Consider the following 57,671-nt stretch of genomic DNA (forward strand, 5'->3'; position numbering starts at 1 on the left):
AAGGTCCCCTCCTTTCCCCCGTAGGGCGTATGCGGTATTAGCCATCGTTTCCAATGGTTATCCCCCTCGACTGGGCAGATCCCCAAGCATTACTCACCCGTCCGCCGCTCGTCAGCAAAATAGCAAGCTATCTCCTGTTACCGCTCGACTTGCATGTGTTAGGCCTGCCGCCAGCGTTCAATCTGAGCCATGATCAAACTCTTCAATTAAAGACTTGATGCTCAATGAATTACTGATGTACTTCTATTTCTAGGTGCACTTCACAAGACATTGATAAACAATATTATTTTGTTCTCAACGTGCTGCTAAGTGCCCACACAGTTTGCTTGATAAATTGTTAAAGAGCGTGACCGTATCTCAGGTCAGGGATGCGTATTCTACGCATTCCTCAGTGTTCGTCAAGTGTTTGTTTCAAACTTAATTTCGTTTTCTGCAAACCCTTGTGACCGTGGACGCTTGCCCCGTGTCAGTGGTGCGCATTATAGGGAAGGCAGTTTTAAGCGCAACACCTTTTTCATCAAAAGTGGTTCAAGCGGTCAGCATTTAACCTATGTGCGCTAGATCACACCAAACTGGGCAGTTTTTCGGCAAATTCGACCAGCGATGGATACACGGCGCCCGCTAATGCTTCGCCTTCGGCCGTGATTTCTTTACCGGTGCGCACTAATACTAAGTTAGTTACGCCTGCGGCTTGGGCGGCTTGCAGGTCAGAAACTTTATCGCCCACCATATAAGAGGCGCTGGCATCTATATCCAGATCTGCAATCGCTTCTAAAAACATGCCTGGTGCAGGTTTACGGCACTGGCACGCTTGGGTGTTAGCCGTGGTGCCCTCTGTCGGGTGGTGAGGACAAAAGTAAATACCGTCGAGATCCACATCTTGATCCGCGAGTGACCAGTCCATCCATTCGGTTAAACGAATAAAGTCATTTTCGCTAAACAGGCCCCGCGCAATACCCGATTGATTGGTCACCACAACTAGCTGATAGCCTTTTTCTTTTAGCTGTTTCATGGCGCCGATCACGCCCTCAATAAAGACAAAGTTATCCCTAGTGGACACATAGCCGCTGTCTTGATTGATAACGCCATCTCGGTCGAGAAAAATTGCTGCTCTGCTCACGGGTACTTCCTATTGGTGATGAATAATGGTTTGAGGGATCGTTTAGAGGTATTGGCGATCAATAGCTCTATATAACAGGCGTAATAATATCACAGCTCTCCACATTCTGAGGTAAGCGTTCACCGCTCATGATCTCTCGATGAAAGTGACAGGCTACTTGATGCGCTTCGCCGCCAGATTGCTTTGTGTTTGATAAGGTTTGCGCCCCAAGAGTCGGTTCTGCTGGTAGTAAAAGCGGCACTTCACTGATGCAGCGCTCACCTACATATGGACAGCGGGTGCGAAAATGACAACCTGATGGCGGATTGGCCGGAGACGGCGGCTCGCCCTGTAACATAAGGGGCGCTTTGCGCCGTCTGGGATCGGGTTCTGGGATCGCGGCCAGCAAGGCTTGGGTATAAGGATGCAAGGCTTGGGCGTATAAGTCATCACTGGGCGCCAACTCGATAATGCGGCCCAAGTACATAACGGCGATATGATCGGAGATGTGCTTTACTACCGAAAGATTATGAGCAATAAACAAGATAGCCAGTTGGTACTCTTGCTGCAGCGAAAGCAACAAATTCAAAATCTGCGATTGTACCGAGACGTCTAGTGCGGACACGGCCTCATCACACACTAGCAATTTCGGTTTTAGCGCCATGGCGCGCGCGATACCGATGCGCTGTCGTTGGCCGCCAGAAAACTCGTGGGGATAACGATTGAGCGCCGAAACTGGCAAGCCGACCCGCTGCAATAATTCACCGGCCCACACTTGGCGCTCTTTCGCCGTGCCGAGCCCGTGAATAACAAACGGCTCTTGCAGGATAGTGGCTATAGTATGGCGACTATTTAGGGATTCTTGAGGGTCTTGAAACACCAGCTGCATTTGCTGGCGTAAAGGGCGCATTTGTCGCGCCGAGTAGTCGGTAATATCTTGACCATCGAAATGAATGCGGCCTGAGCTTGGCTGGTGCAGCTTCAGTAAGGCGCGCGCCAATGTCGACTTACCGCAGCCTGACTCACCCACCAGCCCGAGGGTTTTGCCGGCGGCCAAAGTAAAGCTAACGCCATCGACCGCATACAGGGTTTGGCCGCGACGCAATAAACCACCGCCCAAGGTGAAGTGCTGGCCCAAGTTTTCTAGTTGCAAGATCGGCTGCCCGGCTGATTCAGCTGCGACTGGCTCTGGTGCAACTTCCTGCACTTTCTCGATGCTTATGGCTTTGGTCATAATGCTAACTCCCGCCAATGATGACACCACACCGTATGCGTCGCCGCCACTTGCTCCACACTGGGTTGCTGTTGGCAAATGTCGGTTTGATAAGCGCACCGATTAGCAAACCGACAACCGCTTACCTGCTCTTCTATGCTAGGCACTTGGCCGGGAATGGTGGCCAAGATGGTTTTGCTGGGTTGGTCTAGCCGAGGGATGGAGGCTAGCAAGCCTTGGGTGTAAGGGTGGGCTGGCCTTTCATATAAGCTCAATACCGGTGCTTGCTCGGCGCTGCGCCCCGCATACATAACCAATACTTGGTCGCAAATTTGCGCCACTACGCCTAAATCATGAGTAATAAATAATACTGCCATGCCATTTTTCTGCTGCAAGGCTTTAATTAAATGCAGAATTTGCGCTTGAATGGTCACATCAAGCGCCGTGGTTGGCTCGTCACAAATTAATAAGTCCGGCTCACAGGCCAGCGCCATGGCAATCATCACCCGTTGGCGCATACCACCCGATAGCTGATGGGGATAAGCTTTGAGTCGCGCCTTAGCTTCGGGGATACCCACCTGTTGCAGCATCTCCATGGCTGCTTGCTGTTGCTCGCGCTTATTCATCTCTGGCCTGTGCAGTTGATAAACTTCCATCAACTGGCGACCCACGGTATGTACCGGATTAAGTGCCGTCATCGGCTCTTGAAAGATCATGGCGATTTTATTGCCACGCACTTGATAACGTTGTTCGGCAGTTAAGGTTAAGAGATCTTGCCCTTGAAACAAGGCTTGGCCGCCCACCACCTGGCCCGCCGGCTTTGGCAGCAGCCCCAGCAAGCTCAGGGCGGTGACGCTCTTGCCGCAACCGGACTCACCTACTAAGCCGAGGGTTTGGCCGGACAGCAAGCTAAAGCTCACATCGTCTACCACCCGAAACTCACCTTGTTCGGTAGTGAAGCTTACTGCCAGATGTTCAACTTGTAACAAGGGTTCCGTTGGCTTACCTCGTAGCAATGGCTCCGTTTTTTCAACTTGTAACAGGGCCTCCATTACTGCTCCTTATGCCGCCAAGTTTCATCTATCTCTAATACCGGATCAAAACGCACCTTGCCGGCTTTAATTTCTTTTTTCAGCGTCTCATCTATCCAAAACAAACCACCTGTGCTGTAAGGCGATCCTTCCATGGGCCAAAATAAGGACGGCGAATGACGACTGCCTTTGGTCTCGGGCAGGCGCACATAGCGCCAGTAGGCTTCACGCGTGTAAGGTACCTGATAGCCAGGAATAAAAATCGCCAGCTCATATACGCGACGCTGAATTTGGCGTGAGATATCGGCTTTATCGTCCAAGTCCATGGTGACGCGGTATTGCTCGATTAACGTATCAAGCTGGTCATCGGCAATATTAAACAGATTATTGGTTTGTGGTTTGTTGGCGTTAGCCGAGTGAAAAAATTCCCAATATTGAGGATATAAGCCACCCCCCGCCCAACCGAGCCAAGCAGCTTCATGCTTTTTCTCCAGCATGACTTTAAAACCACTGGCGCCATCCACCAAATTAAGCTGCAAGTCGAGTCCGGCTTTACGAGCTTCTTCGCGCAAGATAGCCAAGCGTGGCGTGTGCTCTTGAGTGGTATAAGTCACGGCTAAGCTAAGCACATCGCCCGCGCTATTGCGTAAAAATCCGCCGGGCCCTTGTTGGTCATACCCAGCCTCGGTAAACAACTCTCGGGCGCGCTTAATATCGTAATCGCGAGCATTAATGCCCGCATCGGTAAAGGCATCATAACCGGTACCAAAGGTATGCATGCGTTCATAATCACCACGCAATATAGTGTCGAGCATGCGTTGCATGTTCAGTGCGTGCGCCATGCCTTCGCGTACACGTAGGTCGCTTAAGCGCGGATGAGCAGTATTAAGGTGAAAGCCCTGGGCGCCTTGGGGCATGTCGTTATAAAACCAAATGCGGTTAATTAAGCCCTGTTTGTATTCTGGGGTATCGGTTTTATCGTGCCACCACTCCGGCAAAATCAGACCAAAGGTGTCGATATCGCCACGCAAAAAGTGGCGATAAGAGATATTAAGATCGCGGATCACGGTTAAGCGGATCACATCTGGGTTAAAGCGGTGCTGATAATACTTAAGATCATTGCCCCACCAATCATCGAGGCGCTTAAAGCTAATAGAGCGGCCGCGTTTTACATCGTCCATCACGTAAGCACCCGTTACCGGCGCTTGCGCCCAGTTATAGCTGCGCACCCAATCGTCGGTTAGCGTATAAAAATGTTTCGGCTCTGGCGTTAAGCCCACGGTATTGAGTAACTCCCGCTGACTTTTTTCACTGCCAGCTGTGACTGAAATCGTGTGCTCATCGAAGGCTGTGACATCGACAATTTCTTCGCTGAAGTAGTTGTTATACCAAGGGGCGCGGATCACCTCGGAGCGCATCATCTCGATGGTAAACAAGAAGTCGGCGCTGGTGACCGGCTTGCCATCAGACCAGCGCGCGGCCGGGTTGAGCTTGAAGTACATGGTTTTGTTGTCGTCGCCAAAGGCCCAATGAGTGGCCAAGCCGGGAATAGGATTTTGGGTGACGGGGTGCAGCGAATACAACCCCAACTGGTTTTCTAAGATAAAAGAGCGAAATGCGGTATTGGAGTCCGGCCCCACTGTGCGAAAGGTCAGCGGGAAACTCATCAAGCTGCTATTGAAAATCCCACCACGTTTGGCCTCAGGAGAGGCAAAGATAGGATCGTCATTATTAGTCTGCCAATCCAGCCCGCTGGGTAGCTCAGCGGCACTGACATTCATGCTGGCTACTAGCCCTAAGGCCAGCAACCAACCACCGAGCTGTCCGAATAATTTTTTCATGCTTCCCTGCCTATTCATAACGAGAAAAATGTTTGGGATCCAAGGCTTCACGAATCGCCTCGCCAATAAAAGATACGGTAATGAGCACCAAAGACACGGCCGTCACCACAGAGCCCACAATCCAAGGCGCATCTAAATGATTCACCCCTTGGCGCAATAACTCGCCCCAACTGGGGGTGGGCGGTGCTAAGCCAAAGCCCAGATAATCGAGTGCCGTGAGTAAAGAGATATTGGCGACCACGGTAAAGGGAGCCAGCGTCACTATCATCACCAAGGTATTAGGCAAAATATGGTGCACGATAATGCGCCACAGCCCAGCTCCTTGAGCCCGTGCCGCCAACACATAGTCGCGTACCTTTTCACGATAAGTAAGGGTGCGCATATACCAAGTAATGCCCATCCAGCCGAACAAGACGTTAATGCCGACAAACAGCATAAAATTGGGCTGGGTCAGCGATACCAAAATCATGATCACATACAAGAACGGCACCTGAGACCAGACTTCAATAAAGCGCTGAAAGAACAAATCAAACTTGCCCCCCACAAACCCCATGGCACAGCCCAAGAGCACGCCAATCACGTAGCTGGCGGTGAGCGCAATAAAAGCAAAACCCACCGCGGTGCGAAAGCCGTACACCAGTCGCGCTAAAATATCCCGGCCCGAGCTATCTGTGCCTAAATAATGGCTCTGCGCGGCACTGGGTGCCGAGGGCGGATAACCGTTGCCGCTGTAATCTTGCTCATAAGGACTCCAAGGCACGACGGGCAATAACACCCAGTTTTTTGACGGGCTGGCTGGCACTGGTGCTGCGTTAACTTGATCTACATTAGCTTGGTCTGTATTAGCTTGTTCTGCGCTCGCTTGCTCTGCATTGGCTTGTTCTGCAAATAGGGCTTTGAGCTCGCGATAGTTAGTTTCGTACTGATAACCTAAGCCAAAGGTATTGCCGGTGATCACGTCACCGTAACTGGGGAAATACAGCTGACCTTCATATTTAACGATTAAGGCGCGATTGCTGGCCCACAGCTCGGCGGTGACAGCCAGCACTACCATCAGCATAAATAAACAAAAGGCGTAATAACCACGGCGAATACCGCGAAAGCGGCGCCATTTTTTTACCGTGACGTCTGAGAATAAATTAGCCATCGAAACGCACCCTAGGATCCACTAGCGCCACGCAGATATCCGATAAAATATTACCCACTAACATCATCAAGGAGGTCACTGCCAAGATGCCCATCACCACCGGATAATCCCGCTCCACTATCGCCTCGTAACCCAGCAAGCCTAGACCATCGATATTAAAGATCACCTCGATTAAAAAAGAGCCGGCGAAGAACACCGAAATCACGTTACCGAAATGGCTGGCAATGGGGATCATGCTGTTGCGCAACGCATGGCGCGTTACCGCCTTATGAAACGGCAAGCCTTTGGCCACCGCAGTGCGCACATAATCGGCTGACAGGTTTTCCATTAGGCTGTTTTTCATGGTCATGGTCAGCACCGCAAAATCACCAATGGCATAGGCAATCAAGGGTAATAGTGCATGGTGGAATAGATTTAAGGTTTTCGGCCAAAAGCCTTCTAGGTAATAGAAGTCATCGCCAACGAAGCCACCCATGGGGAACCAACCCAGCTGAAACGAAAAAATCGTCAGTAAGAAAATGCCCACCACATAGGCGGGCAACGCATAACCGGCGTAAATCAGCATAGAAGTAATGCTGTCGAAGCGGCTGTTGTGTTTCAGCGCTTTGAGGATCCCTAAGGGGATGGAGATGAAATAACTGAGGAAGAAGGTACAGATACCAAAGAAGGCGGACACAGGTAGCCGCTCTTTAATAAGCTCCCACACCGGCAAGAAATAGCGGCTCGACTCACCCAAGTCTAATTGCACCAGTTTGGTCAGCCAATCGCGATAGGCTTCAAACACAGGTTTATCTAGGCCATAGAAGGCTTTAAGCTCGTCGATTTGCTCCGCCGAGAGCACCTGACTGCCGCGCGAGCTTTGGCTAAACTCGCTGCTTTGCATTTGGCTTTCCATTAGCATGCGCTCGACGGGCCCACCGGGGACGAAGCGAGTAATGGCAAACACCACTAAGGTAATTCCCAAAAAGGTCGGGATCAGCAGCAATAAACGCCGCAGAAAATACTGTGCCATTGTTTTCCTTAAATTCTTTCCCTGAAAGCGCGGAAATAACGCTATAAGCACCCTAGCCTATCTGGCTGCCGATAAGCAAGAAAGAGACGCGCCGCACCTTATGGTGAGCGATGAACATTTTGCGTTGACTCAGACATCCAGACGGCTTAGCATCAACTGTTATTGGTCATACTTTTGTGACTTGTCACTACCCTGTTCTGTTAAAGTAGTGAAAAACCTTACCGCAAAGGCTCATCCTCCGATGATCAAGCTAATGAATATCAGTAAGCGCTACGGCGACGGCAAACAGGCCGTGCATGCAGTGCGTAACATTAACCTGGCAGTGGCTGCGGGCCAAATTATGGGCGTGATCGGCGAGTCAGGCGCGGGCAAGAGCACGCTGATCCGTTGCGTGAATATGTTAGAGCGCCCCACCAGTGGCCAAATATTAGTCGACGGCCAAGATTTAACCCAGCTTAAAGAAAGTCAGCTGCCGGCGGCGCGGCGCAAGATCGGCATGATTTTTCAGCATTTTAATTTGTTGTCCTCTCGCACCGTGTTCGCCAATGTCGCCTTGCCATTAGAGCTGGCCGGCATGAATAAGGCTGACATTAAGCACAGAGTAACCGAGCTATTAGAGTTGGTGGGCTTAAGCCACAGAGCTAACGCCTACCCCAATGCGCTGTCGGGTGGTCAAAAACAGCGGGTGGCCATCGCACGCGCCTTGGCGCCTAAGCCTAAGGTATTGCTGTGTGATGAAGCTACCTCGGCGCTGGATCCTAATACTACGCAATCGATTCTAACGCTATTAAAAGACATTAACCGTAAGCTCGGTCTGACCATACTGTTGATCACCCATGAAATGCAGGTGGTGAAAACCATTTGTGACCGAGTGGCGATTATCAGCGACGGCGAGCTAATAGAAGAAGGCGAAGTGGCGTGGTTTTTTGCCAATGCTAAGACTGAGCTGGCGCGCCGCTTTATTGCCTCCACCATTAACTTGGCAGTTCCTGAGGATTATCAGCAGCGTTTGCAAGCGCAACCCTCGGCCGATAGCTTGCCGTTAGTGCGGCTGGGCTTTAGCGGCGAGACTGTGGATAGCCCACTGATTTCTATTTTGAGTCGTGAGCTTAATGTGGATGTCAGCATCTTAAGCGCCGACATGGAATACGCAGGCGGCGTTAAGTTTGGCTTTATGCTGGCGGAGCTGGATGGCAGCCAACAGCAAACACAGGCCGCACTGGCTTATCTTCAAGAACATAAAATTCAGGTAGAGGTACTCGGTTATGTCCGACGCCATGGTTAATTTGCTGTTATCAGCACTCTGGGAAACCTTATTGATGACCTTTGGCTCAGGGGTGATTGCCTGCTTATTAGGCATCCCTTTAGGCATAGCATTGCACGTCAGTAAGCCAGGACAAATTTGGCAAAATGCCATTTTTAATAAAGTGTTAGGTACTGTTATTAATATTGGGCGCTCGATTCCCTTTATTATCTTAATGGTGGCCATCATTCCCTTTACCCGCTTGGTGGCCGGCACCAGTATCGGTACCATGGCCGCCATAGTGCCCCTTACCGTGGCTGCCATTCCGTTTGTGGCCCGCTTAATGGAGGCGGCGTTAATGGAAGTGCCCGCAGGCCTAGTAGAAGCGGCGCAGGCCATGGGCGCTAAGCGCCTGCAAATTATTAGCAAAGTATTATTACCCGAAGCACTGCCCGGTATGCTTAATGGCGTCATTATCACGCTAGTGACCTTAGTGAACTACTCGGCCATGGCCGGTGCCATCGGTGGCGGTGGCTTGGGCGATGTGGGTATTCGCTACGGTTATCAACGCTTTGATGGGCAAATTATGCTGATTACTGTGGTGATGCTGGTGGTATTAGTGCAAATTATCCAAAGTGCCGGCGAACGCCTGGTTACTTATGTAGACCATCGTTGATTAAAAGGAATAACCGATGAAATTAGGTTTTAAAGCTCTGACTACCGTGAGTGTATTAGCGTCTGCTTTGGCGTTAGCTGGCTGTGGTGAGCAAGCTAAAGACTCGGCTACCGCCGAACAAGCCGCAGCAGCTAAACCGCTGCGCTTAGGCGTGATTGCCGGAGCTGAAGAGCAAGTGGCAGAAGTGGCCGTTAAGGTCGCTAAAGAAAAGTACGATCTTGATGTAGAGCTGGTTGCTTTTAGCGACTATGTAACGCCTAACGTGGCCTTGAGCGATGGCAGCTTAGACATTAATGCCTTTCAGCATCAGCCTTATCTCGACAAGCAAATCGCCGACCGTGGCTATGAGCTAGTGGCCGTAGGTAAAACTTTCGTCTACCCGATTGCTGCTTACTCAAAAGTGATTAAGACCCTGGATGAGTTAGAAGATGGCGCCAAGGTAGCCGTGCCGAACGACCCGACTAACTTGGGCCGTACTTTGCTGCTGTTAGAGCAACAAGGACTGATTGAAGTGGATGATGCGGTAGGCTTAGAAGCCACTCCTTTAAACATCACAGCTAACCCAAAAAATCTGAAGATCATCGAGCTAGAAGCACCGCAGTTGCCTCGCTCACTGGATGATGTGGCGTTTGCCGTGATCAACACCACTTATGCTTCACAAATCGACTTACTGCCTGAGCGTGACGGTTTATTTGTAGAAGATAAAGACTCCCCTTACGCCAACCTGATTGTCGCTCGCAAAGACAACCAGGATGATGAGCGCATCCAGACCTTTGTTAAGGCTTATCAGAGCGATGAAGTCTATGAAGCAGCTAAAGAGCTGTTTAAAGGCGGCGTCGTTAAAGGCTGGTAGTGAAAGGCTGGTAGTGAAAAACTGGTAAATTATTTTTAAACCGAGTTAAAGGTCACGGCTTGCCGTGGCCTTTTTTCATGATACTGTCATTATTATCCGCAACTCGAATTGATAGAGGCCTAGGATGCAGAAATGGTACGTGGCGCAGTGTCGCCCCCGTGAAGAAGAGCGGGCCTTACAGAATCTCAACAATCAGGGCATAGAAGCTTTTTACCCCTATGCGGAGGTAAAAAAGCGTGTCAGCCGTAAGCTAGTAACGCGCGTAGAGGCCTTATTTCCCGGCTATATTTTCGTGCTTGCCGATCTGGAGATAGTCAGCTCAACCACCATAGGCTCCACGCGCGGCGTGCGCAGCTTAGTCCGCTTTGGTGGCGGCCCCTGCGAAGTGCCGAGCGAATTGGTTTATGACTTAATGGCCCATTGCGACAGCGATGCGCTCAGAGATAAGTTAAGCGATGTGCCCAAAGCCGGTGAGCGAGTACTGATCGAGCAAGGTCCTTTTGCGGGGCTAGAAGCGATTTACTTAGAAGCCGACGGCGACATGCGCGCCATCTTGTTACTCTCTTTGTTACAGAAAGAAACCTCCACCAGTTTTGGCAACGAAGAGTTTTCTCGATTATCTAAGAACTCGTGAATGGTGAGGCGTGAAGAGTAAAGAGTAAAATCCATGCCCAAAAATTAGGTGCCTGGCACCTCACACTTTACTCATCACACCTCCAGGCTTCCTTATTACCCATAATGTTCAGCCATATCTCAATAATTTTTCATAAATAAATTCAATTGGTTACAGAGTGGTGCATGTCTATTCTCTTGTAGATACTCTGTTGGACGTCAAGATTTTATATGCTGTTCACTGAACAATAACGTCGAATCAAACGGCGTTTCTGTCTTCATACAGGCCCACAAGCCAGTGAGATATTTTCTCATTATCGCGCACTGAGCCTGTATCTTTTTCTTGCCACGTGAGACCAACGCCTCTGAAAATGCTTTGGCCCTGACGTCGTGCTGAGCTGCACACATCGCTGGCATATATAATGCCGAGCGAAGGTACGCATTACCTGCTTTACTGAGCCGTGCAGGTCGGTTAACACTTGTTCCTGACTGCGTGAGACGCACATCAAGCCCTGCAAATCGACTAACTTGTGGCGCTTTTAAATCCTTAGGTAGGACGCATAATTCAGCCAACACAATGAGTGCTGTTGCCCTTCCTACGCCCTTCGCAGCAGACATATTCTTTAAATGCAGAGAAAGTATTTCTGACTCTGCAATTAACGCGAGGGCGGCCTGCGTCAGACGGTCAATACGCCGGCTTAGCATATCAATCCCGTCCTCCTCATCCTCGATTATCATCGGCATCGTTGCCTGTTTGGCTTGCAACGCATGCAACCGGTTCTTCGCTTGGGTGCGTGTACCAGTGAGGCGGTTAATCTGCCTACCGATGTCCCGCAGGCCAAGGTGGCTCTCGCTTGGTGGTGTCCAGAGTCGAGGCTCCATACGCTCACCGTACTCAGCCAACAGGGCCGAGTCGATACCATCGGTCTTGCTTCCCGTCAGCTTAAGCGTAGCAAAGTGATGGAAGCTTTTGGGGTTAATAACGGCGACGGGTAATCCTGCTTTTACCAAGGCGACGGCCAAGTCAAAATAGTAAATTCCCGTCGCTTCCATCACGATAAGAGAAGCCGTTTTAGCCAGGAGTCGTTTGACTGCTTTGGCGTGCCCTTGGGGTGTTTGTTTGAACTGCTCAACTTTAGATGACCGACCATTACTTCTCATCACGAGGTCAAATGTTTTAGCTGCAATATCAATCCCCACAAAGACGTTCATGGCCTTTCCTTTAAGCAATGGTTTGTTAGATAATGGTCACTGGTTCCTCGACCTCGTACTTTATGCAACCTCAACCTTGTGATGCGAAGTCCGATTCTTATCGGCTTCCTGATACTCTTCGAGCTTTGCAATGAGGCGGGGAGCCAATCTACAAACGAGGTCAGTAAATACTGCCTCCAGGTGCCAACGGCTTCCCCAGTAACTGTTAAATACTCTATCAATTCATCTGACTTAAACATACAAGGAGCCAATTTATTCGGCTCGGTTTGATGTTTTGCTTTAAATCTAAACCTCAGTAACAGCCAGCAAAGCTGGCCAGCCGAATGAATTGGCTGCTACAAAACCCAGACCATTTGGCCTTGGAGCCAGACTGGCAGCTACAAAAGAACAAACCGAAACAGGGCGCATAATGGCTGAGGTTCATAAGTAATTAGGCAAGGCTTTATCATTTTTGCTCTAACACCAGCACTTGATGATGTTGTAACGGCTGATAATGGCGATAATCTGCTTGCTGCAAGACACTTTTCCACCACAGTCCGGGCTCCAATCCTAAAGGCAGTTCAACCCCCAAGCGCAGCCGCGACTCAAACTTACCCTTACTGTTACTAAGTAAGGAGCTTTGCAGGCGCAGGATCTGCCAAGGCGTATAGTTTAATGACCATTGTCTCGACATGGGGGCCTTGTATTTATCGCCACTGCCATAAAGATTAAGCCGTTGCCCTTGCCACTGATAATACTGGCTCGACACACTTAAGCCCGGCACCCAACCTAAGCGCCCTTCTCCAAATACCACTTGCCCCGCTGCGGCTCTTTCTGATCGCCCCTCTTGCTGCTGCCAGCCAGATAACGGCTGGTACTGACCCGCACCGAGTGTCCAGTCGGGTTCGGCTAAATAGAGTAATACGCCGCCTCTTTGGTGATCCCAGCTCGCCTGATAATCCAGCACTGGCTCTAGGTGTGCATGGATGTTGCCACCCAGTTCACGCTCTATATTCAGCCCTGCCTGATAAGTAAGCCGTTGATCCCGATAGTCGACGCCGACTTCGCCTTGCAGCTGATTGCCGAGCGGCAGCGCCAAACTGCTATTAAATAGCAGCTCCTTATCAAATAACGGCAGCTGATAATCCCAGCTCCAATACTCAGGGCTCAACCATAACCAGTCACTCAACTGCTGGGAGCCTAACGACAAAGTGCTATCGGCCAAGCTGCTGCTGTGCTGCTCCACAAATTTATCTAATTTATGATTCGCCGCCGCTTGCGCAGCACTCGCCAGCGTTAACTTAAGTTGTGCCGTTTTCGGGGCCAGCGTGGGATCCGGCGGCCCTAATCGGGGTAAATTGTCATCACGCTGGGCCTTAGATAACGCCGCTTGCTCTGAGCCAACTGCTACTGATGCTGCGGGTGCCGTGGATTCAGGGTGAGTGCGATCTTGAGTCGGTTTACTTGGCAAAGCAGAGGCAGAAGCTGACTGAGCTAAAGCAGTGATTTTAGTTTCAAAAGCCGTGTCAGTTTGGGAAAGAGTGGCATAAGTCGCGGTGGTGTCTGAATTGGGCACCCAAATCCAGTCGCCCGGCGTTAGCGGCGTCATAAAACGCGCTTGGTTGTAGTGCAGGCGCAATTGACGCTCGGTTAATTGATGTTGCTTCGCAACCAAGCGCCACGTTTCGCCCGCCGCCACCTGATGCATCACCATGAGGGCCCCTGCGGCTTGACTACTAAGGCTTGTGCCCAGTAAGCAAGCGCACAGCACACCGCTTAACTGTCGCCAAGGTGGTTGATAGGCAAGCTTAAGCACTGTGATTGGGGGTGAGCGCTTCTTCATTAGTAATACTCAGCTCCGCCTGATGCTGGCCGTATAAATATGGCCCGGATGGGTTAAGTGCTGGGTAATAAGGTTAACCCTGAACACCGCGCTAGTCTTGGAAACCACATAACAGTCGATATTCTTCCAGCACATAGGTGTCTGTCATGCCGCTGACAAAATCCAGCAATAAGCGCACCCTAAAGTACCATTCACGCTCAGCAGCCTGTTCAAACAATAGCGCATGCTGGCTATCCCGCTGATAAGCCGCCAAATGGCGCGGAGGCAGCCGATGGTATAAGCGGCGCAGTAATAAACCTTCCGCATCTTGCCGACGCCCAAGGCTAGTAAATTCAGACTCAGGCAAGGCTAATAACGGGGCAAATGCGCCTAAAATGCCTTTGAGTGCGGAAAATCCCGCCAGCTCCAGTGCCTCAACTTCACGATGGTTAAACACTTGTCGATGCGCAAAATCTTTGAGCCACTGCAAAGCCTGAGCGGGAGCTTGCTCCACCGCGAGCAAGGGCTGGTCATGACTGCCATCTAAAATCGCCGCTTGATGCACTAAGTATTGCTCGCTCACTAACACCAGTAAGTCATCATTAAGCGTTTGACGAAAACGACTGAAAAAACCCGGCTCGGCCGCTTTAGCTTGGCGCCAGCACGCTTGCAGATAGTCATTACCGTCACGCGAAATGGCCAGCTCTAGTTCCACAAGGCTGAGCACACCTCTGTCTACTGCATCTTCTAAATCTGCCACGCCGTAGGCCATGTCATCGGCGGCTTCCATTAAAAACGCCAGCGGATAGCGCCCACGTGTGGTGCTGGGAAACAGCGCTCTGATCTCTTGTACCAGCGGCCGTTCACTAAAGTAGTGGCCGGGCTTTTGTTGCCAAGGGCGCTTTTTTCCATCTTGAGCTTGGCCTTGGCGCTGATAGGCGCCGCGCACGTATTTTTGCAAGGCCGCGAGCTGGCTTAGGGTAAGATTTAAGCCCTGTAAACTGTGCAATAAGCGCAAACTCTGGGCATTGCCTTCAAACTGCTGTAAGTCCGCCAGCAACATCGGCCATTGCCGCGAGCCTTGGCCCACCGCTTGTGCAAACAGGCTCGGCAATTGGGTGCGCAACCAGTCGATCATCACCACTTCGCCAAAATGGCCAAAAGGTGGGTTGCCCACATCGTGCAGCAAACATGCCATTTCCACTAAGCTGACAAAGGCTTGTTTATCGACCACCTCGTCCATATCAGCCAATACCTGTAACGCCAGCTGGCGACCGGTTTCTTTCACCTCCAACGAGTGCGTTAAGCGGCTGCGCACCGAGGCTTTCACGTCCAGCGGAAACACCTGCGTTTTTTGCTGTAAGCGGCGTACCGGAGAGCATTGCACAATTCGACTGCGATCTGCCTCTATCGCACTTAAGGCCGACTCTTTTTTTACCTCAAGTCTCGTACCTGGCGTCGTCTCAGACAGAGCACCTGGCAAACTGTGCTGGCGATTACTTAAAATAAAGGCCTGATAATCACTCATACGCGGCTCTCTAGCCACTGGCGTAACACGGCCAAATCACCGGGTAAATCATGATTTAACTGCTGGCTCCAGCCCGCCATTTCTTGCCACCAATCCGGATGCTCCGGGCTTTGGATCAGTTGAGCCAATTGCTGAATACGCTTTAAGCCCACTGAACCCGCCGCCCCTTTAATCTTGTGGGCCTCGTCCACGATTTGGTCTTGCGCTTTCGCGGCCACAAACTCATTGAGTTTACGCAGATAATCGCTAGACATGTCGTCAAGCATATCAACGCTCGACAACAAAATACGCGCACCCACAGTGTCTACATAATCGTTAAGAAACACGCTGTCCAAAATAATGCTTTCATCATTATTAATTGCAGGCACTGCAGGCGGCGCGATTGTCGTAGGTAGGGCTATCTTGGGAGGGTCTATCGTGGGCGGCGTCGGCGTTGAGGCCAGTAAACGGTCGCGATTGCTGACTCTGGGCTTATGGGCAAAAAATCGTGACAGCACGCCTTTAATGGCCTTAGACGACAAGGGTTTGCTAATGGCATCGTCCATGCCTTTGGCCAAATATTCTTGTTTATCGCTGATCACATTGGCGGTGAGCGCCACTAAAGGTGGCAAGCTGTGGCCTTGCTCTTGAGCTTCTTTACGCAGGCGCGCGGCGATATCAAAGCCAGTCATGTCTGGCAGCTGAATATCTAAAAACACCAAGTCAAAAGACTGCTCTGCCAAGCAGTCAAAGGCTTGTTTACCGTCTCGCGCCACCGTCACTTGATGGCCCAGCTTCTCTAACAACGCACAAGCCACGGTGACGTTTAGCTCCACATCTTCTACTAACAACACTGACAAACAAGGCAGATGCGCCACTACCGGATCGTCCACTGGCGCCGAGGTTCTGGGCACCTTGATGGTGATGCTAAAGCAGGAGCCTTCGTTGGGTTCGCTGTCGAGTTCAATGGTGCCGCGCATGGCTTCCACCAACTGCTTGGACACCGCCAAGCCAATGCCGGTACCGGTGGCGTATTTATCACCTTCCACCTGAAAGTAGAGGGCAAATATTTCCTCCTGCAGCGCTAGCGGAATACCGATACCGGTGTCTTCAATATCGAAGCGCAGGGTAATTTCGCCCACCATTAGCTCATCGGCCATGCAACGAATAGTCACGCCGCCCTCATCGGTAAACTTCACCGCATTGCCGACCAGATTCCACAACACTTGGCGCAGGCGCGTACCATCGGCCATGATCCAGTCGGGAATATCACCGTCGCGGTCAAAGTGTAAATACAGGCCTTTTTGCTCGGCCTGCAAGCGGGCCAAGCTTTCTAAATCGTCGAGAAAGCCAGGGAAGTCCATGGGCTCGGGCGCCAGCTCTAAACGGCTGCGATCAATTTTATCCAAATCTATAATATCGTTAAAAATATTACCCAAGGTAACGGCGCTAAAGTGAATGGTTTTCATATGCTGGTGCTGTGCTTTGTCTAACTTGGTGGCCAGCAAAATACGGCTTAAGCCCACAATGCCATTTAAGGGCGTGCGCAACTCGTGGCTAATGGTGGAGATAAAAGTGGTTTTATCACGGCTGGCTTTTTCTAACTCTTCTTGATAGCGCTTGCGCTCGGTAATATCCCGACCAAAGCCCAATAAACCGAGGCGCTGACCGTTGCGATCAAAAAACGGCACCTTGCGCAACTCAAAGCAAGCGCGGCGGCTATCGGGATATTGCAGCCACTGTTCATAAGTTTGACTTTCGTTGCGGGCAAACACTTCTTTATCGGTTTCGATCACTTTTTCGGCCACATCCGCCGGATAAACATCATAGGGCGTTAAACCAATGAGCTCTTTTTCTTGCTTACCGAGTAAGTTTTCCATGGCGCGGTTACAACCGGAAAACTCTTCTCGCTCGTTGCGGTAATACACCAAATCTGGCGAGGTATCGATAAAGGAGCGCAATAAAGCCATGCGCTCTTGAGACTCCATTTGTGCCTTTTCGCGTTGATAGACTTCCGCTTCTAAATCTTCGATGGCCTGATCGCGGCCGGTTTCTGCCTTGTGGGTTTCTTCTATTTGGCAATTCAGCAGTTCGATTTTTTCTTGCAGCTCATTGTTCAGCTCCAAGTCACGCTCACGCATCTGTTGCAGTCGCTGCACCAGCCTACTCAAGCGCTGGCGCGAGTCTTCCAGCTGATCCACCACCACAGATAAAAAATACACGGCCCAAGGGGTGACTAATAAGCCAAAGAATATCGAGCGCACTAAGTCCACCGACTCCACGTTGCCGCGTAAAAATAGCGTGACGCCCACTTGGATAAAAATAGCCAGAAAGATAATGCAGGTGGCCAGCAGCATGCTAAAACGCACTATGCCCAGTTTGGTCATCAAATCTACGTAATACTGGGCCCAAGTTTTTATGGGTTTCATTTATGTTTCCGTCAGCATTGATATAAAAGTAGGATACCGACTTAACCCTACACTGTCATGCCGTTGATCCCCCTCAAGGCGCTAAATAATCTCGGTATAGTGACCTCCCGCAATGGAGCCAATCGTTTTGAATATAAGGCCTGCTATTGGCCGTTTAATAAGCGATAACGCATCAAATTGGTATTTTTCGACTATAAAAACCGCTATATTTTGTAAGCTAGCTGCTAAAAAGCCATGCTGCTTCATCCGCATAGTGATTAAGTGTAATGGTGCACTCGTCATAGTGGCCGCTGCAATGGAGGAATGGAATGTCTCTTTATGACCCCACGCTTGAAAAGGATAACTGTGGTTTTGGCCTGATCGCTCATATAGAGGGTGAGGCCAGCCATAAGCTGGTTCGGCTTGCCATTTCGGCGCTCGATCGCATGCAGCATAGAGGCGGTATTGCCGCCGATGGTAAAACCGGCGACGGTTGCGGCCTGTTAATGCAAAAGCCCGATAGTTTCTTTCGCGCCGTCGCCAAAGACAAAAACTGGCAGCTGGGTCGTAAATATGCAGTGGGCATGATGTTTCTTAATCCAGACCCAGTGCTGGCCGAGCAATGCCGGCGCATCGTTAATGAAGAGCTAGAAAAAGAAACCTTAAGCCTAGTGGGCTGGCGAGCAGTGCCGATTAACACTCAGGTGCTGGGCGAGATCGCCATGGCATCCTTACCCCGTATCGAGCAGGTATTTATTAACGCGCCCACCGGCTGGGTAGAAAAAGACATTGAACGTCGCCTGTATATCATGCGTCGGCGTATTGAAAAGCGCATTAGTGACGAGTACTTCTATGTGGTCAGCCTGTCTAATCTGGTGATGACCTACAAGGGCCTGTGCATGCCCGCCGACTTGCCCCGCTTCTATTTAGACCTTGCAGATATTCGCCTGCAGTCGGCAATTTGTGTGTTTCACCAGCGCTTCTCCACTAATACCCAGCCGCGCTGGCCGCTGGCCCAGCCGTTCCGCTTTCTTGCTCATAACGGCGAAATCAATACCATAGGCGGCAACCGCCGCTGGGCTCAGGCGCGTGCCTACAAATTTGGCTCGCCATTACTGCCAGACCTCAAAGAAGCGGCACCTTTCGTTAATACCGACGGATCCGACTCCTCCAGCCTGGACAATATGTTAGAGCTGTTCTTGGCCGGTGGCATGGACTTGTTCCGTGCCATGCGCATGCTGATCCCACCCGCTTGGCAAAAAAATACCGCCATGGATCAAGACTTGCGCGCCTTCTACGATTTTAACTCCATGCATATGGAGCCTTGGGACGGCCCCGCCGGCATAGTGATGTCTGACGGTCGCTTCGCCGCCTGCGCTCTGGATCGCAACGGCCTGCGCCCGGCGCGTTTTGTGCGCACTAAAGACGGTTTTATTACTCTGGCCTCGGAAATTGGCATCTGGGACTACACCCCAGACGAGGTAATCGAAAAAGGCCGCGTGGGCCCGGGCGAGCTATTCGTGGTCGATACCGCTCAAGGCAAGATCTGGACCAGCTTCGAGATTGATGACGACCTTAAGTGTCGCCACCCTTATCAAGAGTGGATGGCCAAGCACAAACATTGCCTCACCCGCTTCGAGGATTTACCCGACAATCTGGCCGGCCAGAGCCAACTGAACGTCGATACCCTGCGCACTTATCAAAAGCTGTTCGGCTACTCGATGGAAGAGCTAGAGCAGGTGATCCGAGTGATGGGTGAAAATGGTCAAGAAGCGGTCGGCTCCATGGGTGATGACACCCCCATGGCGGTGTTGTCTAGCAAGCCACGCTCTCTTTATGACTACTTTCGTCAAATGTTTGCTCAGGTGACTAACCCGCCCATCGACTCGTTGCGGGAAAATCACGTGATGTCGCTGACTACCTTGATCGGTCGCGAGCAAAACGTCTTTAACGAAACTCATGGTCACGCTCATAGAGTGCAGTTTGAATCACCCATTTTGCTGTATTCCGATTTTCATCAGCTAATGAGTTTGGATCAAACCCACCATAAGCACACAGTGCTGGATCTGAATTTTGATCCCGCAGAAGGCCTGCAAGCCGCCATTACCCGCCTGTGTAACAACGCTAAGGCCGCCGCTGAAACCGGTAGCGTATTGCTGGTGCTGAGCGACCGTAATATCACTAAAGACACCTTGCCGATACCTGCTGCCATGGCCGCCGGTGCCGTGCAGCGCACGCTGGTCGAACACAACCTGCGTTGTGACTCCAACATCATAGTAGAAACCGCCAGTACCCGAGATCCCCATCAGTTTGCGGTGTTGCTTGGGTTTGGTGTCACCGCCATCTATCCCTATTTAGCTTATGAAACGCTGGCGCGCATGGTGGAAGACGGCGTGCTCAAGATGCCGCTGCGCGAGGCGCTGCTTAATTTTCGCAACGCCATTAATAAGGGCCTGTACAAAGTCATGTCCAAGATGGGCATCAGCACTATCGCCTCTTACCGTTACTCCCAACTGTTCGAAGCCATTGGCCTGCATCAGGAAGTGATTGAGCTGTGCTTTAAAGGGGTGACCAGCCGCGTGCAAGGCGCATCTTTCGAGGACTTTCAACAGGATTTATTCAACCTGAGCCGAGTGGCCTGGATTGCTCGCAAACCCCTTAATCAGGGTGGGCTGCTCAAGTATGTACACGATGGCGAGTACCACAGCTATAACCCAGATGTAGTCACCACCCTGCACACCGCGGTGCGATCCGGCAGCTATGCTGACTATCAGGTATACGCCAAGCTGGTGAATGAGCGCCCAGTGGCCACGCTGCGCGACTTGCTCGCGCTTAAAGTAAATGGCTCAGGCATACCGCTGGAGCAAGTAGAGCCAGCCAGTGAGCTGTTCCCCCGTTTTGACAGTGCGGCTATGTCCATCGGCGCCTTGGGCCCAGAGGCTCATGAGTCATTGGCCATCGCCATGAACCGTCTTGGCGGCAAGAGTAACTCCGGTGAAGGCGGTGAAGACGCACGACGCTTTAATACCTTGAAGAACTCCAAGATAAAACAGGTGGCTTCCGGTCGTTTTGGGGTCACGCCTCACTACTTGATGAACGCCGAAGTGATTCAGATCAAAATAGCTCAGGGTGCCAAGCCCGGCGAAGGCGGCCAGCTGCCCGGCCACAAGGTAACCGCCGAAATTGCCAAGCTGCGCTACGCGGTGCCCGGCGTGACGCTGATTTCACCGCCGCCACACCACGATATTTATTCCATCGAGGATTTGGCCCAGCTGATCTTCGATATCAAGCAGATTAATCCCCGTTGTTTGGTCTCGGTCAAGCTGGTCTCCGAACCCGGTGTCGGCACCATCGCCACCGGTGTGGCCAAGGCCTATGCGGATTTGATCACCATCTCTGGTTACGATGGCGGCACTGGCGCCAGTCCGCTGTCTTCGGTTAAGTATGCCGGCTCCCCTTGGGAGCTGGGGCTGGCCGAAACCCAGCAGGCGCTGGTGGCCAACGGCCTGCGCCACAAGATACGACTGCAGGTAGACGGCGGCCTGAAAACCGGTCTGGATATCGTTAAGGCGGCAATTTTGGGTGCCGAGAGCTTCGGCTTTGGTACCGGCCCCATGGTCGCCCTGGGTTGCAAATATCTGCGTATTTGTCATCTGAATAACTGCGCCACCGGCGTGGCCACTCAGGATGAAAAGCTGCGCCGCGACCACTTCCTTGGTCTGCCCGAAATGGTAGAGAACTACTTCAAGTTCATTGCCGAAGAAACCCGCGAGTTAATGGCACAACTGGGCGTGTCTCAGTTGACGGATTTGATTGGCCGCACCGATCTACTGGAAATACTGCCGGGCCTAACCGCCAAACAGCAGAAACTGGACTTGTCTGACATCATTGCCAAACCCCAACCCAAGTCTGGCTTGGGTGTGTTCTGTCAGGAAGCTAACCCCAATGTCGACAAGGGCGAGCTTAACCTGAAGATCACTCAAGACACCCTGAGTGCGGTGGAAACCAGCAGCGGTGGCGACTTCTATTACTCCATTCGTAATACCGACCGCTCGGTGGGCGCACGCCTATCTGGCGAAATCGCCCAGCGTCACGGTAACCAAGGCATGGCGGCGGATCCGATTCGTATCCATCTGGATGGTACCGCCGGCCAGAGTTTTGGGGTCTGGAACGCCGGTGGTCTAGATATGATCCTCACCGGTGATGCCAACGATTACGTCGGCAAGGGCATGACCGGCGGCAAACTGGTGATCAAGTCTCATGTGGGCGTGGCATTCGCCTCCCATGAGGCCACTTTGGTGGGTAACACTTGCCTCTATGGCGCCACCGGTGGCCATCTGTACGTGGCGGGCCGTGCCGGTGAACGATTCGCGGTGCGTAACTCCGGCACCATAGCCGTGGTAGAAGGCGTGGGCGACAACGGTTGCGAATACATGACCAGCGGCATAGTGACAGTGCTAGGCTCCACCGGCGTTAACTTTGCTGCCGGCATGACCGGCGGTTTTGCCTATGTGCTGGATGAAGCGAACGACTTCGAGCTGAAAACCAACTTTGAGCTGGTGGAATTGCTGGAGCTGGATGACTTGATGATCCATCAGGAACACCTGCGCGGCATCATTACTCAGCATCTGCAAGAAACCGGCAGTCAAAGAGCACAGCAAATTCTGGCTAATTTCGGCCAGTACTTGCCCAAGTTCAAGTTGGTGAAACCCAAATCCAGTGATGTGACTTCTTTGTTGGGTCATCAAAGCCGTTCCAGCGCAGAGCTGCGGGTCCATGCACAGTAAAGGAAGAGTGTGATGAGTCAGAACGTATTTCAGTTTATCGATGTGCAACGGGTTGATCCGGCCAAGAAGCCGATCAGCACCCGTAAAATCGAGTTTGTGGAAATCTACGAACCCTTTTCCGAGAATCAGGTCGAGATGCAGGCGGACCGCTGCCTAGACTGCGGTAACCCTTATTGCGAGTGGAAGTGTCCGGTACACAATTATATTCCCAACTGGCTAAAGCTGGCCAACGAGGGTCGCATCTTTGAGGCGGCAGACTTGTGTCACCAAACCAACAGTTTGCCCGAGGTGTGCGGCCGAGTGTGCCCGCAAGACCGATTATGTGAAGGCGCTTGTACACTTAACGACGAATTTGGTGCCGTGACTATCGGTAATATCGAAAAATACATTACCGACAAGGCCTTCGAGCTGGGCTGGCGCCCTGATATGTCGAAGGTAATAAAAACCGATCGCAAGGTGGCAGTGATAGGTGCGGGGCCAGCAGGCTTGGCCTGTGCCGACGTGTTAGTGCGTAATGGCGTCACCCCGGTGGTATTTGACCGTTATCCGGAAATCGGCGGCTTGCTGACCTTCGGCATCCCCTCTTTCAAACTGGAAAAGACGGTGATGAGCAATCGCCGCGAAATCTTTACCGATATGGGCTTTGAATTTCGCCTCAATACCGAAGTGGGCAAAGACATCAGTTTTCAGTCTCTGCTCGACGATTACGATGCGGTATTTCTGGCGGTGGGCACCTACAAGTATCTGCGCGGCGGTTTGACCAACGAAGATGCCGAGGGTGTTTATGATGCGCTGCCGTTTTTGATCTCCAACGCCAATCGAGTGCTGGGTTTCGAAAAACAAACCTCTGATTACATCGACATGGCCGGCAAGAAGGTAGTGGTACTGGGCGGTGGTGATACCGCCATGGACTGTGTACGTACCTCTATTCGCCAAGGTGCCATTGATGTGGCTTGTGCCTATCGTCGCGACGAAGCCAATATGCCGGGCTCGCGCCGCGAGGTACAAAACGCCCGGGAAGAAGGGGTGAACTTCATGTTCAACCTGCAACCCACTGGCGTGCAGGTTGATGCCAACGGCAAGGTTAGCGGCGTAGAGGTGGTATCTACCCAGCTGGGCGAGCCCGATGCTAATGGTCGTCGTCGCCCAGAAGCCATCGCGGGTTCCGAGCAGGTGCTGCCCGCCGATGTGGTGATCATGGCGTTCGGTTTTCAGCCCCACGATCAACCTTGGTTGCAGGAGTTTGACATCAAGACTGATCAAGCGGGCCGCATTGTCGCCCCCGAGCAGGCCGAGTTTGCCTTTCAGACCAGCAATGCCAAGATCTTCGCCGGCGGCGACGCTGTACGGGGTTCGGATCTGGTGGTGACCGCCATCGCCGAAGGCCGTAAAGCCGCCGAAGGCATCATGGACTATCTGGAGGTATAAGCTCACTTCCCTACAATGATAGGCCGCTCATCGAGCGGCCTTTTTTATAGCAAGTTTACGATTAAAGACTTATTGGCCACGGAATACACGGAAAAATTAAGCCGGGGATAAGAACGAAAAGTACCAAGAGATTTTATTGGTACCTGATTACCCACAAAGTTCAGCCATGTTTCAGTGAATTCAGCACCAATAAATTCAATAGGTTACAGAGATGTGCCCGCCTATTCGGTAAAAACATGAGGCTCAGTTTGGTATTTTGACCTTGTAGGGGCCCGTCTCTTCGGCGAAGAGGACTTCGGCCCGGTTTGGTGTTTTGGTTTAAATTTAAACCTCAGTAACAGCCAGCAGAGCTGGCCTGCCGAAGTCCTCTTTATTAAAGAGACGGGGCAGCTACAAAGAACAAACCAAAACAGCGCACATCATGGCTGAGGGTCATACGTAATAAGGTAAAAATATAAATTTCCCTTTATTCTTGCTCTATGTCCGTGTTTTCCCGTGTATTCCGTGGCAGAAATATTCTTTAAGTCTTGGTCTCTCCTGTAACTGACGGTGATTATCTAGCGGCCTTTTTATGTCGCAGTTACGCCGCACGGCTTAGATAGTGATAAACTCCCCCATTATTTTCGTTGCGAGAGAACCCTTATGACTATCGGCATTATTGGCGCCATGGAGCAGGAAGTTGCCGTACTTCGTGCCAAATTAGAAAACACCCACACCATTACCGTGGCGGGCTGCGAATTCTATCAAGGCACCCTTGCGGGCCAAGACGTAGTGATTACGCGCTCGGGCATTGGCAAAGTGGCCGCCAGTGTCGCGACCACTTTATTACTGGAGCGTTTTTCGCCAAAGGCCGTGATTAATACCGGATCCGCGGGCGGCTTTGATCCCACCCTTAAAGTGGGTGATGTGATTGTGTCCAGTGAAGTGCGTTTTCACGACGTAGACGTAACCGCCTTCGGTTACGAGATGGGCCAAATGGCGCAACAGCCCGCCGCTTTTATCGCAGATAGCTCGCTGATCGCGTTGGCAGAAGTCTGTCTGGCCGACCAAAATGACATTAATTCGGCCGTCGGATTAATCTGTACCGGTGATCAGTTTATGCACCGCGAAGACCAGCTGCACACCGCCACTACCCAGTTCCCGCTGATGAAAGCCTGTGATATGGAAGCCGCGGCCATTGCCCAAGTTTGCCATCAATTTGGCGTGCCTTTTGTCGTGGTGCGGGCGCTGTCTGATATCGCCGGTAAGGAGCAAGCCGAGTCGTTTGAGGCATTTTTGGAAGTAGCCGCTGAGCATTCATCACTGATGGTGCAAGCCATGCTCGCCCGCTTAGCAAGCTAATAGATGTTGACCCTGTCGCTGCTTGAGCAGCCCGTTATCTTGCTCACCTTGAGCGTAGTGCTCAGCCTAGTGCTGCCCGCTACTCGGGTACAGCAGCTGATAACCCTTGGTCTGCAGTTGCTGGGTCAGCGCTTAAATGGCAAGCGTTATAGCCCGCGCTACCTTAAACAAGCTGGGGCCGCCGCCTTAGTGTGTTTGCTGCTGCCGCTAGCGGCCACTTATTGGGCGCTGGCGGTATTATCCCCTTGGCCGCATTTACTCGAGCCGTTATTGCTGTGGTGCTGTTTAGATCTGGGGCGGCTAAGCCGGGCATTGCCCACTTGCATGCGTAATAGCACAGATAGCAGGCCTTTGGTTCGCTTGGCGCTGTCTCCTTTGTGCTTGCGCCAAACTGATCCTTTATCGCCCTTGGGTTTGTATAAAACGGTGGCCGAGGTGGCCATACTGCGCCTTGCCGCCGATTTTGCGTTATTGGTCTGGTATTTAGTGGCCGGTATTTACGCCGCGCTGCTATTTGGTTTGTTGCGCTACGCGGTGCAAGCTTGGTCTTGTAAGCTGGTGGAGTGGCGCGCCTTTGGTTGGTTGCCTTCGCTGGCTTATCGCACGTTGGCTTGGCTGCCGTTTCAAGCCTTGGCGCTTAGTTTACTGATTTATCCAGGCTCAATACGCGCCATTAAGGCTTGGCCTCAAGGTCGATTATGGGCGTTTGCCGCCAGTGGCCGGTTATTAGCTGTGGTGGCCGGTAGCGTAAATGTGGGGTTAGGCGGGCCGCGACGTTATACGGACGCCACCGATTACTACCCTAAATTAGGCAGCCAGCAATACATTAATGAAGCCGCTACCCGCGCCATTTTATGGCGCTTGGTGATGAGCTTATTATTTTGGCTGTCACTGGCTTGGGCCTTCTTGTTAATTCCTTTATTAAATGGTTAATCCCTTTATTGAATGGTTAATTCCCTTATTGAATGGTTAATCCGATCATGACTGCTCACGTTAAGCTCAAGGCTCACCTTAAAACCACAAGCGGATTGGTTGCACTGTTAGTGGCACCCCTGCTGAGTGTGGCTCAGGCTTACGCAGCAGAGCGGGTAACTGAACCCGAAACCAAGCCCGCACAGCGCATTATTAGCTTGGCGCCGCATATTACCGAGCTATTGTTTGCCATAGGGGCCGGTGAGCAAGTGATCGCCTTAGATGATGCCAGCGATTATCCCGAGGCAGCTAAAGCCTTGCCCAAAGTCGCCAACTATCGCTCCTTAAATACGGAGCGCATTTTGGCGTTATCGCCAGACTTAATTGTGGCTTGGGGCTCGGCCCAAAGCCAAGTGGTGCAGCCGCTGGTGCAGTTAGGCATAAAGGTATTTTTTTCCGCACCCGCCACCTTTGATGACTTGAGCACAGAGCTTAACCAATTAGGTGAGTTAACCGGTCATCAAGCCCAAGCTGCTGCAGTGGTCAGCGACTACGAACAAGAGCTGGCCAAGTTGCGGCTTGAATATCAAGATCGCACGCCGCTTACCGTATTTTATCAAATTGCAGAAGTGCCGCTGATGTCAGCTAATGGCAGTACTTGGATGAGCCAAGCGGTCACCTTATGTGGTGGCGTCAATATCATGGCCGATAGCCTTGCGCCCTATCCACAGGTAAACGCCGAGCAAGTGTTAGCACAAAATCCGGACGTAATTGTGGCCGCCGATAACGCTGAGCTCAGCCACTGGCAACAATGGCCGGCGCTGCAAGCCGTGGCCAATCAGCAGCTACTGACCGTAGATGCCAATTTATTACATCGCTTTACGCCCCGCTCTACCCAAGGTATTCACCAACTTTGCGAACAGTTAGATGAAGTGCGCCAAGCCCGCGCTTCCTAATTGAGTTCAGTTAAGCACCTCTATACAATGGCGCTCGTTTTTTAACTCTTTTTTAAAATAAGGTAATCACGAATGCAGCCCTTGGTTGAGTCGGTATTCTACTGGAGTGATCTGTTTGGCACGGCTGTGTTCGCGTTTTCTGGAGTGCTGGTCGCCGGACGCCTGCGCATGGACGGCTTTGGCGTGATCGTACTGGCCGCCGTGACCGCCATCGGTGGCGGTACCATTCGCGACCTTATTATCGGTGCCGATAACGTATTTTGGACAGCAGATTCTCTGTACTTGTGGGTGATCTTAGTCACAGCGTTATTGGGCCAATACATAGCCAAACTACCGCGGCGCTTGCCTTGGTATATTTTGCCGCTGGCCGACGCCTTTGGTTTGGCCATTTTTACCATTATTGGCACCGACAAAGCGCTGAGTTACGGCACTTCCGGCATGGTGGCAGTCGTCATGGGGGTGATCACCGGCGTAGCTGGCGGCATGATCCGCGACGTATTGGCTCGGGAAGTACCCATGGTGTTGCAGCGTGAAATCTACGCCACTGCCTGTATCTTGGGCGGCGTGCTTTATACCGGATCTTTAGCACTGGGCATAACGCCGCTATTAGCTACCTTATTGGGCATGTCTGGCACCTTTATCTTGCGCGTCGCCGCCATTCGCTGGCATTTATCGTTACCGGCGTTTTCATTGAATCGCTAACGTAAGACACAGCGGTACGCCATACGCTTTACGTCTTACGAGCAAACACAAAAAGGCCTCCATGTTGGAGGCCTTTTTTATTGTTAGTAAAATACTTAAAATTATCCTGCTTCGCAAAACCAGCAGCTAAAGCACTGGACTACGGCTAATGTGGTATTTTTCTTACGGCGTAAAACGTACTACGTATGACGCAAGCTCTTCACTCAAGCCAGCGTCACCTTGGCAAATTTGCGCTTGCCCACTTGGTATACGGCGGTGCCCGCTTGTACTAACAGCTTACCGTCTTCCAGCTTATCGCCATCTACCTTCACCGCGCCCTGCTTGATCATGCGCAAGGCTTCTGAGGTAGAAGCCACAAGACCTGCGTCTTTTAGCAGATTGGCGATGGCCACACCCTCGGCGTTTGCGGCTAAGGTCACTTCTGGCAGGTCGTCGGGAATAGCATTTTTCTGAAAGCGATTCACGAAGTCTTGGTGCGCTTGTTCGGCGGCGGCAGCATCGTGATAACGACTGATAATTTCTTTAGCCAGCAGGATTTTAATGTCGCGCGGGTTAGTCCCCTCGGCCACTTGCAGCTTTAGGCCAGCAATCTCATCCAAGCTCAAACGTGACAATAACTCAAAGTAGCGCCACATGATCTCATCAGACAGCGACATGATTTTACCGAACATCTCACCGGCGGCTTCATCTACGCCAATGTAGTTATTGGCCGACTTAGACATTTTCTTCACGCCGTCTAGGCCTTCCAGCAACGGCATGGTGATCACCACTTGTGCCGGTTGGCCAGCGTCTTTTTGCAGCTCTCGGCCCATCAAGAGATTGAACTTTTGGTCGGTACCGCCCAGCTCAATATCAGCTTTTAGCGCTACTGAGTCGTAGCCTTGCAACAAGGGGTACATAAACTCATGAATGGCAATCGACTGCCCACCGGCGTAGCGTTTTTTAAAGTCGTCGCGCTCTAACATGCGTGCCACGGTTAGCTTAGAGGCCAACTTTATCATGCCTGTGGCGCCCAGCTCGCCTAACCAGCTGGAGTTATACACAATTTGGGTTTTATCTGCGTCCAACACCTTAAAGGCTTGTTCCGCATAGGTTTTGGCGTTGTGCGCTACTTGCTCTGCCGTGAGCGGCGGGCGAGTGCTGTTCTTACCGCTGGGATCGCCCACTTGGGCGGTAAAGTCACCAATCAGCAATAACACATCATGACCTAAGTCTTGAAATTGACGCAGTTTATTGAGGATCACGGTGTGACCTAAATGAATATCGGGAGCGGTAGGATCCATGCCCAATTTAACGCGTAACGGCCGGCCCAGTTTTAACTTAGCGACCAGCTCTTCTTCTACCAAAATTTCTTCTACACCGCGCTTAATTTCAGCCAGTGCCGTTTCTAGCTCGGACATGACGACTATACTCCTGTGCTGTGCACCTAAATAGCTGTTCTGAAATGATCAAATAAGATGCTCGCCGCTCGAAACGGCTATTTAGACAAACCAAACAAAATAAGGCGAGCATATTACTGGAATGGCAGATAAATTGGAAAGCCTGTAAAATCTTTCCCATATTTTCGCTTGTGCCTTAGGCCTCTCATGATTGAATGCTTCCAGCGATTTCCTCGCCCCCACAAGGTGGCGATTTCTGTATTGAGTGTAATGATCGGACTGCTCTCTTTCGCGCCTTCAGAGTCTGTCGTTGCCAGCCGTATCCAGCCCGAACCTGAGCTGGGCGGCGACATGCTCGGTGAGCGCCAGCCGTTAGCCTTGGCCATCAACATAGCAGAGTCAGCAGCTGCTGCTGATGCTCACCCGGTGACCCGCGAGCGCTCGGTAAAAGTGCGCAGTGGCGACACCTTATCCGCTATTTTTGCGCGTACCGGCCTTTCTTCCAGCTTGCTGCATGACATTAATCAGCTTGGCGGCAGCGCCGATGAGCTGAAAAAGATTTATCCCGGTAACTTGCTCACTTTCACTTTTGATGAAGATGACGCCTTTAGCGGTCTGCACTATCCGCTGGATAACAGCCGCACCTTACTGATTAGCCAAACGCCACACGGCTTACAGTCACAAATTGATAGTACTGAGCTGGAGCTGCGCACTGAGTTTGCTCAAGCCAGCGTCAACTCTAACTTTTGGAACGCCGCCGCCAGTGCAGGCCTCACGCCCAACCAAATTATGGCCTTGGCCGGTATGTTTGCCTGGGACGTGGATTTTGCCCTCGATATTCGCGCCAACGACAGCTTTACCGTGCTTTATGAGCAGCATTTTAAAGACGGCATCTTGGTGGGCACCGGCAATATTTTAGCCGCCGCCTTTACCAATCAAGGCAAAGTTTACCAAGCGATCCGCCATACCGACGGCAATTATTACTCGCCCGAAGGCCGCTATATGCGTAAGAGCTTCTTGCGTGCACCGGTGAACTTCTCGCACATTAGCTCTAATTTTAATCCCCGTCGCTTACACCCGGTCACCGGGCAAATTAAGGCCCACCGTGGCATTGACTACGCGGCGCGCACCGGTACCCCAGTGGTAGCAGCAGGCGGTGGCGTAGTTGTGGAGTCAGGCTTTAGCCCCTTTAACGGCAACTACGTGGTGATCCGCCACGACAGCACTTACATCACCAAGTATTTACACTTGCACAAGCGTATGGTGAATAGGGGCGAAAAGGTAAAACAGGAGCAACAAATTGGCACTGTGGGCGCCACCGGCCGAGTGACGGGTCCGCATTTGCATTATGAATTCTTGGTCAACGGCGTACACAAGGATCCAAAAAGCGTGGACTTGCCTCAGGCAGCGTTTTTATCACCAAAAGAGCTCGCGGTATTTAAACCCCAAGCCAATCGCTTGATGGCACAGCTGACTAAGGTGAGCGATATTATGTTGGCCAGTAATAATCGCTAAAGGACATAAGGCGTGAGGCGTGAGGCGTGAGGCGTGAGGCGTGAAAGCATAATGTCAAACTTACTCGTTTTGTCTATTGCGCCTCACCATTTACCCCTAGCTACACCTCAGGCAGCAATGAAGCCCTCAAGACTGCTTAAGCGGGTTTGCCATAGGCTCACTTGCGTATGCGGCTTGTCATAGGCCAGTGCAGGATGCTTGCCCCAAATGGGCGCCGGCCACGCGGCATCGCTGCTAAAGCGCGCCACATGATGCACATGCAACTGCGGCACCATATTACCCAAGGCGGCCACATTAATTTTCTCCGCTCCCAGCTCTATTTCTAACAGCTGAGCAACAGCACAAGACTCACGCATTAGCTGTTGTTGATCTGACTCGCTTAAGTGATGAATTTCACGTAGCTTTGCTTGTTTTGGCACCAATATTAGCCACGGATACTGGCGATCGTTCGCCAGCAACACCAAGCACAACGGCAGTTCACCCAAAAGTAAACTGTCCGCCACTAATTGCGGATGTAAGCAAAACTCGCTCATTTAAGTACGGCGGCGTGCAAGCGCAGATAGGCAATAATATCTGCGGATTCATACAACCAAAAAAACTGACCGGGCTCAGATTCAATGCGCAGGCAAGGCACCATGCGCTGGCCGCCACCATGCATTAACGCTTGTAAGTGCTCAGGCTCGTTAATATCACAATGTTGGATATTAAGGCCTAATTCCTGAGTTACGCTTTTTACACGCTCACAATATGGGCACCAATCTTTTTCATATAATGCCAACCGCTCGACGCTGTCGACCGCAGGCGCAGCTAAGTTTGACTCAGGTGCATCACCTTTAAACCAATCAAGTACGGACATTAAAACCTCTCATTAGGGGTAAGCGGCATCACGGCTCAGTGGCAGTTACACGCTAAATGACGAGCCACAGCCACACGTGCTGGTGGCATTAGGGTTAGTCACTAAAAAGCGCGAGCCGGCTAGGCCGTCAATATAGTCAACGGTGCCACCAATGAGGTACTGCAGGCTCATGCTGTCGACCACCATGATCACGCCGTTTTTCTCGATCACCGTATCGCCATCATTGGTTTTTTCATCAAAGGTAAAACCATATTCAAAGCCCGAGCAACCGCCGCCGGTAATGTATACCCGCAGACGCAAATCAGGATTTTCTTCTTCCGTGATCAAAGCTTGGATTTTGGTGGCTGCCGCATCACTCATCTGGATTGGCAAGGGGATTGCTTCGCTCATCACTACCTCTTAGATTAAATTATCGACCGAAATTATCTAATACCCGACTAAACAGATCAAGTATTCTCCGGCTTTGGCCAATTAAGGCTCAGGGTGCGGGGTGCTTTACCGTCTAAGTCTAACTGTAATTCTAACGTTTGTGCCTGACTGTCTTCGGGCAGCTTCAGCTGACCGGTTAACACCTGAAAGTGGCGAAAATCGAGCGTGACCGGTGCCACGCCTAAGGTATCGTCACTGAACAGCACAGACACGCCCGCTTGCAGGGCTCGCACTTTCAATCGTGCTTGGCCGGTAATGCGCTTATTGGTTTGGGTGGGCTGTAACAGTACCAGTCGGTAGGCAAATAAGCCCGTTTCAGCGAGTGGCGTAATATCTTCATGGGTTAACAGCAACTCGGCGCCATTGTCGCTGGCCAGCACTTGTCGGTATAAGGCCAACTGTTGTGCTTGCTCAGCCAGTTGGCGCGCCTGCAGATCCAGTTGTGCCAACTGGCTGCTTTCGGCACTCAGTAGCGTTTGTAAGTCTACGCGCAGCGCCAGCAGCTCTTGTCGATTACGCTCGGCTTGAGTCTGCTGCTGGCTCAATAACTGCTGTTGCTCCTGATAGCGCAGTGCGCCAAAGCCCAGCAGTAACGCCAACACCACACAAACCAGTAAACACAGTATAAAACGACGATCCAAAGGTGCAGTCATCATCATCTCCAATGGGTAAGGCCGAATTGTGCCAAAGCGCAGCCCTTGGCGCCAGCAAGGCTTTGGTTAAGCCTTAATTTAAGCGGTGCCCGCCACAGGCATGACAAGCGAGGCACCCTTTTTGATATTTTGATATAGTCAGGCCACATTGGCAGCGCCTGCTGCCACAGCCCCAATTCAAAGGATGCTTACATGTCCAAGTCTGACGATTTATTTGCCAAGGCCCGCCTCGTTATTCCGGGCGGCGTTAACTCTCCGGTTCGTGCCTTTAACGGCGTAGGCGGCACACCGCGCTTTATTGAACGCGCCGATGGTGCCTATATTTTTGATGCGGACGGCCAGTCCTATGTGGATTACATTGGCTCTTGGGGCCCGATGATTTTGGGCCATAACGCCGCAGTAGTACGCGAGGCGGTGATTGAAGCCGCAGAGCGGGGCTTAAGCTTTGGCGCACCCACCGCCAGTGAAGTAACCATGGCGGAAAAAGTAAAAGAGTTAGTGCCCTCTATGGAGCTGACCCGCATGGTGAACTCCGGCACCGAAGCCACCATGAGCGCCATACGTTTGGCCCGCGGCTTTACTCATCGCGATAAGATTTTAAAATTTGAAGGCTGTTATCACGGCCATGCAGACTGCCTACTGGTTAAAGCCGGCTCCGGCGCCCTCACCTTAGGCCAGCCTAACTCACCGGGCGTACCGGCAGACTTTGCTAAGCACACCCTCACCGCGACCTTTAACGATTTAGACTCAGTTAAAGCAGCCTTTGCCGCAGCACCAAATGACATCGCCTGTATTATCGTGGAACCGATTGCTGGCAATATGAACTGCATTCCTCCTGCGGACGGCTTCCTACAAGGCTTGCGCGATATTTGCGACCAATACGGTGCCTTGTTGATTTTTGATGAAGTGATGTGTGGTTTCCGGGTTGCCTTAGGCGGCGCGCAGCAGCGCTATGGCGTGACCCCGGACTTAACCACGCTCGGTAAAATCATCGGTGGCGGCATGCCAGTAGGTGCCTTTGGTGGCCGTCGCGAGGTGATGGACCATTTAGCCCCGACCGGCCCCGTGTACCAAGCCGGTACCTTGTCCGGTAACCCCATCGCCATGGCGGCAGGTTTAGCCACCTTAAATGCCCTTAGCGCACCTGGCTTACACGAGAAACTAGAAGCCAGCACTAAAGCCTTGGTTGATGGCCTGCAAGCGGCGGCCGATAAACACGGCATTCCTTTTACCACTACGCAAGTGGGTGCCATGTTTGGCTTTTTCTTCACCACTGAAAAAAATATCACCTGTTATGAGCAAGTGATGCAGTGTGATAGCGAGGCGTTCAAACGCTTCTTCCACTTGATGTTAGATCAAGGCGTATACTTGGCCCCTTCTGCCTTTGAAGCGGGCTTTATGTCATTGGCGCACGGCGAGAAAGAAATTGCCCACACTCTGACTGCGGCAGATAACGCCTTCGCTACTATGCAGGCTTAATAAGTTAAAGCACCGTAAGCTAACTAAACACAGGCTAACGGCTCTGCTCGGGCTGCTGAATATTTACCAGCGGCCCTTCTAATAGTTCAACGCTGTTCCCGTCCGGATCCATAATAAACACGTAGCGGCCACAACTTTGCCCGTGCACCACAGACGGTTTATCTGCTAATAATCCTGCACCGTGCAAGGCACTCAAGGCCTCATCTACATCGCTCACTTGCAACGCAAAATGCCGTAACCCCAGTCGAAACCCACTGGCCCAAGGCGGAAAAACTGTTAGTGCCTCCATCTCCTCGTCGGGCTTAAAGCAATACAACTCCAATAAGGCTTGTCCTAACTGTAAATGACAAATTTGTAGCTGTTGAGCTTCATCCTGCCAGCGATACACGGGCTCAAAGCCTAAGCCTTTATAAAAGGTTTCAGACACCGCCAAACTACGGACACTAATGGTCAAGTGATGGAAAGAAAACATGACACGCCCTCCGATTAGATACCTTTGAGCATATACGACGCAGCAGAATGTGAGGGGTAAAGCGTGAGGAGTGAGGGGCTAAGATTGACATAAAAAAACAGGCAGCTGATTTTGATCAGGTGCCTGTTTAGGTTTCGCTTAGTTTTTGATGCTTAGTGCTCGGCGCTTTATTCTCGTCCTCTTCACGCTTTACATCTCACGCCTCACACTTCACTCCTCATAACCAAATCAGCGTGCGAAGTTGAAGATGTCCTTTAACCAATCGCCGACTTGCTCACCGGTTTTGGGCAGGTCGTAGGTCGGCGCAGCTGGCTGACAACCGCGAACCGGTGGCAAACTTGCAGACTTGGCCGGTAGCAAACGCGTTTGCTCACAACGTGGATCTGCGGGCATGCCATCGCTGTAGGCAAAGTTAGCCTGCTCGATTCCCGGTGGGGCCTTAAGCTCCAGTGAGTCGACGCCACGGCTGTCTAAATAGCGGCTATACACTCGTAGCGCACCACTGGAGCCGGTTAAGCCGGTGCTGGCGTTATTATCCAAGCCCACCCACACACTGGCCAGCTCTTCGTTATCTAAGCCCGCATACCAAGCATCACGCAAGTCGTTGGTAGTACCGGTTTTACCTGCCATTACCCGATTAGGAAAGCGCGCGGCTAAGTGCGCCGCCGTACCACCGCCGACCACCCGTGTCATGGCATAGAGGGCTAAATAACCCGCCTCTGGCTCCATTACTTGCGTGGCCTTGGCCGTGTGCTGATACAAGATTTCACCTTTATCGTCTTGAATGGCACGAATCGAGGTGAGCGGCTGATACAAGCCTTGGTTCGCCAGCGTTAAATACAGCTGATTCACTTCCAGCGGCGTCAACTCCAGCGTGCCTAACATCAAAGAAGGATACGCAGGAATAGGTTGGCGTACGCCCATACGCTGCAGGCCTTTAATCACATTATCTAGCCCCACTGCCATGCCTAAATTGACAGTCGGTACGTTCAACGATTTAGCCAGAGCATCCACTAGCATCACCTGACCGCGAAACTGACGGTCATAGTTATTAGGCTTCCAGACTTGGCCACCTTCACTGCGCAAACTAATGGGCTGATCTTTAATGGCGCTGCCTAAGGTAAAGCCATTGGCCAGCGCCTCAGCATAGACAGGCGGCTTAATTAACGAGCCAATAGCCCGGCGAGCAGACAGCGCACGGTTAAAGCCGGCAAAGCTTGGATCGGCACCGCCCACCACGGCACTCACCTCTCCTTTACGCCAGTTGGTCACCACCATGGCCGCTTCTAAGTCCGGCTTTTTGGTGTTAGTTCTTAGCTGCTTTACTTGCTCGATGATTGCTTGCTCGGCACTGTGCTGGGCAATAGGATCCAAACTACTGAAAATTTTCAGACCGTTTTGGCGTAAGAAATCACTGCCAAAGCGCTCTTGTAACTCTTGGCGCAGCATGCCCATAAAGGCAGGCGTGCGGCCATAGCCCATGCGTCCGCGCTCAATCAGCTGCAGTGGTGTCTCACTGGCTTGCTCATAGATGGCACGGCTGATATGACCGTCATTGGCTAATAAACGTAACACCAGATCACGACGCTCGCGAGCGCGCTCGGTATTGCGCCAAGGATCGTAATAAGACGGGCCTTTCACCAGCGCCACCATCAGGGCAATTTGGTCGGCATTAAGCTCATTAAGCGGCAAACCAAAGTAGAAATAACTGGCTAAACCAAAGCCATATACGCCTTGGCCACCGTTTTGCCCCAGATACACTTCGTTTAAATAGGCTTCTAAGATCTCGTCTTTGTCATAACGAAAGTCGATGATCAGCGCCATATAGGCTTCTTGAACCTTGCGCCATAAACTGCGGTCTTGGGTTAAAAATAAGTTTTTGGCCAACTGCTGAGTCAGGGTACTGCCGCCTTGTACCGTACGGCCGGCTTTCACGTTCACCACCAAGGCTCGCAGTATCGCCATCGGCGATACGCCGTCGTGACTGTAAAAGTCTCTGTCTTCCACGGTAATCAAGGCGGTTTTTAATAGCTCAGGCACTTGGTCTAAGCGGACCAATAAACGGTCTTCACGCTTTTCTACGTTTAAGCGGTCCAGCAATACGGGATCCATGCGCGCGTAACCCAGCTCACGACCATTGGTGGGGTTTTTTATCGCTTGTAGGCGCTGGCCCGAGAAGGTCAGTCCAATTTGGCGGGCATCTTCAGGCCCATCGGAGAAATTAAACGAGCGGCGATGAATTTCGATACTGCTGTTGTTGGCCGAGTATTCACCCGGACGACTGGGGCTGGCGACCTTGCGATAGTTTAACAACTGTAACTCACGCAACATCTGGGCATGAGAGAGCTTTTGGCCTGGGAAGAGCTCCAAGGGACGGCTATAGACCAAGGCGGGCAACGCCCACTTTTGGCCATCGAAGCGCTCTCTGACTTGGCTATCGAGGTAAATACCAAAAATGCCCATTATCACTGCAAACACCAGTGTTAATTTAAGCAGCAGGCCCCACCAAAAGCGGTTTTTTCTCACCGGCTTCTTTTTGGATTTGTTCTGAGTTCGAGTCTGTTTTGCCATAATCAGTGCTTTATATGCCTCTTGGTGTACTGGGTTGGCGCCGTGGTGGCTGGGCTATCAGGCCAGTGGTGCTTAGGGTAGCGCCCCCGCATTTCTTTTTTAACATCTTGATAAGAACCGGCCCAAAATGCGGCCAAATCTCGAGTAATTTGTAACGGTCGACGCGCCGGTGACAATAGCTCTAGCACCAAAGCAACGCGCCCTCCTGCTAAGGTGGGGCTGTGCGATTGGCCAAACATCTCTTGTAAACGCACCGGCAAGACGGGGTCGTCTGCTTCTCGATAACGAATGCGCACTTGAGTGCCGGTGGCCATCGTCAGTGAGTTGGGTAGCAGGGTATCCAGCAATTGCTGCTGTGACCAGTCCAGCCGGCTTTTAAATATCTGCGCCCAAGGTAGGCGCGCCAGTGCCTCCCAACGGCCAAGCCCCGTCAAATAAGGCAGTAACCATTGTTCGGCCTCCTCTAGCCACTCGCTTGGATCACAAATAGCAAAGCCGCGATCGGCCAGTTTTTGTCCGGCGAGCCGTAATCTCAGCCAATATTGGCCAGCCGCTTCATCTAACGGTAACGCCTGCCAACCGCGGCGTTTAACCTCGGCTAGCAAACATTCGGCTTTTTGCTGGGGGCTAATATCGGTTAAGGGCGCGCGCTGTAAAATCAAACTGCCAAAGCACCACTGGCGCTCGGCTCGCACTCTATTAGCCTCATTATCCCACTCTAAGTGCGCTTTATCACTAAAATGCGCGGGCATAAAGGCTTGTAATTGCGCCAGCTCAACCGACTCCGCTGCTTGAATAAAAATGCCCCGTTCGCTGCGCCCTAACGCCGCAATAGCCAGCATATTTTTGCCTTGTAAAGGGCTGGCTTGAGGCAAGTCGGCACTTAAGCCACCGGCTAGGCCATAACGTAGTTGCTGGCCTGTTGTCTTACCTGCAGCTTCCGATCGTAATAAGGCTACCCACTCGGGCCGTGCGTTGGCCAGTAGCGGCCCTACATACTGCCCAGATGGCGCAGTTGGCGGTACGTTGAGGCGGGTAAACCAACGCTGAGCCGCCTGTTTAAGCGCGCCCTGCCGCACTAAAAGCTGCCCAGATAAGGGGCCTGTGTCCCAACGGCCTTCTTCTAATAAGGCCACCAAATACACTGCATCGGCCACCGCACCTTTATGCCCTTGCTGTTGCCAAGCTTGGGCACAGAGCAGTAACTGGCCAAGCCTTGGCTCACACCCCAGTTGCCAGACCTTGCGCCCCAAAATGGTCAGCTGAGTGCCATTAAGCAAACCTAAAGCGGTTAACTGTTGGCGGGCGGCGGCCAGCAGCGGCGTGGGGGGCTTGGTCAGCAAAGCCAACTGCTCAGGATCCGCCCCCCAAGCGGCGCACTCCAGCACAAAATTGCTTAAATCACTCTGTTCAATCTCAGCGGGTCGGCGCACCACTAAGCGCTGTTGTTGCTCTTGGCTCCACAGTCGCACGCAACTGCCTGCTTGTACCCGTCCGGCACGGCCCGCTCTTTGCGTGGCTGAGGTTTGACTGATGTGGCGGGTGTGTAAGCGTGCTATGCCCGATTGCGGTTCAAACTCGGCACGCCGCTCAAGGCCACAATCCACCACAATACTGATGCCATCAATCGTCAGCGAGGTTTCCGCCACGTTAGTGGCCAGCACCACCTTGCGCCGCCCCGCGGCAGAGGGCGCGATGGCCAATTGTTGCTCGCGCAAGCTCAAGCGGCCATATAAAGGTCGCAGCTCCACTTGCGCATCGGTTTTGCCCTCGAGCCAACGCAGGGTGTCACGAATTTCTCGCTCACCGGGTAAAAAGGCCAACACGCTGCCTGAGTGCTCGAATAAGGCCGACACAATCGCCCGCCCCATGGCCTCATCAAGGCGCGCATGCAGATTGCGCGGCTGATAACTCACCTCCACCGGAAAGCTGCGCCCGTGACTGTGAATATTAACGGCATTCGGCAGCAATTCGTCCAGCGCTAAGCCATCCAGCGTCGCGGACATGATCATAATGGTCAGATTATCGCGCAGCTCTTGGCATTCCAAGGCAAACGCCAAGGCCAGCTCGGCGTGCAAGCTGCGCTCATGAAACTCATCAAAAATCAGTAAGTCGACCCCCACTAGCTCAGGATCGCCTTGCAGCATGCGCGTTAACACGCCCTCAGTGACGACCTCCAGTCGCGTGTGTTTGCTGACACAAGTTTCACCGCGCATCCGATAGCCCACTTGGCCACCAGGCTGTTCACCTAACTGTGCGGCTAAATACTGGGCTATGCTGCGCGCCGCCAAGCGTCTGGGCTCCAGCAATATAATGCGGCCTTTGATCTCCGGTTGCGCTAACAGCCACAGTGGCAAGCCCGTGGACTTGCCCGCCCCCGGCGGCGCTTCAAGAATAATATGTGGCGCCATTAAGGCCGCCTTTAATTCTGGCAGCACTTGGGCGATAGGAAGCTGGTGCACGTGATTACCTACTGGTTTAAAAACGCTTATATAGTGCCAAATAACCGCGTAAAGCGCGATCAATTACGCCGGCTTTCAGCCATGCTTAGCCGCGGTGGAAAAGCGACGTCGCCATAACGCAGACCAGCGTCACTGGCGGCGGGGGCTATGTTCGCTTTAGTTGTTGAAAACGCGGCTGAACCGCACATTGCCATATAAAATCAATAGGTTGAGCATCAGCTTTCCTAGTATGCTCAAACCACCTGAACCAACCAAGGTAACGATGAAGGTACTTGGTGGCGACACCATGAAAACGCATTATCCATTGCTTTAGTCGACTGTGATAAGCATTCACACCCTGGATATGGAATATCTCTTCACGTACCCGCTGACCGACACTGCTGTTAACCGGCTTGTGAAGCAAGTGATGTTTGGCTGCCAACGCCTCGTAGTTAAGATGGCCATCGCTACAGAGCACAGCGCCAGACCGTAATCGCGGCAGCAGGCAGCGTTCCAGCTTTCTGAGCGTAAAGCGTTTCATTACAAAGTCGGCTTCGTTGTGGTTGCGGTCGCGCAGTACCATCACTTTGACCCACTTAATGTTTTTCTTATCGCTACCACGGCGGCGAGGTTTTCTCTTACTGAGATCCCGCTTGCCTTTGAAGGATTCACGTATAAACGTTTCATCGGCTTCGACGATACCGCCCAGCTCAGAAGACTTAGTATAATCAACCAGTTGCAGAAAGCGGTGTCGCCACCTGAATGATGTACCTAAGTTTATCTGACACTTTTTGGCGGCTTTGCGAAGTGTTGTGGATTCCATCATCTGCTCCGCATATTCCAACCACCGCTCAGCCATTCGAAGCCCAGCAAGTGGCGTGCCGGTCAGAGAGGTAAATGTCTTCTTGCAAGCCCGGCAGCGGTAACGCTGTCTACCATTCATGCTTCCCCACTTATAGGGAGCATCATCGCGGCAATGAGGGCATGTTGGGTGTGAAGCAGTGAGTTCTTCTAGTCGAGCAATGAGCTCGGGAAACGAGTCTGGTTGCTGAAGCAGTATCAGCAGTTCATGCCGCTGCCGAGGCTGGAGTTCAGTCAGTTGGCGTTTAAGTTTGGCGAAACCTGTACTTTTCATCTTTTTGCCTCCCACGAGGTGACTGATTCAAGTATAGCTTTCAACGATTAACTCAAACATAGCCGCGGCGGGCGTAGGAACCAGCGCCTTGCCGATCAACCTCTAATAAACACGCTTGCCACTCTCGTCATTCAGAATCATGCCATTCACACGCTCTTTATTAATATCACTTTAATTAATACCCATCATTTTATTTACCATTAATTTTTACGCTTTGTTTGGCGTCAATTTATATAAAGAGGTAAACTTAGCCGCTGCATTAACATTCATCGCATCGAAACTCACTCAGGGATAAAGATTGATTAATAAAATAAGGACATTAGTTTCCTTGGTGCTATTAAGCCTCACGCTTACGGCGTGTGACGAAAGCTCAAGAACGGCTAAACAGCCAGGGTTAACCACTATTCGTATAGCCAGTTGGAGCTTGCCGATTACCGGGCAGATCAATCTCTTGGCCGAAGATAAAGACTTCTTTTCTCCACACTAAGTGGCCATTAAGTTTATTCCTGGTGCCGGCGGCAGTGATGCTATCAATAAATTATTGCCGGTGAGGCAGACATTGCCTTTGCCGATCCTGGCGCATTATTTTCAGGCTTAGCCAGAGGCAAAAAATTGGCGTCTATGCGATACCAGTGGCACGAAACGAAATTTATTAGCGGTGTTAAGACAAGCCCGATTAAGAGCAAATGATGTGGAAATCATTGAAACTGGCGTACTGAATTTTGCCCCCTTAATTCACGGCCAAGTAGATGCTACCTCCGCCACGGATACTGCCTTGGTCGCCGCTCAAGCAAACGGATTAGGTGAAGTGAATGTGATACAAGTTAAAGATTACTTTAATTATTCCAATGATTTATTTGTGGTCACAGAAGAAACCTACGCCCAAAAAAAGAGCAGCTGCACGCATTTTTAGCCGGCTATGAAACCAGTGTCCGATGGATGATAGAAAACGTAGACGAAGCCGCACAACAGGCCGTTAAATATGCGGTTGACGGCGAAAATAACGCCCACAACGCCACTATTATTGCGCTGCGCAATACCAGTAGCTTACCGCTTTCCGGTGAGCTTTCAGAGTTAGGTTTGATAAACTTTAATAACTTACAAGATGCCGCCAACATGTACTACGAGATGGGGCTAATTAGTCGCCCCCTCGACTTAAGGCCTGTGGTGGACTCGCAATATAGACTGCCCCTCTGGTCGGGGAATAATAACGCTTTATTTACCCGATAATAGCAAGCCCGCCACAAGGTTAAGTCCCACCCTACGATTACCCGCCGCCTAGGCTAAGAACTATATGCCCTTTAATCTCGTCTTGCGCCAAACATCCTCACAAGGACTATGTGACTGACTTTACAGTTATTGTTATAAGTTAGCTCCATATGATGATCAGCATAGGAACCTATGTATAGTAGTTAGCAAGTAACTGAAAAATGTTTGTTGCGCTGATTTAGGTATTACAAAGACCAAGTATCTAGTGCCGCAAAATTTTCAAACCCAAAAAGTTCCTGGCCAGCCAGGTAAGAGAAATAAATGCTTACATATAGGCTCAGCAGCCTTTATCCCCTAATGGCGTTTATGTGTATTTTTACAGCAGGGGGTTATTACACTCACCTCAGTATTGTGGCTGACCGCAAGGATTATCAGCTGCTGATGGAGGAAGTGGTGAGTGTCCAGGCCGCAGCCATAGAGCGCCGCCTAAATAGCTCGTTATCATCGACCTACATTCTTGCTCAAGAAGTACGGCGCAGTAACGGTCAGTTCAAAGAGTTCGACAGTTTTGCCGAAGAAGTGATGCAGACCTTGGGCGGTATTTCTAGTCTGCAACTGGCCCCAAACGGCATCACTCAGCAAATTTATCCGTTGGCTGGCAATGAAAAGGGTATTGGTCATGATCTGTTACACAGTGATGAACGTAGAGCTGAGGCTTGGGAGGCCATTAACACTGAGGCGCTAACACTGGCGGGCCCCTTTATGCTGGTGCAAGGGCAAATGGGTATGGTGGGACGAAACCCAGTCTTCCTAGAAAAAAACGGCGAGCAGCAATTCTGGGGATTTGCGACGGCATTAATTTACTTGGAGGATTTGCTGTCATTTACAGAACTGGATCAGCTAACAGAAAAAGGCTATGCCTATGAGCTGTCGCGCTTACACCCAGACACCGGCCTGATTGATATCTTTGCCCACTCCAGCAGCAAGCTGACAGACCAATTAGTAAGAAAAAAAATTCGGGTTCCCAATGATGAGTGGACGCTCGCGATGGGCCGGCCCACCGACTTCACCTCCCAGATTATCGTGGGCCTTATGCTCAGCCTGATCACAGCGGGCATATTCACATTACTGGTACGCCGTATTCTGTTAGAGCCGGACCGGTTACGCTCATTGGTAAAAATACAAACCCTCCAGCTGGAACTGCTGGCATTCAATGATGAACTCACGGGTTTGGCTAATCGACGATCTTTTACCGAGCAGCTAGACCAAGCCATTCTGCATACTCAACGTGCAGGAAAGAGCCTAGCTTTATTGTATTTGGACTTGGATAATTTTAAACGCATCAACGACTCTACAGGGCATGCAGACGGCGACCGATTATTGACTGAAGTGGCGCAGCGACTTCGAACCACGGTGAGAGAAACCGATATTGTCGGCCGCTTAGGCGGGGATGAGTTTGCCGTAGTACTGATGAATATAAAAAGCATCGAGCAGGTACGGACTGTCGCCGCAAAAATAATCGCCAATATCAGTCTGCCGGTAACATTAGCTAAGAATGAAGCCATAGTAGGAGCCAGCATTGGCATCACACTGGCACCGGAAGACGGCGTTAGCAGTGGCGAGTTATTGCGCAATGCGGATTTGGCCATGTATGAGTCGAAACGAGCGGGCAAAAACCAACTGTCTTTTTATAACTCAGCCATGCAAGAGCAGGCGCTGCACTCGATACGGCTCGAAGAAGAGCTACGCCAAGCCTTGGCCCACAAAGAATTCGCGCTGGCATTTCAACCCATCATTGACCTGAGTAATGGCCAGACGGTGAAGTTTGAAGCCCTGCTGCGCTGGCAGCATCCCGTTCGAGGCATACAATATCCGGGCAGTTTTATTGAGATAGCGGAGCAAACCGGGCTGATTGTGCCGATGGGTTACTGGGTAATCGAGGCGGCTGGTGATTTTATTCAGCAACAAATGCAGGCGGGGCTAATGGTAAAACCGGTGGCCGTTAATCTAAGCGTCTGTCAGTTACGCGAACCTGACTTTGCTGAGCGCGTTGATGCGCTGTTAACGCGCAGGAAGATCGCCCCCCGTTTACTGGAGTTGGAAATTACCGAGTCCATGCTGATGGAAAATGTTGAGCTCGCCATGACTTTGATAGCAGACTTGAGGCGCCTAGGAATCCGGATCGCGATTGATGATTTTGGCACCGGCTATTCTTCGTTATCACAACTGCGCTTGGTGCCAGTAGATATCCTGAAAATCGACCGTTCTTTTGTGATGAACCTAGAAAATAATCCTGTTGACCGGCAAATGGTGGAAGCCATTACCGTTATGGTGCATAAGCTGGGACTCAAAGTGGTAGCTGAAGGCATTGAAACTGCTGAGCAGCTTTGCTTTCTGAAAAATATCGGCTGTGATTATGGCCAAGGCTTTCTGCTTGCTCGCCCCCTTGTGCCCGAGCAGGCGCTGCAATACCCAGGTTATGCTGATTTAGCGCTGAACAAGAGTGCGCCTCGTGATAACAAAACCTGCGTGGCGACCACCAGCTAACAAGGTGCGGGGCTCTGAAAGACTGGTTAGCTGGCAGGAAGCAAAAAGAAAGAAAATAATGAAGTAAAAAGTCACATAAGGCAGCAGCCAAGGAGGAGACACATGGCAAATGACGACAGTCGGCTATTTCTGGCTTTTCCTGCCGATACGGTGGCGGCACAGCTTAATCAACTGCAAGACCAGCTGGCACTGCCAGGGCGGCGCATTCCTAACCGCCAATTTCATTTAACCTTACGTTTTTTAGGCGCGCTCAACGCCACCCAGTCAACGTCCTTGATGAAACAGCTGCCACGCATGCAGCTGCCCCATTTTACTCTTGAGCTCAACCAACTTGATTGTTTTCCTCGGGCCAAAGTAGTGTGGGTGGGGCCCACTCAGGTGCCAGATGTTTTACAGGCGCTGTATCAAGAGCTGAACAATCGATGCGGTGCGTTAAAGCTAGGTCCGCCACATAAAGCGTTTCGGCCCCACATTACTTTGTTTCGCCACGACTGTGTTGTTGAGCTGCCTCCCATCACGCCCATCCGCTTCCAACCTACCCAGTTATGCCTGTATAGCTCAATACAAAGCGAGCAAGGCCCGCACTATGAGATATTGGCGTCTTGGGAGTTAAATAATGGTGAAGCGTAAAGCATACCGCGGCTTTTCCACTTCGCTGTTCACGCTTCACTTCCCACATTCTCTTACCCAATAAACGGCAGCTCTTGCACCAATTGCATGCCTTGTGGGCTGATATCGGCCCGCCACGCGAAACACTCCACGCCCATGGCCATGGCCTCGGTCACCAGAGCGCCGTAGGCAGGGTCTAGATGGTGCGCAGGGCTAACACGGGCAATGCCCGTATGTAACACACAAAACAGCAGCACGGCTCTGTGACCGTCTTGTACGCACTGCATCAACTCACGCACATGCTTCTGTGCTCGCTCACTCTTGGTGTCAGGAAAATAACCTTGACCGGACTCACCCTTGCTCGTCTCATCTTGCCTTTGATCATCCTGCTTTTGGCTATCGAAAGGTTGGTCATCTAACAGCGTCACGCTCTTCACTTCTACGTAGCAGTCCGGTTGATTATCGGCGCGCAATAGAAAGTCGATACGGCTATTTTCAGTGCCATAGCGCACTTCGGCTTTTATTTCTGAGTAATGGGCCAAAGGCGTGATAACGTGATTAGCCAATGCCTCGGCGACCAGTGCATTGGCTTGATTGGTATTGACGCAAATAAAATGATCTAGATTATTTTGTACCAACTCCCAGGTGTGCGCATATTTGCGTTTGAGATTGCTAGAAGTCGAAAAATAAACCGGCCATCCGGGTTCGGCACAGCCGGTCATTTTGCCGGTATTGGGGCAATGTAGCGTCAAGGTTTGACCTTCAACATTTACGTCGGCTAAAAAGCGTTTATAGCGCTGGATTAGCACCCCTTGTTGCAAAGAAGATGAAAACTGCACAATCACACCTATAATCCACGGTTAATAGTTAAACAAACACCCTCGTCTTCGCGCATTTGCTCTTGAAAACCCCCTTCATTGTCCCCATATGGAGGAAACATCAAGCAACTGCATAGGCTTGATGGGGCAAGATCAGGGCCAATTTAAGATACGTAAAGCGGCCTAAGTCCTGTTTCAAGTAGATTTTTCACTGAAATAGCACGGCAAAATTGCCTTGTTAATAGGCTTTCTGCTATAGATAGCCGCTTTATAAATTTGGTTGGCGCAATATTGCTTCTTAGGAGATACGGAATGCCAGCAGTCGAAATCAAGAAATCTCTCGGTATTCTGGCCATTGCCGGTGTTGAGGCCTATCAGGCTAAGCCCGGTGAAGAATACATGAACGAAGGGCAGAAAACGCACTTTCGTAAAATTCTGGCCGCTTGGCGCAATCAGTTGCGCGAAGAAGTCGATCGCACCGTGGGCTACATGAAAGACGAAGCAGCCAATTTCCCCGATCCGGTGGACAGGGCCGCTCAGGAAGAAGAGTTTGCACTTGAGCTGCGCGCTCGAGATCGTGAACGTAAGTTGATCAAGAAAATCGAAAAAACACTGCAGAAAATCGAAGAAGATGACTTCGGCTACTGCGAGCACTGTGGTGTAGAAATTGGTATTCGTCGTCTAGAAGCCAGACCGACCGCCGATTTATGTATCGATTGTAAGACCTTGGCCGAAATCAAAGAAAAACAGATGGCCGGTTACTAGGCATTATATGAATAACAGCGCGCCCAAGCCTTATATTGGGCGCTTTGCCCCCTCACCCAGTGGCCCCCTGCATTTTGGCTCGTTAATCGCCGCGTTAGGCAGTTACTTGCAAGCCAAACGTTCTCAGGGAAGCTGGCTGCTCCGCATTGAAGACTTGGATCCGCCCCGCGAAATACCGGGCGCGGCCGACGACATTTTATTTGCACTCGACGCCTTTGGCCTGCATTGGGACGGCCCTGTGGTCTACCAAAGCCAGCGTCTGGACGCTTATCAAGCGGTACTCGATGAGTGGGCGAACCTTGGCTTCACTTATTATTGCCATTGCAGCCGAAAAACCATTGCCGAAAGCGGTGGCTTTTATACGGGCCACTGTCGTGACTTAGGCTTAAGTTCAACACAGGCTTCGACGCGATTAGTAATGACCAATCCGGTCTATGAATTTTATGATCTATTGCAAGGCTCGGTTAAAATACCGACCGCGCTTGCAGAAGAAGATTTTATTGTACGTCGCCGTGACGGTTTTTATGCGTATAATCTGGCGGTGGTATTAGATGATGCAGCAGCGGGCATTACAGAAGTCGTGCGCGGAGCTGATTTGTTGGAGCCCACGGGCCGACAAATTACGCTATATCAAAGGTTGAATGCACCTATTCCCAACTGGCTGCATCTGCCCTTAGCTACCCTTTCTGGCCATAAACTATCGAAGCAAAACCATGCGCCCGCCTTGGATTTAAACCAAGCAGGCCATCAGTTATGTCAGGCCTTGGCTTTTTTGGGTCAGGCGCCGCCCGCATCTTTATGGCAGGGCAAGGTAGATGAAATTTTAAATTGGGCCATCGCACACTGGCAGTTGCCACAAGTGCCTGGTACCACACAAGTTGAGTTGAAGTGCACAGAAAATTCGCATTTTCAACGCCCTGCGCTATTATAGTGCGCAAAATTTAAGGTCTGTTGGCCTTTGCAAAATGATTTTTGCAACCCTGCGGGTTCGACTAAGCATATTTAGCTCGAACAAAATATAACCGCGAAAGGTCAACAGACCCTAGCTAAAGGCCATGCGAGGTGTCCTATTTTTTCCCAGATTGCTGGCTTTTGTAAGAAGCTACTAAACCGAACTCCACAAGTCCAAATCGAACAGGAGACGCTACCGTTGCAACCCGTGGTATTAACACGCGACCAACACGGTATATCACGCCAACAAATCAGTGATAACGCGCTCAAAGTGTTGTATCGCCTGAACAAGTCTGGCTTCGAGGCCTACTTAGTGGGCGGCGGTGTTCGTGACTTACTCTTGGGCCGCCAGCCCAAAGACTTTGATATCGCCACCAGCGCGACTCCCGACCAAGTTAAGCAGTTATTTAGTAACTGTCGCCTGGTGGGTCGTCGTTTTCGCTTGGCCCATATTTTATTTGGCCGCGATGTGATCGAAGTGGCGACCTTTCGTGGTCATCATCATCAGGTCAATAACAATAAAAATGCTTCAGACCAATCCTCTGAGGGCATGTTGCTGCGTGACAACGTCTACGGCACCATAGAAGAAGATGCGGAGCGCCGCGACTTTAGTGTCAACGCCCTGTATTACAACATTGCTGACTTTAGCGTGGTGGGTTTTTCTAATGGTCTTAAAGACTTAGAAAACCGCAGCTTAGAGCTGATTGGTGATCCAGAAACCCGCTATCGCGAAGATCCGGTGCGCATGATCCGCGCGGTACGCTTCTCTGCGAAGCTGGGCTTAACTATTAGCCCGCGCACCGCCGCACCCATCCTTGATTTAGCACCCTTGCTGGGGGATATTCCACCCGCACGCCTGTTTGAAGAAACGCTTAAATTATTGTTGGCCGGTTATGGGCTTGAAACCTATCACCAATTACAGCGTTATGGCTTGTTTGCGCCTTTGTTCCCAGAAGCTGCCGATGTGATGGGCCAAGGCGATAACGATTATCATCGTTTTCTCGAACTGGCACTGACCAATACCGATGAGCGTATTGCCCAAGATATGCGCGTAACGCCAGCTTTTCTATATGCAGCGCTGTTATGGGGTCCGGTAGAAACCCGCACTCAACAGTTTATGCACGAAGGCGGCCTCAACTATTACGATGCTTTCTTGCTGGCCATGGACGAAGTGCTGGGCCGCCAAGTGAAGAGCGTAGCGATTCCGCGTCGCTTTAGCTCGGTAGTGCGAGATATTTGGATGTTACAAGACCGTCTGACAAAGCGCAGTGGCAAACGCCCTCATCGCTTGTTAGAGCATCCTAAGTTTCGGGCCGGTTATGACTTCTTGTTATTGCGCGCCGAGCTCGACCCTAAGCTGAAAGAATTAGCCGATTGGTGGACCGAGTTTCAAGTGGCAAACCCAGTGGACAGACAGCAGTTATCTCGCGCCGCTCAGGCTCGACATAATCAGTTTGGTGGCGAAGACCCAGCTAAAGCGCGCAAGCGCCCACGTCGTCGTCCGCGCAAGAAAAAAGAAGCATGAGTCAAGTGTACGTGGCCTTAGGCGCCAACTTAGGCGAGCCGCTGGCGCACATTAAGGCCGCACAAGCGGCACTGGCAGACTTGGCCACAACCGGTAGCCTACGTCATTCACCGCTTTATCAAAGCCAACCTATGGGGCCGGCGGATCAGCCGCCCTATATAAATGGCGTCTCGGTGTTTGAGACCACATTGGCACCGCACGCACTGTTAGATGCGCTGCAAGCCATTGAGCAAACGCGAGGCCGCATGCGCAAGGGCGAGCGTTGGGGGCCACGTACTCTGGACTTAGATATCTTGTTGTATGACAACTTGATAATGAAGGATGACCGCTTAACCCTGCCCCACTACGGCATGAAGCAGCGCGAGTTTGTGTTGTATCCGCTGGCGGACTTGTGCCCAGACCTGATTTTACCCTGCGGCACGGCCCTAGCGCCCTTGCTGCTGACTTGCCCTGTCAATGGCATGACGCCACTGCTCTCGTAGTCAAAGGAATCTCTCATGAGTAAAGTAACTGCCGCCAAAACTACAGCCATAACGACAGCCCGCCTGTTAGCGATGAAACACGATCAGCAAAAAATTGCCATGATCACCGCCTATGATGCCACCTTTGCTAACGTATTTGAGCAAGCCGGTGCTCACGCCATTTTAATTGGCGACTCGCTCGGCATGGTATTACAAGGCGAAGACAGCACGCTAAAAGTCACGGTCGAAGAAATGGCCTATCACACCCGTTGTGTGGCCAAAGGCTGCACCAAGGCGCTTATCGTCGCCGACTTGCCGTTTATGAGTTATAGCAACACCGAACAAGCCTGTACCAATGCAGCGACCTTGATGCGTGCCGGCGCGCACATGGTTAAATTGGAAGGCGGTGACTGGCTGGCCGAGACCATTACTCAGCTAACGCGCCAAGGCGTACCTGTGTGTGGGCATTTGGGGCTAACGCCGCAATCGGTACACGTGTTTGGTGGCTTTAAGCTACAAGGCCGTGAGAGCGCCCAAGCGGAAAAAATTAAGCAGGATGCAAAAGCACTGCAGGCCGCAGGCATTCAGCTGTTAGTGCTGGAATGCGTGCCCAGCCCCTTGGCAAAAGAGATAAGCCAGCTATTGAGCATTCCGGTGATCGGCATTGGTGCCGGCCCAGATACGGACGGCCAAGTATTGGTGATGCAAGATGCCTTAGGCTTAACCACGGGTTATGTGCCTAAGTTCACCAAGAACTTTTTGGCCGAGCACGACAGCGTTAAAGCCGCCATTAGTGCTTACGTAACAGACGTAGCCGAGGGGCGTTTTCCTGGCCCTGAGCACAGCTTTAACTAACGCTGATAAACTTTTAATTAAAAACAAAGCACAGCAGAGAGCCGAACATGCCGCTTATTTCTGATATCACCGATTTAAGAGCCACCATTAATGAGTGGCGTCGCCAAGGGTTGCGCATCGGCTTTGTGCCGACCATGGGCAACTTGCACACCGGCCATCTGCAGTTAGTCAAGACGGCAAGCCTGCACTGCGATAAGGTGGTAGTCAGCATCTTCGTCAACCCCATGCAGTTTGACCGCGCGGCAGACTTAAGCGCTTACCCGCGCACCTTAGAGCAAGACTGCGAGCGCTTAGATGATTTGGCAGATGCGATATTTACGCCCACCCCTGAGCTGATGTACCCCAACGGTCAGCAGCAGCAAACCCGCGTGGTGGTGCCCGGTGTTAGCGAAGTGCTAGAAGGCGCGCTGCGCCCAGGCCACTTTGATGGCGTGAGCACTGTGGTGTGTAAGCTGTTCAACCTAGTACAGCCAGATTTGGCCTGCTTTGGTGAAAAAGATTACCAGCAACTGGCGCTGATCCGTAAAATGGTCAGCGATTTAAATATGCCGGTCGAGCTGATAGGTGTACCTACGGTGCGAGCGGAAGACGGCTTAGCCCTGAGCTCACGCAATGGCTATTTAACGACCACTGAGCGCGAGCAAGCGCCGACGCTTGCGGCAACCATGTCATGGTTAGCCGAGCGCATTGTTCATGGCGAGCGCGATTTTGCAGCACTGGTAACAGCTGGCAGCACCCGCTTAAATAATAGTGGTTTTACCACGGATGCCATTGATATCGTGGACGCCAGCACGCTGCTGCCCGTTACCGAGCAAGCCCAAGCCGTAGTTATTTTAATGGCCGCCTTTTTAGGCAAAGCACGATTAATAGACAATCAGGTCGTGTCTTTATAAGATGCGCCTTCTTTTTGGCAAGATTTTTCTGCAAGACGTTACTGCAGACAGACGGATGCGTGTATTAAGGGTCAATAAACCCTCAGCACTTACAACGGAGATCAGGAAACATGGATATGCAACGCGTTATGCTGAGAGGCAAACTGCACCAAGCACGGGTGACTCACGCTGAACTGAACTACGAAGGTTCTTGCGCTATTGATCAAGACTTACTTGATGCGGTGAACATTCGCGAATATGAGCAAATCGATATTTATAACATCGATAATGGTGAGCGTTTTCACACCTATGCGATTTCCGGTGAGCGCGGCTCTAAGATGATCTCACTCAATGGCGCCGCCGCCCGTAAGGCCGCCGTGGGTGATCGCATCATCATCTGTGCTTATGCGCCTATGAGCGAGCAGCAGATTGAACAGTATCACCCAAGCTTGGTGTATCTGGATGTGGACAACAACATAGTGCGCACCAGCAAAAACATCCCGCTGCAATTGGCTTAAGAGCAGCCGTACGCTAAACGTCGTACGCTGTAACTAGTCATAAAAAACCCGAGCCTTAAGCTCGGGTTTTTTATTGGTAACTCAATAACGCTTGGCAGGAGCAAAGACCTGTATGCAGACATCTCAGATCACGCTCGCGCTCATACCTAAGGTTGATCTTAAAGCTGCGGCGCGGCTATGTGCAGAGGCCATGGCTGAGAATCCATTGCACCTTAAGGTGTTTGGCCAAGATATAAATAAGCGCCAGCGTCGGCTTACACGGCTGTTTAGCGGCTTGCTGCCCTATATCGCCCGCAATGGTGAGCTAAGTGGCGCTTATGTAGGCCAGCAGCTAGTGGGCGTCTTAGGACGGTTATCTCCCGGCCATTGCCAACCCTATTACTTAGAGCTAATAAAACTGGCTCCTGCCTTACTAGCCAGTAACTCACCGCTAGGTTGGCTGCGTACGCGGCACTGGCTAAACCAATGGGCCAAGTTCGATCCCGCCACTCCACACTGGCACCTAGGCCCGCTTGCGGTCGCCCCAAACCACCAGCGCCAAGGCATCGGCCGCGCTTTGATGGAAGTCGCCATTAATGAGGCCAATGGCGTTAGCTTGTATCTGGAAACTGATAAACTCAGTAATGTACTGTTTTATCAAAAGCTAGGCTTTCACATCACCGCCACGCCCACCCTGCTGGGTACTAAGACATGGTTGATGATGAACAAGCAGCCGTACGTCACACGCTATACGCTGTAAGTAAAAGACAAACATCGTCTTGTTTTGACGAACAGCGTACGGCGCAAAACGTATCGCGCCCCGTAGGGATTCGCCCATAAAAATGGCAGCCGATTAGCTGCCATTTCATTCTTTAGCTTACGGCGTACTCGTACGACTCCCCGCAGGGGGTTAGGTTCGTAATCCACGCCCGGTACGAATTAAGTACCAAGCCCACCAGTAGAACACCAAGATGAAGCCGATAATAATGGTGTAGGCCACACTTAAGCGCACATCCGACACACCCAAAAAGCCATAGCGAAAAGCGTTCACCATATAGAGCACGGGATTGATCTGGGAGATGCTCTGCCAAACACTCGGTAACAAACTAATGGAGTAAAACACGCCACCTAAATAGGTAAGCGGCGTTAAAATAAAGGTCGGAATGATGCTGATATTATCGAAACTGCGCGCATAAATAGCATTCAGTAAGCCTGCCAGCGCAAATAACACCGAGGTCAAGAACACGGTAAATATTACGCTAAACAGATGCTCAATATGTAAGTCGACAAAGAACAGCGACACTAGGCTAACGATTAAGCCCACCAGCAAACCGCGCACCACACCACCGCCTACGTAGCCGGCAATGATCACATAAGTGGGCACGGGGGCCACTAATAGTTCTTCAATGTTATTTTGGAACTTACTGCTGTAAAAAGAGGAGGCCACGTTAGAGTATGAGTTGGTAATGACCGACATCATAATCAAACCTGGCACAATAAAGGCCATGTAAGAAAAGCCGTCCATCTCACCAATCCGGCTACCAATCAGGTTGCCAAATATCACGAAATACAGCGACATAGTAATAGCCGGGGGTACCAAAGTTTGTACCCAAATACGGCCAAAGCGCACCACTTCACGAGATAAAATACTGTTAAAGGCCACATAATAACGCATGCCGCTCATACTGCTGCTCTCCCGCTTTCTACTAGCGTCACAAATAACTCTTCTAAGCGATTGGACTTATTGCGCATGCTTAACACCCGCACCCCTTGCTCGTTAAGCTGAGCAAAGACATTATTTAAGCCCTGCTCTTTCTTCACTTCCACTTCTAAGGTGTGATCGTCGAGAAGCTGCCAGTTGTAGCCGGATAAAAATGGCTCGCGGCCGTCAACCACTAAATCCAGAATAAAGGTTTCGACTGTCATCTTACCGAGCAAGCCTTTCATGCTGGTATTTTCGATTAGCAGGCCTTTATCTATGATGCCGATATGACGACACAGCAATTCCGCCTCTTCCAGATAATGGGTGGTCAGAATAATGGTGATGCCTTGCTCGTTAATCAGCTTTAAAAAGTCCCACATGGCGCGACGAATTTCGATATCCACACCCGCCGTCGGCTCATCCAAAATCAATAATTTAGGCTCATGCATTAAGGCGCGCGCTATCATCAGGCGGCGCTTCATTCCGCCAGAAAGGGTACGCGAAATAGCATGGCGCTTATCCCACAAATCCAACTGCTTAAGATAACGCTCGGCGCGGATTTTGGCTTCTTTGCGATTCACCCCGTATAAGCCCGCTTGGTTAATCACCACCTGTTCGACTTTTTCAAACTGGTTAAAGTTAAATTCTTGCGGCACTAAGCCAATTTGGCTCTTGGCATCTTCCAAGTGGGTATCGATATCAAAACCAAACACCTTTACCGTGCCGGCGGTTTTATTTACCAAGGAAGAGATAATGCCAATAGTGGTGGACTTACCCGCACCATTAGGGCCCAACAGCGCATAAAAGTCGCCCTGTTCCACGGTTAAATCTATGCCTTTGAGCGCTTCTACACCACCGGCATAGACTTTGCGCAAGCCTGCAATTTCCAGTGCTTTGGTCATCAATAGCTCCATAACATAAAAAAGCCCAGAGACGGTCAACGAGTAAATCTCGTCGCCTGATCCCTAGGCTAGTAGTAATAGTGAGGTGTAAGGAGTGAAGTGAAAGGCATACCCCCTCACTCCTAAAAAACGTTTTGCTAAGCAAAACCAGCCGGCTAAAGCGGCTTCTACAGGCGAAGCCGGAAGGTTTAGGTTTTAGGTCTGTCTTCCTGCTCGTCCACTTCACCCTTTACTCTTCACCCTAGAACAGCAAATCAATCCAGCGGTATTACCTTGCCGATGTAGGGCAGGTTACGATAGCGCTGGGCGTAATCGATGCCATAACCCACGACGAATTCGTCGGGTATGGTAAAGCCCACCCAATCTACGGGCACATCCACTTCGCGGCGGTCCGGTTTATCGAGCAAGGAGCAAATGGTCAGTGAGGCCGGTTGGCGCAAGGACAAAATCTCTTTCACCTTACTCAAGGTGTAACCCGTATCTATGATGTCTTCGACGATCAACACGTGCTTACCGTGAATTTCATCATCTAAGTCTTTGAGAATGCGCACATCACGATTACTTTTTGTGCCACTACCGTAGCTGGAAGCCGTCATAAAATCGAGTCGTACCGGTAACGGGATTTGGCGGCAAAGATCGGCCATAAAGACACAGGAGCCGCGCAGCAAACCCACCATCACCAGCTCATCTACGCCTTGATAATGTTGAGTAATTTGTTCGCCTAATGCTTGGATCCGGGCATTAACCTCATCGGTGCTGATCAGGACATCCACTCTGTGTTTCATTTTCGCTCCGTTCGGGGTAGTAACGCCCGACTGTGATTAAAGACGTATTCTAACGGAAATCTAACGGGGCTGCATGTGGCATGCGTGAGGCGTAAATGGTGAGGCGTAAGGTGAAAACATCCAATCTGCAGACTGGGTGTTTGCTCTTATTCCCTCACAATTTTCCCCTCACTCTTCACTGAGTTTCAATGCCCATATCCCCAACGCGACATCAGTGCGTGATCCAGATCTAGATGATCCAAAATGCGCGCCACCATAAAATCCACTAAATCACTGATACTTTTCGGCTGGTGATAAAAGCCCGGCGAGGCGGGCATAATAGTCACGTTTAAACGCGCTAATTTCAGCATGTTCTCTAAGTGCAGCGCCGAATAAGGTGATTCGCGCGGCACTAAGATCAGTTGGCCTTTCTCTTTGATTACCACATCGGCCGCGCGCTCAATTAAATTATCCGAGTTACCCATAGCAATGGCAGCCACAGTGCCCATAGAGCAAGGGCAAATCACCATCCGCCGTGGCGCACCTGAGCCGGACGCCACCGGTGAAAACCACTCTTCTTTGCCATAGACTTTAAGCTGCTCAGGCTTGGCCTGATAACGCTCGCTTAACAGTGCGCCAAGAGCTGCGGGTTGCGCCGGCCACTGCTCATCTTGTTCGGTGGCCATCACCACCCGTGCGGCACTGGACACCAACAGATGCACTTGTAAGTCGGCCTCAAGCAAGCGCTGTAATAGCGCCAACGCATAAGGCGCGCCCGAAGCACCCGATAGCGCCAGTGTTATCTGTTGTTGGCGAGGATAGGTGATTTGCTGATTTCTCGGATAATTCGAATCAGTTTTAACTGCACTCATGAAACAGCTCCCAACGCTAACGCATCTAACAAACGCTGATGAATACCACCAAAGCCGCCGTTGCTCATCACCAATATATGGTCATTAGGTTGGGCATCGCTCACCAGTGCCGCAATCAAGGCATCCAAGTCTTCATAGATTTGACCTTTGGGGCAGGCATTGGCCACAGCGCTCAAGTCCCAATCAAGGCCACTGGGCTTAAATAAATAGGTGGCGTCCGCCAGTTGCAGTGAATCCGCTAACGGCTGCTGATGAATCCCCATCTTCATGGTGTTAGAGCGCGGCTCTAATACCGCCAATACGCGGCCGTTGCCTTGTGCCTTCACTTGGGCTTTTAGCCCCGCCAAAGTAGTGGCAATGGCGGTGGGATGATGGGCAAAGTCGTCCCAGACGCGAACATTACTGACCACGCCTTTTAGTTCCATGCGCCGCTTAGGCGACACAAATAAGCACAATGATTTAATAGCCTCATGCACCGGCACACCGGCATGGCGAGCCGCCGCCAAGGCCATTAGACCGTTGTGTACGTTGTGCAGGCCCATGCAGTCCCACTGCACTTCGCCCACCTTTTGCCCATCAACTACTACCGCAAACTGGCTACCATCTTCGCGTAACGGCTCCACTTGCCACAGGCCGCCCTCACCTAAATATTCCACATCGCTCCAGCAACCCATGGCCAGCACTTTATCTATGGCCGGTGTTTGGGTGGGCACCAGCACACGACCGTGGCTGGGCACCATGCGTAATAAATGATGGAATTGCCGCTGAATAGCCGCTAAGTCGTCGAAGATGTCGGCATGATCGAATTCCAGATTATTTAAAATCAGCGTGCTGGGTCGATAGTGCACAAACTTGGAGCGTTTATCGAAGAAGGCGCTGTCGTACTCATCGGCTTCAATCACGAAAAACGGTGCCTCACCTAAGCGCGCCGACACCTCAAAGTTACCGGGCACGCCACCGATTAAAAAACCCGGGTTAAGGCCACAGTCTTCTAAGATCCACGCCAACATAGCGGCGGTTGTGGTTTTGCCGTGGGTACCTGACACCGCTAACACCCAACGGTCTTGCAATACATGCTCAAGCAACCATTGCGGCCCAGAAGTGTAGGGCAAACGCCGATTAAGCACTGCCTCCACGCACGGATTACCACGGCTCATAGCATTACCGATCACCACTAAGTCGGGGGTATCGTCGAGCTGGGCGGGATCGTAACCTTCGATTAACTCTATGCCCTGAGCGGTCAGCTGAGTGCTCATAGGTGGGTAAACATTGGCATCGCTGCCGGTGACCCGATAACCGAGTTGTTTAGCCAAGACGGCTAATCCGCCCATAAAAGTGCCACAAATACCGAGAATATGGATGTGCATAACGTGCCTCTGGCTGCTGTAATGGGCCCATTCTAACAATGTGCCTTCACTTTGGGCACTTGTATGGTGATCTCTACGACACTAGTTATAATATCGCTCTATATCGTCGTTACCCATTGGTATAATCGGACCCGCACTCTAAGCGTGGTAAACTCGGTTATTCAGTTTGTTATCTATTAATAAAGGAAGTCTCATGAGCCTGAAGAACGTCCCTGCCGGCCTTAATTTGCCTGAAGATATTTAC

General features: G+C 51.3%; 50 protein-coding genes and 1 rRNA gene (2 of these 51 cut by a window edge). 25 read left to right on the forward strand and 26 right to left on the reverse strand.

Annotated features, from left to right (window positions below):
- From R0134_RS13715 to R0134_RS13745, 7 genes are all read right to left on the reverse strand, one after another.
- Positions 1–209: ribosomal RNA gene (locus R0134_RS13715) — 16S ribosomal RNA — on the reverse strand (it extends 1,334 nt beyond the left edge of the window).
- A gap of 353 nt (positions 210–562) precedes the next feature.
- Entirely contained in the window at positions 563–1,120 is a 558-nt protein-coding gene (gene gmhB / locus R0134_RS13720) for a D-glycero-beta-D-manno-heptose 1,7-bisphosphate 7-phosphatase (protein WP_319782514.1), read from the reverse strand.
- A 67-nt stretch (positions 1,121–1,187) separates the two neighbouring features.
- Positions 1,188–2,333, reverse strand: coding sequence for an oligopeptide/dipeptide ABC transporter ATP-binding protein (locus R0134_RS13725; RefSeq protein WP_319782515.1), 1,146 nt, complete (start codon positions 2,331–2,333; stop codon positions 1,188–1,190).
- Positions 2,330–3,364 (reverse strand): ABC transporter ATP-binding protein, encoded by a 1,035-nt coding sequence (locus R0134_RS13730; protein ID WP_319782517.1) that lies wholly within the window; start codon positions 3,362–3,364, stop codon positions 2,330–2,332. The genes R0134_RS13725 and R0134_RS13730 overlap by 4 nt, the downstream gene beginning before the upstream one ends.
- Positions 3,364–5,184 carry an extracellular solute-binding protein gene (locus R0134_RS13735; RefSeq protein WP_413641407.1) on the reverse strand — a complete coding sequence of 607 codons (1,821 nt, stop codon included), beginning with the start codon at positions 5,182–5,184 and terminating at the stop codon, positions 3,364–3,366. Before R0134_RS13735 ends, R0134_RS13730 begins: the two co-directional genes overlap by 1 nt.
- 10 nt (positions 5,185–5,194) lie before the next feature.
- Positions 5,195–6,331: an ABC transporter permease gene (locus tag R0134_RS13740; RefSeq protein ID WP_319782519.1), complete on the reverse strand. Its 1,137-nt coding sequence runs from the start codon at positions 6,329–6,331 to the stop codon at positions 5,195–5,197.
- The gene (locus R0134_RS13745; protein ID WP_319782521.1) at positions 6,324–7,343 is read right to left on the reverse strand and encodes an ABC transporter permease subunit; all 1,020 of its coding nucleotides are present in this window, start codon (positions 7,341–7,343) and stop codon (positions 6,324–6,326) included. Before R0134_RS13745 ends, R0134_RS13740 begins: the two co-directional genes overlap by 8 nt.
- Positions 7,344–7,584: 241 nt before the next feature.
- Between R0134_RS13745 and metN the strand changes: the two genes are divergently transcribed.
- The 4 genes from metN (at position 7,585) to rfaH (ending at position 10,749) form a co-directional block, all read left to right on the forward strand.
- Positions 7,585–8,628: a methionine ABC transporter ATP-binding protein MetN gene (gene metN, locus R0134_RS13750; RefSeq protein WP_319782523.1), complete on the forward strand. Its 1,044-nt coding sequence runs from the start codon at positions 7,585–7,587 to the stop codon at positions 8,626–8,628.
- Positions 8,609–9,262 (forward strand): methionine ABC transporter permease, encoded by a 654-nt coding sequence (locus R0134_RS13755; RefSeq protein WP_319782524.1) that lies wholly within the window; start codon positions 8,609–8,611, stop codon positions 9,260–9,262. Before metN ends, R0134_RS13755 begins: the two co-directional genes overlap by 20 nt.
- Before the next feature lie 16 nt (positions 9,263–9,278).
- Positions 9,279–10,115, forward strand: coding sequence for a methionine ABC transporter substrate-binding lipoprotein MetQ (gene metQ / locus R0134_RS13760; RefSeq protein ID WP_319782525.1), 837 nt, complete (start codon positions 9,279–9,281; stop codon positions 10,113–10,115).
- A gap of 124 nt (positions 10,116–10,239) precedes the next feature.
- Positions 10,240–10,749, forward strand: a complete 510-nt coding sequence (gene rfaH, locus R0134_RS13765; RefSeq protein ID WP_319782526.1) for a transcription/translation regulatory transformer protein RfaH — start codon at positions 10,240–10,242, stop codon at positions 10,747–10,749.
- Positions 10,750–10,946: 197 nt separating this feature from the next.
- Here rfaH and R0134_RS13770 read toward each other — a convergent pair whose 3' ends face one another.
- The 4 genes from R0134_RS13770 to arcB all read right to left on the reverse strand — a co-directional run bounded on the left by R0134_RS13770 (position 10,947) and on the right by arcB (position 17,676).
- Entirely contained in the window at positions 10,947–11,939 is a 993-nt protein-coding gene (locus R0134_RS13770; RefSeq protein ID WP_319781583.1) for an IS110 family transposase, read from the reverse strand.
- Between the two features lie 445 nt (positions 11,940–12,384).
- Positions 12,385–13,632, reverse strand: a complete 1,248-nt coding sequence (locus R0134_RS13775; RefSeq protein ID WP_319782528.1) for an inverse autotransporter beta domain-containing protein — start codon at positions 13,630–13,632, stop codon at positions 12,385–12,387.
- A gap of 220 nt (positions 13,633–13,852) precedes the next feature.
- Complete coding sequence (dgt, locus tag R0134_RS13780) at positions 13,853–15,268, reverse strand: dGTPase (RefSeq protein WP_319782530.1); 1,416 nt, start codon at positions 15,266–15,268, stop codon at positions 13,853–13,855.
- Positions 15,265–17,676: an aerobic respiration two-component sensor histidine kinase ArcB gene (arcB, locus tag R0134_RS13785; RefSeq protein ID WP_319782532.1), complete on the reverse strand. Its 2,412-nt coding sequence runs from the start codon at positions 17,674–17,676 to the stop codon at positions 15,265–15,267. Before arcB ends, dgt begins: the two co-directional genes overlap by 4 nt.
- A 308-nt stretch (positions 17,677–17,984) precedes the next feature.
- Here arcB and gltB point away from each other — a divergent pair, with 308 nt between their 5' ends.
- From gltB to R0134_RS13815, 6 genes are all read left to right on the forward strand, one after another.
- Complete coding sequence (gene gltB / locus R0134_RS13790) at positions 17,985–22,442, forward strand: glutamate synthase large subunit (protein WP_319782533.1); 4,458 nt, start codon at positions 17,985–17,987, stop codon at positions 22,440–22,442.
- A gap of 12 nt (positions 22,443–22,454) precedes the next feature.
- On the forward strand, positions 22,455–23,870 hold the full coding sequence (locus tag R0134_RS13795) for an FAD-dependent oxidoreductase (RefSeq protein ID WP_319782534.1): 1,416 nt from the start codon (positions 22,455–22,457) through the stop codon (positions 23,868–23,870).
- A 642-nt stretch (positions 23,871–24,512) separates the two neighbouring features.
- Positions 24,513–25,211, forward strand: coding sequence for a 5'-methylthioadenosine/S-adenosylhomocysteine nucleosidase (mtnN, locus tag R0134_RS13800; protein WP_319782535.1), 699 nt, complete (start codon positions 24,513–24,515; stop codon positions 25,209–25,211).
- A gap of 3 nt (positions 25,212–25,214) precedes the next feature.
- On the forward strand, positions 25,215–26,144 hold the full coding sequence (locus R0134_RS13805) for a cobalamin biosynthesis protein (RefSeq protein WP_319782536.1): 930 nt from the start codon (positions 25,215–25,217) through the stop codon (positions 26,142–26,144).
- Positions 26,145–26,191: 47 nt separating this feature from the next.
- A complete protein-coding gene (locus R0134_RS13810) occupies positions 26,192–27,079 on the forward strand; it encodes a cobalamin-binding protein (protein ID WP_319782537.1) in 888 nt (295 codons plus the stop codon).
- Positions 27,080–27,151: 72 nt separating this feature from the next.
- Entirely contained in the window at positions 27,152–27,781 is a 630-nt protein-coding gene (locus R0134_RS13815) for a trimeric intracellular cation channel family protein (protein WP_319782538.1), read from the forward strand.
- A gap of 203 nt (positions 27,782–27,984) precedes the next feature.
- Here the strand turns inward: R0134_RS13815 and tyrS are convergent, their stop codons facing one another.
- Positions 27,985–29,181 carry a tyrosine--tRNA ligase gene (gene tyrS, locus R0134_RS13820; protein WP_319782539.1) on the reverse strand — a complete coding sequence of 399 codons (1,197 nt, stop codon included), beginning with the start codon at positions 29,179–29,181 and terminating at the stop codon, positions 27,985–27,987.
- A gap of 186 nt (positions 29,182–29,367) precedes the next feature.
- Between tyrS and R0134_RS13825 the strand changes: the two genes are divergently transcribed.
- Positions 29,368–30,675: a peptidoglycan DD-metalloendopeptidase family protein gene (locus R0134_RS13825; RefSeq protein WP_319782540.1), complete on the forward strand. Its 1,308-nt coding sequence runs from the start codon at positions 29,368–29,370 to the stop codon at positions 30,673–30,675.
- 107 nt (positions 30,676–30,782) lie between these two features.
- Here the strand turns inward: R0134_RS13825 and R0134_RS13830 are convergent, their stop codons facing one another.
- Genes R0134_RS13830 through R0134_RS13845 form a run of 4 tightly spaced genes read right to left on the reverse strand, consistent with a single transcriptional unit; the run spans position 30,783 to position 32,613 of the window.
- Positions 30,783–31,208: an HIT domain-containing protein gene (locus R0134_RS13830; RefSeq protein ID WP_319782541.1), complete on the reverse strand. Its 426-nt coding sequence runs from the start codon at positions 31,206–31,208 to the stop codon at positions 30,783–30,785.
- Positions 31,205–31,531, reverse strand: a complete 327-nt coding sequence (locus R0134_RS13835) for a glutaredoxin family protein (RefSeq protein ID WP_319782543.1) — start codon at positions 31,529–31,531, stop codon at positions 31,205–31,207. Before R0134_RS13835 ends, R0134_RS13830 begins: the two co-directional genes overlap by 4 nt.
- A gap of 45 nt (positions 31,532–31,576) precedes the next feature.
- A complete protein-coding gene (gene erpA, locus R0134_RS13840) occupies positions 31,577–31,921 on the reverse strand; it encodes an iron-sulfur cluster insertion protein ErpA (RefSeq protein ID WP_087035368.1) in 345 nt (114 codons plus the stop codon).
- A 56-nt stretch (positions 31,922–31,977) separates the two neighbouring features.
- Positions 31,978–32,613: a DUF6776 family protein gene (locus R0134_RS13845; protein WP_319782544.1), complete on the reverse strand. Its 636-nt coding sequence runs from the start codon at positions 32,611–32,613 to the stop codon at positions 31,978–31,980.
- 192 nt (positions 32,614–32,805) lie between these two features.
- Between R0134_RS13845 and hemL the strand changes: the two genes are divergently transcribed.
- The gene (gene hemL, locus R0134_RS13850) at positions 32,806–34,092 is read left to right on the forward strand and encodes a glutamate-1-semialdehyde 2,1-aminomutase (RefSeq protein ID WP_319782546.1); all 1,287 of its coding nucleotides are present in this window, start codon (positions 32,806–32,808) and stop codon (positions 34,090–34,092) included.
- Positions 34,093–34,126: 34 nt separating this feature from the next.
- On the opposite strand, the gene R0134_RS13855 is transcribed toward hemL, so the two are convergent.
- The 4 genes from R0134_RS13855 to R0134_RS13870 all read right to left on the reverse strand — a co-directional run bounded on the left by R0134_RS13855 (position 34,127) and on the right by R0134_RS13870 (position 40,711).
- Positions 34,127–34,564 carry a VOC family protein gene (locus tag R0134_RS13855; protein ID WP_319782547.1) on the reverse strand — a complete coding sequence of 146 codons (438 nt, stop codon included), beginning with the start codon at positions 34,562–34,564 and terminating at the stop codon, positions 34,127–34,129.
- A gap of 228 nt (positions 34,565–34,792) precedes the next feature.
- A complete protein-coding gene (mrcB, locus tag R0134_RS13860; RefSeq protein WP_319782548.1) occupies positions 34,793–37,135 on the reverse strand; it encodes a penicillin-binding protein 1B in 2,343 nt (780 codons plus the stop codon).
- 2 nt (positions 37,136–37,137) lie between these two features.
- Positions 37,138–39,597 carry an ATP-dependent helicase HrpB gene (hrpB, locus tag R0134_RS13865; protein WP_319782549.1) on the reverse strand — a complete coding sequence of 820 codons (2,460 nt, stop codon included), beginning with the start codon at positions 39,595–39,597 and terminating at the stop codon, positions 37,138–37,140.
- Between the two features lie 145 nt (positions 39,598–39,742).
- Positions 39,743–40,711 (reverse strand): IS1595 family transposase, encoded by a 969-nt coding sequence (locus R0134_RS13870; protein ID WP_319781742.1) that lies wholly within the window; start codon positions 40,709–40,711, stop codon positions 39,743–39,745.
- A gap of 658 nt (positions 40,712–41,369) precedes the next feature.
- Between R0134_RS13870 and R0134_RS13875 the strand changes: the two genes are divergently transcribed.
- The 4 genes from R0134_RS13875 (at position 41,370) to thpR (ending at position 45,097) form a co-directional block, all read left to right on the forward strand.
- On the forward strand, positions 41,370–41,624 hold the full coding sequence (locus tag R0134_RS13875) for an ABC transporter substrate-binding protein (protein WP_319782550.1): 255 nt from the start codon (positions 41,370–41,372) through the stop codon (positions 41,622–41,624).
- A 26-nt stretch (positions 41,625–41,650) separates the two neighbouring features.
- Positions 41,651–41,941 (forward strand): hypothetical protein, encoded by a 291-nt coding sequence (locus R0134_RS13880; RefSeq protein ID WP_319782551.1) that lies wholly within the window; start codon positions 41,651–41,653, stop codon positions 41,939–41,941.
- A gap of 300 nt (positions 41,942–42,241) precedes the next feature.
- On the forward strand, positions 42,242–44,467 hold the full coding sequence (locus R0134_RS13885) for an EAL domain-containing protein (RefSeq protein WP_319782552.1): 2,226 nt from the start codon (positions 42,242–42,244) through the stop codon (positions 44,465–44,467).
- A 102-nt stretch (positions 44,468–44,569) separates the two neighbouring features.
- On the forward strand, positions 44,570–45,097 hold the full coding sequence (gene thpR, locus R0134_RS13890; protein ID WP_319782553.1) for an RNA 2',3'-cyclic phosphodiesterase: 528 nt from the start codon (positions 44,570–44,572) through the stop codon (positions 45,095–45,097).
- Between the two features lie 53 nt (positions 45,098–45,150).
- Here thpR and sfsA read toward each other — a convergent pair whose 3' ends face one another.
- Positions 45,151–45,915 (reverse strand): DNA/RNA nuclease SfsA, encoded by a 765-nt coding sequence (sfsA, locus tag R0134_RS13895; protein WP_319782554.1) that lies wholly within the window; start codon positions 45,913–45,915, stop codon positions 45,151–45,153.
- A 291-nt stretch (positions 45,916–46,206) separates the two neighbouring features.
- On the opposite strand from sfsA, the gene dksA reads away from it, so the two are divergent.
- From dksA to R0134_RS13935, 8 genes are all read left to right on the forward strand, one after another.
- The gene (gene dksA, locus R0134_RS13900; protein WP_319782555.1) at positions 46,207–46,659 is read left to right on the forward strand and encodes an RNA polymerase-binding protein DksA; all 453 of its coding nucleotides are present in this window, start codon (positions 46,207–46,209) and stop codon (positions 46,657–46,659) included.
- A 7-nt stretch (positions 46,660–46,666) separates the two neighbouring features.
- Positions 46,667–47,590: a tRNA glutamyl-Q(34) synthetase GluQRS gene (gluQRS, locus tag R0134_RS13905; protein WP_319782556.1), complete on the forward strand. Its 924-nt coding sequence runs from the start codon at positions 46,667–46,669 to the stop codon at positions 47,588–47,590.
- A 219-nt stretch (positions 47,591–47,809) separates the two neighbouring features.
- Positions 47,810–49,135, forward strand: a complete 1,326-nt coding sequence (pcnB, locus tag R0134_RS13910) for a polynucleotide adenylyltransferase PcnB (RefSeq protein WP_413641408.1) — start codon at positions 47,810–47,812, stop codon at positions 49,133–49,135.
- Entirely contained in the window at positions 49,132–49,617 is a 486-nt protein-coding gene (gene folK, locus R0134_RS13915; protein ID WP_319782558.1) for a 2-amino-4-hydroxy-6-hydroxymethyldihydropteridine diphosphokinase, read from the forward strand. The genes pcnB and folK overlap by 4 nt, the downstream gene beginning before the upstream one ends.
- A gap of 15 nt (positions 49,618–49,632) precedes the next feature.
- Positions 49,633–50,451, forward strand: a complete 819-nt coding sequence (gene panB / locus R0134_RS13920; protein WP_319782559.1) for a 3-methyl-2-oxobutanoate hydroxymethyltransferase — start codon at positions 49,633–49,635, stop codon at positions 50,449–50,451.
- A 47-nt stretch (positions 50,452–50,498) separates the two neighbouring features.
- Positions 50,499–51,344, forward strand: a complete 846-nt coding sequence (panC, locus tag R0134_RS13925; protein WP_319782561.1) for a pantoate--beta-alanine ligase — start codon at positions 50,499–50,501, stop codon at positions 51,342–51,344.
- Positions 51,345–51,460: 116 nt separating this feature from the next.
- Positions 51,461–51,841 (forward strand): aspartate 1-decarboxylase, encoded by a 381-nt coding sequence (gene panD / locus R0134_RS13930; protein ID WP_319784377.1) that lies wholly within the window; start codon positions 51,461–51,463, stop codon positions 51,839–51,841.
- Between the two features lie 112 nt (positions 51,842–51,953).
- A complete protein-coding gene (locus tag R0134_RS13935) occupies positions 51,954–52,580 on the forward strand; it encodes a GNAT family N-acetyltransferase (RefSeq protein ID WP_319782562.1) in 627 nt (208 codons plus the stop codon).
- A gap of 150 nt (positions 52,581–52,730) precedes the next feature.
- On the opposite strand, the gene R0134_RS13940 is transcribed toward R0134_RS13935, so the two are convergent.
- From R0134_RS13940 to mpl, 5 genes are all read right to left on the reverse strand, one after another.
- Positions 52,731–53,504 carry an ABC transporter permease gene (locus R0134_RS13940; protein ID WP_319782563.1) on the reverse strand — a complete coding sequence of 258 codons (774 nt, stop codon included), beginning with the start codon at positions 53,502–53,504 and terminating at the stop codon, positions 52,731–52,733.
- Positions 53,501–54,424, reverse strand: a complete 924-nt coding sequence (locus R0134_RS13945; RefSeq protein WP_319782565.1) for an ABC transporter ATP-binding protein — start codon at positions 54,422–54,424, stop codon at positions 53,501–53,503. Before R0134_RS13945 ends, R0134_RS13940 begins: the two co-directional genes overlap by 4 nt.
- A gap of 254 nt (positions 54,425–54,678) precedes the next feature.
- Complete coding sequence (hpt, locus tag R0134_RS13950; protein WP_087035400.1) at positions 54,679–55,209, reverse strand: hypoxanthine phosphoribosyltransferase; 531 nt, start codon at positions 55,207–55,209, stop codon at positions 54,679–54,681.
- A 185-nt stretch (positions 55,210–55,394) separates the two neighbouring features.
- Entirely contained in the window at positions 55,395–56,060 is a 666-nt protein-coding gene (locus R0134_RS13955; RefSeq protein WP_319782568.1) for a flavin prenyltransferase UbiX, read from the reverse strand.
- On the reverse strand, positions 56,057–57,427 hold the full coding sequence (mpl, locus tag R0134_RS13960) for a UDP-N-acetylmuramate:L-alanyl-gamma-D-glutamyl-meso-diaminopimelate ligase (RefSeq protein ID WP_319782569.1): 1,371 nt from the start codon (positions 57,425–57,427) through the stop codon (positions 56,057–56,059). The genes R0134_RS13955 and mpl overlap by 4 nt, the downstream gene beginning before the upstream one ends.
- 193 nt (positions 57,428–57,620) lie before the next feature.
- Between mpl and ppa the strand changes: the two genes are divergently transcribed.
- Positions 57,621–57,671: the 5' portion of an inorganic diphosphatase gene (gene ppa / locus R0134_RS13965; RefSeq protein ID WP_319782570.1), read on the forward strand. It continues 480 nt past the right edge of the window; the window shows 51 of its 531 coding nt (coding positions 1–51); it begins with the start codon at positions 57,621–57,623; its stop codon lies off the right edge, out of view.

The organism is Oceanisphaera sp. IT1-181 (genome assembly GCF_033807535.1).
GTDB lineage: Bacteria > Pseudomonadota > Gammaproteobacteria > Enterobacterales > Aeromonadaceae > Oceanimonas.

Bases quoted from the DNA above. Each gene is read 5' to 3' on its own strand.
- R0134_RS13725 (WP_319782515.1), bottom strand. From the start codon at position 2,333: ATGACCAAAGCCATAAGCATCGAGAAAGTGCAGGAAGTTGCACCAGAG.
- R0134_RS13730 (WP_319782517.1), bottom strand. From the start codon at position 3,364: ATGGAGGCCCTGTTACAAGTTGAAAAAACGGAGCCATTGCTACGAGGT.
- R0134_RS13735 (WP_413641407.1), bottom strand. From the start codon at position 5,184: ATGAAAAAATTATTCGGACAGCTCGGTGGTTGGTTGCTGGCCTTAGGG.
- R0134_RS13740 (WP_319782519.1), bottom strand. From the start codon at position 6,331: ATGGCTAATTTATTCTCAGACGTCACGGTAAAAAAATGGCGCCGCTTT.
- R0134_RS13745 (WP_319782521.1), bottom strand. From the start codon at position 7,343: ATGGCACAGTATTTTCTGCGGCGTTTATTGCTGCTGATCCCGACCTTT.
- metN (WP_319782523.1), top strand. From the start codon at position 7,585: ATGATCAAGCTAATGAATATCAGTAAGCGCTACGGCGACGGCAAACAG.
- R0134_RS13755 (WP_319782524.1), top strand. From the start codon at position 8,609: ATGTCCGACGCCATGGTTAATTTGCTGTTATCAGCACTCTGGGAAACC.
- metQ (WP_319782525.1), top strand. From the start codon at position 9,279: ATGAAATTAGGTTTTAAAGCTCTGACTACCGTGAGTGTATTAGCGTCT.
- rfaH (WP_319782526.1), top strand. From the start codon at position 10,240: ATGCAGAAATGGTACGTGGCGCAGTGTCGCCCCCGTGAAGAAGAGCGG.
- R0134_RS13770 (WP_319781583.1), bottom strand. From the start codon at position 11,939: ATGAACGTCTTTGTGGGGATTGATATTGCAGCTAAAACATTTGACCTC.
- R0134_RS13775 (WP_319782528.1), bottom strand. From the start codon at position 13,632: ATGGTGATGCATCAGGTGGCGGCGGGCGAAACGTGGCGCTTGGTTGCG.
- dgt (WP_319782530.1), bottom strand. From the start codon at position 15,268: ATGAGTGATTATCAGGCCTTTATTTTAAGTAATCGCCAGCACAGTTTG.
- arcB (WP_319782532.1), bottom strand. From the start codon at position 17,676: ATGAAACCCATAAAAACTTGGGCCCAGTATTACGTAGATTTGATGACC.
- gltB (WP_319782533.1), top strand. From the start codon at position 17,985: ATGTCTCTTTATGACCCCACGCTTGAAAAGGATAACTGTGGTTTTGGC.
- R0134_RS13795 (WP_319782534.1), top strand. From the start codon at position 22,455: ATGAGTCAGAACGTATTTCAGTTTATCGATGTGCAACGGGTTGATCCG.
- mtnN (WP_319782535.1), top strand. From the start codon at position 24,513: ATGACTATCGGCATTATTGGCGCCATGGAGCAGGAAGTTGCCGTACTT.
- R0134_RS13805 (WP_319782536.1), top strand. From the start codon at position 25,215: ATGTTGACCCTGTCGCTGCTTGAGCAGCCCGTTATCTTGCTCACCTTG.
- R0134_RS13810 (WP_319782537.1), top strand. From the start codon at position 26,192: ATGACTGCTCACGTTAAGCTCAAGGCTCACCTTAAAACCACAAGCGGA.
- R0134_RS13815 (WP_319782538.1), top strand. From the start codon at position 27,152: ATGCAGCCCTTGGTTGAGTCGGTATTCTACTGGAGTGATCTGTTTGGC.
- tyrS (WP_319782539.1), bottom strand. From the start codon at position 29,181: ATGTCCGAGCTAGAAACGGCACTGGCTGAAATTAAGCGCGGTGTAGAA.
- R0134_RS13825 (WP_319782540.1), top strand. From the start codon at position 29,368: ATGATTGAATGCTTCCAGCGATTTCCTCGCCCCCACAAGGTGGCGATT.
- R0134_RS13830 (WP_319782541.1), bottom strand. From the start codon at position 31,208: ATGAGCGAGTTTTGCTTACATCCGCAATTAGTGGCGGACAGTTTACTT.
- R0134_RS13835 (WP_319782543.1), bottom strand. From the start codon at position 31,531: ATGTCCGTACTTGATTGGTTTAAAGGTGATGCACCTGAGTCAAACTTA.
- erpA (WP_087035368.1), bottom strand. From the start codon at position 31,921: ATGAGCGAAGCAATCCCCTTGCCAATCCAGATGAGTGATGCGGCAGCC.
- R0134_RS13845 (WP_319782544.1), bottom strand. From the start codon at position 32,613: ATGACTGCACCTTTGGATCGTCGTTTTATACTGTGTTTACTGGTTTGT.
- hemL (WP_319782546.1), top strand. From the start codon at position 32,806: ATGTCCAAGTCTGACGATTTATTTGCCAAGGCCCGCCTCGTTATTCCG.
- R0134_RS13855 (WP_319782547.1), bottom strand. From the start codon at position 34,564: ATGTTTTCTTTCCATCACTTGACCATTAGTGTCCGTAGTTTGGCGGTG.
- mrcB (WP_319782548.1), bottom strand. From the start codon at position 37,135: ATGGCAAAACAGACTCGAACTCAGAACAAATCCAAAAAGAAGCCGGTG.
- R0134_RS13870 (WP_319781742.1), bottom strand. From the start codon at position 40,711: ATGAAAAGTACAGGTTTCGCCAAACTTAAACGCCAACTGACTGAACTC.
- R0134_RS13880 (WP_319782551.1), top strand. From the start codon at position 41,651: ATGATAGAAAACGTAGACGAAGCCGCACAACAGGCCGTTAAATATGCG.
- R0134_RS13885 (WP_319782552.1), top strand. From the start codon at position 42,242: ATGCTTACATATAGGCTCAGCAGCCTTTATCCCCTAATGGCGTTTATG.
- thpR (WP_319782553.1), top strand. From the start codon at position 44,570: ATGGCAAATGACGACAGTCGGCTATTTCTGGCTTTTCCTGCCGATACG.
- dksA (WP_319782555.1), top strand. From the start codon at position 46,207: ATGCCAGCAGTCGAAATCAAGAAATCTCTCGGTATTCTGGCCATTGCC.
- gluQRS (WP_319782556.1), top strand. From the start codon at position 46,667: ATGAATAACAGCGCGCCCAAGCCTTATATTGGGCGCTTTGCCCCCTCA.
- folK (WP_319782558.1), top strand. From the start codon at position 49,132: ATGAGTCAAGTGTACGTGGCCTTAGGCGCCAACTTAGGCGAGCCGCTG.
- panB (WP_319782559.1), top strand. From the start codon at position 49,633: ATGAGTAAAGTAACTGCCGCCAAAACTACAGCCATAACGACAGCCCGC.
- panC (WP_319782561.1), top strand. From the start codon at position 50,499: ATGCCGCTTATTTCTGATATCACCGATTTAAGAGCCACCATTAATGAG.
- panD (WP_319784377.1), top strand. From the start codon at position 51,461: ATGCAACGCGTTATGCTGAGAGGCAAACTGCACCAAGCACGGGTGACT.
- R0134_RS13935 (WP_319782562.1), top strand. From the start codon at position 51,954: ATGCAGACATCTCAGATCACGCTCGCGCTCATACCTAAGGTTGATCTT.
- R0134_RS13940 (WP_319782563.1), bottom strand. From the start codon at position 53,504: ATGAGCGGCATGCGTTATTATGTGGCCTTTAACAGTATTTTATCTCGT.
- R0134_RS13945 (WP_319782565.1), bottom strand. From the start codon at position 54,424: ATGACCAAAGCACTGGAAATTGCAGGCTTGCGCAAAGTCTATGCCGGT.
- hpt (WP_087035400.1), bottom strand. From the start codon at position 55,209: ATGAAACACAGAGTGGATGTCCTGATCAGCACCGATGAGGTTAATGCC.
- R0134_RS13955 (WP_319782568.1), bottom strand. From the start codon at position 56,060: ATGAGTGCAGTTAAAACTGATTCGAATTATCCGAGAAATCAGCAAATC.
- mpl (WP_319782569.1), bottom strand. From the start codon at position 57,427: ATGCACATCCATATTCTCGGTATTTGTGGCACTTTTATGGGCGGATTA.